A 57,671-nucleotide genomic window follows, 5' to 3' on the forward strand; every position below is an offset into this window, starting at 1 on the left:
GTCCCGGTGGCGTTTCCCGTGGCGCGGGCCCTCGGCGCCCCCCTCGACGTGATCGTGGTCCGCAAGCTCGGTGTCCCGTCCCACCGCGAACTCGGCTTCGGTGCCATCGGCGAGGGCGGCGTACGGGTCATCAGCGAGGACATCGTCCGCACCAGCCGGGTCACGCGCGAGGACCTGGAGGCGGTCGAGCACGCCGAGGCAGCGGAGCTCGCCCGGCAGGCCCGCAGGTTCCGCGGCGACCGCCCCCGGGTGGCCCTCGACGGCCGGACGGTGATCGTGGTGGACGACGGGATCGCCACCGGCGCCACGGCCGCCGCCGCGTGCGAGGTCGCGCGGGCGCAGGGCGCGGCCCGGGTGGTGCTGGCCGTCCCGGTGGCGCCGCCCGACGCGGTCGCCCGGCTGCGCGGCGCGGCCGACGAGGTGGTGTGCCTGTTCTCGCCGCCCGCCTTCCGGGCTGTCGGCGAGTGGTACCGGGACTTCTCCCAGACCCCCGACGAGGAGGTCGTCTCCCTGCTGGCGCGGGCGGCGGCCGACCCCGCCTCCGGGCGGTCGCCGCGGGCCGAGGCGGTCGAGGTGGACGCCGCCGGCCTTCCCCTGGCCGGGGACCTCGCGCTACCGGAGGGCGCCGGGGCGGTCGTGATGTTCGCCCACGGCTCCGGCAGCAGCCGCCGCAGCCCGCGCAACCGGGCCGTCGCGGCGGACCTGAACCGGGCGGGCCTGGGCACCCTGCTCTTCGACCTGCTGACGCCCGCCGAGGAGGCCCACCGGGCCAACGTCTTCGACATCGAGACCCTCGCCGGCCGGCTCACGGACGCCACCGCCTGGCTGCGCCGGCGCACCTCTCTCCCGGTCGGCTACTTCGGCGCGAGCACCGGGGCCGCAGCCGCGCTCTGGGCCGCGTCCGCCGCCGACGCGGACGTCGGCGCCGTCGTCTCCCGCGGCGGTCGGCCCGATCTCGCCGGACCCCGGCTGGCCGCCGTACGGGCCCCCACCCTGCTCGTCGTCGGCGGCGACGACACCACCGTGCTCGATCTCAACCGGCGGGCGCAGCGCGAGCTGCGCTGCGAGAACCGGCTGCTGGTCGTCGAGGGAGCCACGCACCTCTTCGAGGAGCCGGGCGCCCTGGAGGAGGTCTCCGCCCTGGCCCGCGCCTGGTTCGCCCGGCACCTGGAGGGGCGCTAGGGGTGACGACGTGCCGCCGGGGCCGGTGCGCGCGACCATGGGGAGATGGAGCAGGCGTCCGTAGGGGATGTCAGCGGCCCGGCGCGCACCGCCCCGGCCGGCGAGGGCATCGGCCAGGAGGAGCTGGCGCTCGCGGCCCGTAACCACGGCCTGCCGCTGGAGGCCCTGCGCTACGAGGTCACCCCGCCCGGGCTGCACTACGTCCTGGTCCACTACGACATCCCCGCCGCCGACGCGGACGGCTGGACCCTGACCGTGGGCGGCCGGGTCCGTACGCCGCTGTCGCTGACCCTCGACGCCCTGCGCGCGTTCCCCGCCGTCACCCACCGCGTCACCATGGAGTGCGCGGGCAACGGCCGGGCGCGCCTGTCGCCCCGCCCGGTCAGCCAGCCGTGGCTGGTCGAGGCGGTGGGCACCGCCGACTGGACCGGGGTCCCACTGGGTCTCGTCCTGGACGGGGCCGGGGTGCGGTCCGACGCCGTCGAAGCCGTGTTCACCGGAGCCGACCACGGTGTGGAGCGGGGCGTGGAGCAGGACTACCGGCGCAGCCTGCCGCTGCCGTACGCGACCGGGGAGGACTCCGGCGTACTGATCGCCTACGCCATGAACGGCCTGCCCCTGCCGCCGCAGCACGGGTACCCGCTGCGGCTGGTCGTCCCCGGCTGGTACGGCATGGCACACGTCAAATGGCTGCGTGACATCACGCTCGTCGACGCGCCCTTCACCGGCTTCCAGCAGTCCGTGGCGTACCGCTACCGGTCGTCGGCCGATGATCCGGACGATCCCGGCGAGCCGGTGACCCGGATCGCACCGCGCGCCCTGATGGCCCCGCCGGGCTTCCCGGACTTCATGTCGCGCACCCGCGTCGTGCCACCCGGCCCCGTACGGCTGCACGGGCGGGCATGGTCCGGTCGCGGGGCCGTCGCCCGGGTGGAGGTGAGTGCCGACGACGGCCTGACCTGGACCCCGGCCGAGGTGGCGTCGCCGCAGCCGCATCCGTGGGCCTGGCAGGCCTGGAGCTGTACCTGGACCGCCGCGCCGGGCCGCCACACGCTCGCGGTCCGCGCCACGGACACCGAGGGGCGTACCCAGCCCCTCGAACAGCGGTGGAACCAGGGCGGTTTCGGCAACAACGAGGTGCAGCGGGTGGCCGTGCTCTGCCTGTGATCTGCGCGGACGCGGCCCAGGTGTGCCGCTGGCGCTGTGGCCGGAAAGGTGAAGTTTCGCGGTCACGGCATCAGGAGACGCCGAGGATCCTGACCGCCTGGTAGTACGTCCACGCGGCGCCGTCGCACGACCGCTTGCGGCTGCCCGTGTAGCGGGCGCACACCCGCTCCAGGTCGGCGTGGAACGCCTCGTCGAGCCGGGCCTTGGCGGCCGGGAACACTCCTGCCGCCCGGTGGTTGCGGTAGCCGAAGTCGTGGCGGGCGCAGGCCGCCGCGAAGGGGAAGCCGAAGGGGTTGTCCGGGGAGGTGGTGCACTGGTCGGTCGACCAGTCGAAGCCGTACGCGACCCAGGCGGCGCGGTGCTCGCGCGCGTCGGCCCAGGCCTCGTAACTGGCGGCGCTGGGTTGTGTCCAGCGGCTCAGCACCTGCGGCTTGTCGGCCGGGACCTCGGGCGCGGCCCAGGCCGCGGGTGCGAGGGCGAGCACCGCGGTGGCGGTGGCGGTGGCGAGTGCGGGGAGGAGGCGGCGACGGCGCATGGGGGTCCTCGGGAGCCGGGCGGACGGTCACCCGGCCAACGGAGTGGAGCACCGGCCGGTTACTGCGCGTGGCCCGGCCATGACCGCAGACCCTCCCAGGTATGACGCCGTGTGAGACCTGCGGCCAACACACGGTTCGTTCTGAGGAAGGACGCGCGAGGCGGTCATCCCGGCCGAGACTGAAAGGCATGAACCGCCGTCCGCTCGTCATCGCCGCCGCCACCGTGGGAGTCCTCGCCACCGCCGCCTTCGCCCTGCCGAACCTGCCGCCCAACCCGGTCACGGACACGATCGACCACCGGGTGTTCAAGGAGAAGGGCAAGCGCTTCGCCACCGCGGCCGACGCCCCGGCGCGCGCGGGAGCCACCTTCGCGCTTCCCTCCTGGATACCCAAGGACGCCACCGACGTCCGCATACGGGTGCGCACCACCGGGGCAGCCCGGCTGATCCGGTTCGACCTCGGCAGGACCCCGCTGGACGGCCCGCGCTGCACGGCGGGCACACCTAAACGGCAGGACGCCCCGGACCTGCGCGCCAGATGGTGGCCGCGCACCGTGCGGGCCGAAGTCCGCACCGAGTGCCGGGACTTCCACCAGTACCAGGTCGCGGTGCGCGGCAAGCGGGTCTACGCCTGGACGGACGGCACCCCGTCCCCGCAGGCCCAGGGTTAGGTCCTGTCGTCAAAGGAGCGCCGTGCGGCCCGCGGTGTCCGGCGCGGTGCATCGCAAGGCGGAGGGGCGCCCGAGTACTGGACGTACGGGGGCGCCCCGTAACGCGGCGAGGTGCCGTGCCCGGCGCCGTGACCCGGTGAACCTTTACGGTCTCAGCACTAGCCACGCCCTCGCCACCAGCCGCGCGCGTTATCGTGACCGCCATGGACATCCGCCGGGCCCTCACACCCACCGAGCTCTCGGCCGCCGAGTCCCTCTTCGACGGGCCCGCCCGCGAGGAGTGGTCCGAGCGCTTCCTCGCCTCCCCCGGGCACCTGATGCTCATCGCGTACGTCGACGGCGTGCCCGCCGGGATGGTCTCCGGCATCGAGATGGTCCACCCCGACAAGGGGACGGAGATGTGCCTCTACGAACTGTCCGTGGACGACGGCTACCGGCGCCGCGGGATCGGCCGCGCCCTGACCCTGGCCCTCGCGGACGAGGCGAAGGCGCGCGGCTGCTACGGCATGTGGGTGGGCGTCGACACCGACAACGAGGCCGCCCTGGCCACCTACGACGCCGCCGGGGCACGCGACGAGGGCGTGTTCTCGATGCGCGGCTGGCCGATCGATTCCTGATCCGTCCGGGCCACCGCCGGCCCACCGCCGGGCCGGGCCCGGTGATACCCCGCGCGGCGGCGTGTCGTGCGGCCACTCGGCGCACCCTCCGCGCGCCCGTACGGCCGCTCGCCGAGCATCGGCCGCATGACCCCCTTCGCTCCACTGGTCCCCGCCGCCGCGCTGCTGGCGGCAGCCGCCACAGCCATCGCCCCGCCACCGGACCGCCCCACCCCCGCCGTCGCCGCGGCCGCCGATAGCGCCGTCGCCCCGTACGTCGTCGTCCTCAAGGACACCGTCTCGCGCGCCTGGGCCCGCGCCCTGGCCGCCGAGGCCGCGCAGTCCGGTGACGAGATCGGTCCCGTCTACGAGGCCGCCCTCGACGGCTTCGCCGTCCGCACCACCGCCGCGCGGGCCGCCGCCCTGGCCGCCGACCCCCGGGTGGCCTCCGTGGAACCGGACACGGTCTTCCGCACCACCGGCACCGCCGACAGGCCGCAGGCCCAGCCGCAGGCGCCCGCCCCCTGGGCCCTCGACCGGATCGACCAGCGCGAACTCCCGCTCGACGGCTCGTACACGTACGCCACGAAGGCCGAGGGCGTCACCGTCTACATCCTCGACACCGGGATCAACACCCGCCACCGGGAGTTCGGCGGCCGCGCCCGGGCCGGGCACAACGCGGTGTTCCTGGAGGGCTCCCGGGACTGCAACGGCCACGGCACGCACGTCGCGGGGACCGTGGGCGGGGAGACGTACGGGGTCGCCAAGGGCGTCTCCCTCGTCTCCGTGAAGGTGGCCGACTGCCGCGGCGACGGACGCCTGTCGGCCATGCTCAAGGGTCTCGACTGGCTGGTGAAGGACGCCGGCCGCACCCCGGGCACCCCGGCCGTGGCGAACATGAGCATGGGCGGCAGCCGCAGCCGCGCCCTCGACGCCGCCGTACTGCGGATCGTGTCCTCCGGGATCACCTTCGTCGCGGCCGCCGGCAACGACGGCAGGAACGCCTGCGGCGGATCCCCGGCCTCCGTCCCGCAGGCCGTCACCGTCGGCGCGACCGACGCCGCGGACCGCCGGGCACCGTTCTCCAACCACGGCTCCTGCGTCGACCTGTTCGCGCCGGGCGTGGCCGTCACCTCCGCCGGGAAGGACTCCGCCACCGGCACCGCCCGCTCCTCCGGCACCTCGATGGCCGCCCCGCACGTGGCGGGGGCCGCCGCGCTGCTCCTGGCCGGCGGTACGGCGCGCACCCCGGCGCAGGTGTCCCAGGCGCTGGTGCGCGACGCCGTACCCGGCCGGATCACCGGACTTCCGGCCGGCACCCCGAACCTGCTACTGCACATCCCCGCCACCGCCGCCCGCCCGTCGTGAAAGCGGCCGCAGGCGGCCAGACATGGCCCAACAGGGCCGGATAGGGCCTGGCCCGACAGCCGGACCGGGCCGCGCCTCCCCCACCCCGACCGGTCGATATCCGATGGGCCATCAGCCTCTCTCTGATGGCCCATCAATTTCTGTGCGCTTCGCGCGAAGGCAAGTCATTGACTTCTCATCACCGTGACGCGTCAATATCGGCCACCGCACCGGCTCGGCCTCCCCACACAAGCGGGTGGGGGGAGGGTTCGTCATGACGAAGGAGTCGCGACCCAGTGAGTACGAGAACGCATCGACGCAGAGTGCTGGCAGGGGCAGGGGCCCTGTCGCTGGCCCTCACCGGCGCAGTGGCGGGCCTGGCGGGCCCCGCGCAGGCCGCGACCAAGACCACGGCCGTCTTCGAGAACTGCGACGCCCCGGCGCCGCAGCCGGACGGATCGGGCAACCAGGACTGGACGGTCACGCTGCCCGACGGCGCCAAGGCGGGCGACGTCGTCCCGATCACGATCGACCCGGGGGCGAGCCCGCTGATCCCCTCGTTCTCCGTCACGACGGTGAACACGTCCAAGATCACCCTCAAGGTCGGCGCCACCACCCAGGTCGTCACCAGTCCGCCGGAGACCGTGTCCGTCGTGGCCGGGCAGCCGCTCGACCCCAAGGCGTTCTCCGGCACCATCAGGATCCCGGACGGCACCGAGGGCACGACCGTCCAGGTCGCCCTCGACCTCGCGGTGACCGACGCGGACCTCTCCGGTTCGGTGTTCACCACCACCTGTACCCCGGCGCCCCGCCCGAGCGCCTCACTCGGCTCGGTCGCGGTCGAGGCCCTGCCCAAGGACCCGGTCACCACGAAGCTGACGCCCAACAGCGGTCCGGCGGGCACCGCCGTCGTCGTGAACGGCGCCAACTTCCCGGCCGGTCCGGTCACCTGCTCCGCGCTGCTCGCCGGGGCGGCGACCGGTGACACCGGCACCGGCACGGCCGACGCGTCCGGCGCCGCGACCTGCGACATCACGGTCACCAAGAAGGCCGACACGATCAGGATCGACGGTTCGATCACCCCGTACAAGGCCTTCGTGTTCATGGAGGACCAGCCGGGCGTGAAGAACCCGGTCGACGTCGAGGTCCTTCCAGGACCGCTGGCCCTGGGCCCGAAGGACGGCCAGCCGGCCGTCAGCTTCGGCGCGGTCACCATCAACGGCAAGGCCCAGTCGGTGGTCGGCGTCTTCAACGCCGCGACCGTCCAGGACTTCCGCGGCGGCTCGCTCGGCTGGGACGTGACGGCGACACGGACTCCGTTCCTGAACCAGACCACCGGCCACTCGATGCCGACGGCGCAGATCGGCATCCAGCCGTCCTGCACCGTGACCAACCCGGACAGCCCCAGCACCTGCACCGCCGGCACGCCCGGCGCGATCTCCGACGTCCCGATGATGGTGGCCTCCCAGGCCGCCGGGGGCGACGAACTGACCGGCGGTGAGTTCGCCGTCGGAGGCGCCGGGATGATCCAGCTCCCGCCCTTCATGTTCGCCGACACCTACCAGACGGTCGTCACCTTCTCGATCTCCTGACCCGCACCACCGCACCACCGCACGGCTGCACCACCGCACGGCTGCACAGCTGCACAGCCGTTCCCCCAGGGTGGTGCGGCGCTCCGGCGCCGCACCACCTCTTCCCCTGTCCGCGCCGCCTGGAGACCGCCCATGCGCACCCGCAGCAGTACGCGTAACCGCACCCGCACCTCCCCGTACGGTCTGCTCCTCGGCCTGCTGACGCTGTGCGCGGGCCTGCTGCCGGCCGGCCCGGCGGCGGCCGCGGACAACGGCACGTGGGGAGTGTTCCCGACGCCCGCGGCCGGCGCGGCCACGACGGACCGCGCGTACTTCTTCCACCAGGGCGCGGCCGGGACCACCCTCACCGACAGCGTGACGGTCCTGAACTCCTCCGACCGGGAACTGACGTTCCAGGTCTTCGCCACCGACGCCGTGAACACCCCGGCCGGCGGCGCCTTCGCGCTGCTGCCGGTGGAGACGAAGCCCAGGGACGTCGGGGCGTGGATCGCGCTGGCTCCGGAGACGGCGGGCACCGTCACCGTGCCGGCCAGGGGCCGCAAGGACATCCCCTTCACCGTGAAGGTCCCCGCGGACGCGACGCCGGGTGACCACGTGGGCGGGATCGTGGCCCTCGGCACCGCCGTGGAGGGCGTGCAGCAGGACGGCAAGGTCCAGGTCGGGGTGAAGCGTTCGGTGGGCGCCCGCCTGTACTTCCGGGTGCCCGGGCCGGTCACTGCCGGGCTGAGCGTGGAGGACGTGCGGGTCAGCCGGTCCGCCCCGCTGCTGCCCTGGGTGAAGGACGCCCGCGCCACCGTCTCGTACACGCTGGTCAACCGCGGCAACGTGGTGGTCGGGCCCAAGGTGGCGATCTCCGCGCAGGGGCTGTTCGGGCGCCGGGTGCTGGACCGGCCGGGACGTGAACTGAAGCCGGCCCTGCTGCCGGGCCAGCGGATCGAGCTGACCGAACCGTGGCCGGACGCCCCTCAGTCGGACTGGGTGACCGTCACGATCACGGCGGGCGCGGCGGACCACCCCGATCTCGTCTCCCGGTCCGAGACCGACTTCGTCGCCGTGCCCTGGCCCGCCGCGGGTCTGCTGCTGGTGCTGGCGGGCGCGGGCGCCACCGTGTGGGTGCTGCGCCGGCGCCGTCGCGCCGAGAGCGAACAGGATAAATCCGTCCTGGACTTGGCTGGAACGCGCTGACCGGCGAGGGTGTCCCCGAGTGACGGTATTCGGCCATCACCGGCTCAGGGCCGCCATCGACTCAGGGCCATCACCCGCTCAAGGGGGGACACCTGTGAGGGAACGACAGCACGGCGACGCGGCCAAGGGCACGGGGCTGCTGACCCGCATCGAGCGGGCCCTGGGCACCGGCACCGCCGCCTACCTGCCCGGCGACGGCTGGATCCGCCTCACCCTCCCGCTCGACGACGGCGACCCGGCCCCCGTCACCGTGGACGTGATCGCGGACACGGCGCGGGCACCGCGGGGGATCGTGTACCTGCTGCCCGGCGGCGGCCTGAACTTCGCGGCGGAATTCTTCACCCCCGGCGGCCGGGGCGACCACAACCTCGCCCACGAGCTGCGCCGCCGGGGCCTGCTCGTCGTCGGTGTCACCCCGCGCGAGGACGCCGCCGCGGCTGCCGACGTCTGCGCCGAGTGGGGGCTGGAGGCGCACCGCCGGGACCTGGCCGTGGTGGTGGGCGCGTTGGATTCCGTACTGGGGCTGCCCTACCAGTACGCCGGGCACTCGGCCGGGGCGGCCCTGGCGCTGGACGCGGCCTCGTACGACGTCTCGCCCCGGCTGCGCCGGGTCGTGGCCCTGGACACGACCGGGCCGTACACGGGGGACCTCGCGCTGCGGGCGGCCGACACCCGGGACGCGTACGCCACCCGGCTCGCGCAGGGCGTTCCCTTCGTCGATCCGGGCCTCGCGGCCGTGATCGCCAAGGCGGTGGCCGATCCGGACGGCGTCTCCCCGGCGCCCTGGCCGCCGGACCCGACCCGGCGTTTCACCAACGCCGGGCTGGCCCACTTCGCGCTGATCCGCACGGCCGCCCTGCCGGGGCCGGCGAACTGGATCTACAACCGGGGCCACGGCGCCGGGACCTACACCTTCGGCGCCGCCCCCGCCGAGGACCGCTTCGAGCTGACCCGCACCCCGGCGGCCACCTGGCACGCCGCGACCTCGGCCCTCGGCAGCGGGCTCCTGCCCGCGGCGCTGATGCGGGATCTCGCCGCGGTCTGGGCGGGCGACGACGCGACGTACAAGATCGCCTGGGACCGCGTCACCGCCGAGGTGGTGTGGGTCAACACCGAGCTGGGCCGCGGCGACCACCCGCGCGGCGCGGAGCTGATCCGCGCGGGCGGCAACGAGCGCGTCTCCTTCACCGTGGTCCCCGGCTACGGCCACGGCGACGCGCTCTGGGCCACCGCGGCGGCGTCGGACGTCTGGTCGCGGTTCTGACCCCGCCCGGAACGGCGCCCGCCCCCGCGGTGAGGCTCGGGCGGGGGGGCGGGTCGGTCCGGGCCTACGCGGCGCGCGGCCGGCGGTTGACCGGTCAGTGGTTGCGGGGGAAGCCCAGGTCCACGCCGGCGGGGGCGTCCGACGGGTCGGGCCAGCGGGTCGTCACGACCTTGCCCCGGGTGTAGAAGTGGATGCCGTCGTTGCCGTAGACGTGGTGGTCGCCGAAGAGCGAGTCCTTCCAGCCTCCGAAGGAGTGGTAGCCCACCGGCACCGGGATCGGGACGTTGACGCCGACCATGCCCGCCTCGATCTCCAGCTGGAAGCGGCGGGCGGCGCCGCCGTCGCGAGTGAAGATCGCGGTGCCGTTGCCGAACGGCGAGGCGTTGATGAGGGCCACGCCCTCCTCGTAGGTCTCCGCGCGCAGGACGCACAGCACCGGGCCGAAGATCTCGTCGCGGTAGGCGTCGGAGTCGGTGCGCACGTTGTCGAGCAGCGACAGGCCGATCCAGTGGCCGTTCTCGTTGCCCTCGACCGTGTACCCGGTGCCGTCCAGGACCACGTCGGCGCCCTGGGCGGCGGCGCCCCGGACGTACGAGGCGACCTTGTCGCGGTGGGCGGCCGTGATCAGCGGGCCCATCTCGGAGGTCGGGTCGTTGCCGGGGCCGATCTTGATCTTCTCGGCGCGCTCGCGGATCTTGTCGACCAGCGCGTCGGCGATAGAGCCGACGGCCACGACGGCGGAGATCGCCATGCAGCGCTCACCGGCCGAGCCGTAGGCGGCGGAGACGGCCGCGTCGGCGGCGGCGTCCAGGTCGGCGTCGGGCAGGACCAGCATGTGGTTCTTGGCGCCGCCGAGCGCCTGGACGCGCTTGCCGTTGGCGGAGGCGGTGGTGTGGATGTGGCGGGCGATCGGGGTGGAGCCGACGAAGGAGACGGCGGCGATGTCGGGGTGGGCGAGCAGCGCGTCGACGGCGACCTTGTCGCCGTGGACCACGTTCAGCACGCCCGCCGGCAGACCGGCCTCGGTCATCAGCTCGGCCAGCTTGTTGGACGCCGACGGGTCCTTCTCGCTCGGCTTGAGGACGAAGGTGTTGCCGCAGGCGATGGCCAGCGGGAACATCCACATCGGGACCATCGCCGGGAAGTTGAAGGGCGTGATGCCCGCGACGACGCCCAGCGGCTGGCGGATCGCGGACACGTCGACCCGGTTGGACACCGACGTCGACAGCTCGCCCTTGAGCTGCGTGGTGATCCCGCAGGCCAGCTCGACGATCTCCAGGCCGCGCGCGACCTCGCCCAGCGCGTCCGAGTGGACCTTGCCGTGCTCGGCGGTGATCAGCTCGGCGACGGCGTCGCGGTTGGCGTCGAGCAGGGCCCGGTAGGCGAAGAGCACCTTGGTGCGGGCGGCCAGCGAGGACTGGCCCCAGGACAGGAAGGCCTCCTTCGCGACCTGTACCGCGGCGTCGACCTCCTCGGCCGACGCGAGCGCGACCTGCGTGGTGACCTCGCCGGTGGCCGGGTCGGTGACCGGGCCGTAGTTGCCCGACGCGCCCTCGACGGTCTTGCCACCGATCCAGTGGTTGACGGTCTTCATGCCTATTGCTCCTTCACAGATGGCGACGTCGCTGCGCGGCTTGCCGGTCGTACTCTTCACGGGCCTGGGACGCCGCCTTGCGGGTCGCGGTCTCGGCCACAGGAACATCCCACCACGCCTGTGCCGGGGGCGGGCCCGACACAGTGTCGGGCGTTCGGGTCTGTACGTAGACACATGTGGGACGCGTCGCCGAGCGGGCCTCGGTGAGGGCTTCCCGCAGGTCACGTGTGGTGCGGGCGCGGATCACGGCCATTCCGAGGGAGGCCGCGTTGGCCGCGAGGTCCACCGGAAGGGGGTCCCCGGTGTACGTGCCGTCGGCGGCCCGGAAGCGGTAGGCGGTGCCGAAGCCCTCGGCTCCCACCGCCCCCGAGAGGCCGCCGATGGAGGCGTAGCCGTGGTTGTCCAGGACGACCACCTTGATCGGGACGCCCTCCTGGACGGCCGTGACGATCTCGGTCGGGTTCATCAGGTACGTCCCGTCGCCGACCAGCGCCCACACGGGCCGGCCGCGCGCGGCGAGCGCGACCCCGATGGCGGCGGGGATCTCGTAGCCCATGCAGGAGTACCCGTACTCCACGTGGTACTGGTCCGCGGACCGGGCCCGCCACAGTTTGTGCAGGTCGCCGGGGAGCGAGCCGGCGGCGTTGACCAGGATGTCGGTGGCGTCGACGAGCCCGTCGAGGAGCCCGAGCACCTGGGCCTGGGTGGGCGGGAGCTCCTCGTCGGGCGCGGGCACGGCGTACGCCCGGTCGACGGCGGCGTCCCAGCGGGCGGCCTCCCGCCGGTACGCCGTCTCGTACGCGGGGTCCACCCGGTGGCCGGCCAGCGCCTCCCGGAGCTCGTCGAGGGCCTCGCGGGCGTCGGCGACCAGGGGGCGGGCGGCGAGTTTGTGGGCGTCGTACGGATCCAGGTTGAGGCCGACGAACCGGACGGCCGGATTCTGGAACAGGGTCGCCGAGGCGGTGGTGAAGTCGCTGAGCCGGGTCCCGGCGGCGAGGACCAGGTCGGCCTCCCGGGCAAGGGCGTCGGCGGTGGCCGTGCCGGTGTGGCCGATCCCGCCGACGTCGGCGCGATGGCCGTGCGGGAGCACGCCCTTGCCCGCCTGTGTGACGGCGACCGGGATCCCGGTCGCTTCGGCGAGGGCGGCGAGGGCGGCCTGGGCCCCGCTGTGCCGGATCCCGCCGCCGGCGACGATCAGGGGGCGCGCGGAGCCCCGTACGGCGTCCGCGGCGGCGGCGAGCTCGGCCCGGTCGGGTCGCGGGCGCCGTACGCGCCAGACCCGCTCGGCGAAGAACTCCTCCGGCCAGTCGTACGCCTGCGCCTGCACGTCCTGCGGCAGCGCGAGGGTGACGGCGCCGGTCTGCACCGGGTCGGTGAGCACGCGTACGGCCTGGAGCGCGGCCGGGACCAGGGCCTCGGGGCGGGTGATCCGGTCGAAGTGGCGGGAGACGGGCCGCAGGGCGTCGTTGACGGAGACGTCCCCCGCGTAGGGCACCTCCAGCTGCTGGAGCACGGGATCGGCGGGGCGGGTGGCGAAGGTGTCCCCGGGCAGCAGGAGCACCGGGATCCGGTTGATGGTGGCGAGGGCGGCGCCGGTGACGAGGTTGGTGGCGCCGGGGCCGATGGACGTGGTGACGGCGTGCGTGGACAGCCGGCCGCTCTGGCGGGCATACCCGACGGCGGCGTGCACCATGGCCTGCTCGTTGCGGCCCTGGAGGAAGGGCATGGCGCCGGGGCCGCTGCCGCCGGTCTCCAGGAGGGCCTGGCCGATGCCGGCGACGTTCCCGTGCCCGAAGATCCCCCAGGTGGCGGCGACGAGCCGGCGGCGCCGGCCGTCGCGCTCGGTGTACTGGGCGGCGAGGAAGCGCAGGAGCGCCTGGGCGACGGTGAGCCTCATCGGTGGTCCTCCGCTCCTGCTCGGGGGAAGGGCAGCCGCGGGTCGACGTCCTGCCCCGCCCAGGTCCCGCGGATCCAGCCGTGGTCGGGGTGGTCGCGGATCAGCCACTCCCGCGGCCCGCCGGTGTCCGGTCCGGCCATCACGTTCAGGTAGTACATGTCGTGCCCGGGGGCGGCCATGGACGGGCCGTGCCAGCCGTCCGGGATCAGCACGGCGTCGCCGGTGCGCACCTCGGCCAGGATGTCGGTCTTCCCCGCCGGGGAGGGCGTGACGCGCTGGTACCCGAGGCCTGGGGTGTCCCCGTGGGGGGCGATCTCGAAGTAGTAGATCTCCTCCAGGCGGGACTCCGCGCCGGGGCGGTGCTCGTCGTGCTTGTGCGGGGGGTACGAGGACCAGTTGCCGCCGGGTGTGAGGACCTCGACGGCGATCAGCCGGTCGCACTCGAAGCCGGTGGGGCCCGCGCAGGCGAAGTTGTTGACCTGCCGCGAGCACTGGCCCGCGCCCCGCAGCTCGACGGCCACGGCCTCGGCCGGGCCGTACCGGGGGGGCAGCCGGCGCTCGCAGCGCGCCCCGGCGAGGGCGAAGCGGCCGCCGCCGGCCGACGCCACCTCCACCCGCGCGTCCCGCGGCACGTACGCGAAGTCGGTGACGGCCTGGAACACCCCCGTCCGCCCCCGCAGTTCGAAGACGTGCGGCTCCGCTGCGGGGGCGCCGCCCCCGAACCCCCGCGCCTCAAACGCCGACGAGGCTGATTTCGGCTGCGGTCCGCTCTCCGCGAGCCCTCCTGCAACGCCGTCCGGCGGCACATCCAGCCTCGCCGGCGTTTGAGGCGCGGGGTCCGGGGCGGCGCCCCGGCAGCGGACCTGGCAGCCGCCCGACAGCGGGAGCACGATCCATTCCGCGTCGCCGCAGGCGAACCCGTACGTCTCCCCCGGCTCAAGCGCCAGCACCCGCAGCCGGGTCCACTCCATCCCCCACTCAGACACCACCGGCACGCCCCAGCACCTCCTCCACCTCGTGAGAGAACGGCATCGCGCTGGAGCACGCCAGCCGCGAGGCCACGATCGCCCCCGCCGCGTTCGCGTACCGCACGACACGCTCCACATCCCATCCCGCCAGCAGCCCGTGGCACAGCGCCCCGCCGAACGCGTCGCCGGCGCCCAGCCCGTTGACCACGTCCACCGCGACCGGCGCCGCCTGCGCCACCGTCCCGTCGCGGTGGACCGCCAGCACGCCGTCCGCGCCGCGTTTGACCACCGCCAGTTCCACCCCGGCGGCGAGCAGCGCCCGGGCCGCCGCGTACGGCTCGGACTCGCCCGTGGCGATCTGGCACTCCTCCGGGTTCCCGACGGCGACCGTGGCGTGCGCGAGCGCCCGCTCGTAGTACGGCTCCGGTTTCTCCCGCCACAGCATCGGCCGCCAGTCGAGGTCGAACACCGTCGTCGCCGACCGGTCGCGGCCGCCGCGTGCCTCCAGAGCCGCCAGCGTCGCCGTCCGCGAGGGCTCTTCGCTCAGGCCCGTGCCCGTCATCCAGAACACGCGGGCCGCCCGAACCGACTCCAGGTCCACCTCATCCGCGGCGATCTCCAGGTCCGGGGCCTTCGGCAGCCGGTAGAAGTACAGCGGGAAACGGTCGGGCGGGAACATCTCGCAGAAGGTGATCGGTGTGGGGAGCCCGGGGACCTCGGTCACCCACCGGTCGTCCACCCCGAAACCCCGCAGTTCGGTGCGCAGATACGCGCCGAAGGGGTCCGTGCCGGTCCGGCTGATCAACGCCGCCCGCCGGCCCAGACGGGCCGCCGCGACGGCCACGTTCGCCGGGGAGCCGCCGAGGAACCTCCCGAAGGTCTCCGCCTCGGCCAGTGGTACGCCCGTCGTCAACGGGTAGAGATCCACCCCGATCCGGCCCATCGTGATCAGGTCGAACGCGAACGGATCGCCGGTGCCGGTGCCGGTCACAGTCAGTCCTCCCACTCGTCCTCCACCCTAAGGTGGCCGCTATGACGTCCTCCCCACCCGCGTTGACCCGTATCCGTATCGGTTCGGCTCCGGACTCCTGGGGTGTCTGGTTCCCCGACGACCCGCAGCAGACCCCCTGGCGGCGTTTCCTCGACGAGGTGGCCGAGGCCGGGTACGAGTGGATCGAGCTCGGCCCGTACGGCTACCTCCCCACGGATCCCGCCCGCCTCGCCGAGGAGACGGCCGCGCGCGGCCTGCGGGTCTCCGCCGGAACCGTCTTCACCGGACTCCATCACGGGCCCGCCGTCTGGGAGGAGACCTGGGAGCACGTGTCGCGGATCGCCGCGCTCACCCAGGCCGTGGGCGCCGCCCATCTCGTCGTCATCCCCTCCTTCTGGCGGGACGACAAGACCGGGAAGGTGCTGGAGGACCGCACCCTCACCCCCGCCCAGTGGCGCGAACTGGCCTCACAGACCGAGCGTCTGGGCCGCGAGGTGCAGGACCGGTACGGGCTGCGGATCGTCGTCCATCCGCACGCCGACACCCACATCGACACCCCTTCGAGCGTGGCCCGCTTCCTGGACGCCACCGACCCCGGCCTGGTCTCGCTCTGCCTGGACACCGGCCACTACGCGTACTGCGGCGGGGACAGCGTGCAGGCCGTCGAGACCTTCGCCGAACGGATCGGCTACCTCCACCTCAAGCAGGTGGACCCGCGGATCCTCGCCGAAGTCGTCGCCGAGGAGCTGCCCTTCGGGCCGGCCGTGGCCCGCGGGGTGATGTGCGAGCCGCCGTCGGGGGTGCCCGCGCTGGAGCCCGTACTGGCCGCGGCCCAGCGGCTGGGGGTGGACCTGTTCGCCATCGTGGAGCAGGACATGTACCCGTGCCCGCCCGACCGGCCGCTGCCGATCGCCCGCCGTACCCGTGCCTACCTGCGCTCCTGCGGCGCCCGCTGACCTTTCGGGAGGAACTCGACATGACCAGCACGCTCGGCATCGCCGTCATCGGCACCGGGAAGATGGGCGCGGACCACGTGCGCCGGTTCGGGCGGACCGTCGGCGGGGCCCGGGTGGTGGCCGTGGCCGATCCGGACGGGGACCGGGTCAAGGAGGTCGCTCGCACCCTCGACGGCGCGAGCGCGCACACCGACCCGGCGGCGGCGACAGCCGCGCCCGGGGTCCAGGCCGTACTGATCGCGTCGCCCGGGCCCGCCCACGAGGAGGCGATCCTGCACGCCCTGGAGCGGGAGCTGCCGGTGCTGTGCGAGAAGCCGCTGACCCCGGAGCCCGCGGGGGCCCTGCGTGTCATGGAGGCGGAACAGCGGCTGGGGCGGCGCCTGGTGCAGGTGGGGTTCATGCGCCGCCACGACGCCGAGTACGAGCGGCTCAAGGAACTGCTGGACGCGGGCGGGATCGGCCGTCCGCTCTTCCTGCACTGCCGGCACCGCAACGCCTCCTCACCGTCCTTCTTCACCAGCGACATGCTGATCAGCGACTCCGTGGTGCACGAGGTGGACGCCGCCCGGTGGCTGCTGGGGCAGGAGATCACCGCGGTGACGGTGCTCTCGCCGCGGCCGTCGTCGGCCGCGCCCGAGGGGCTGAGCGATCCCCGGATGGTGTTGCTGGAGACCTCCGGAGGGGCCGTGGTGGACGTGGAGATCTTCGTCAACTGCGGCTTCGGCTACCAGGTGCAGTGCGAGGCGGTCGGCGAGGCGGGCAGTGCCCGGATCGGCGACGGCCACGCGATGGTGGTACAGGCGGCGGGCCGGTGGGGCGGCGCGATCGACCAGGACTTCACGGTGCGCTTCGCCGACGCCTACGACCGTCAGCTGCGGCGCTGGGTGGCCGCCGCCGCACGCGGACGGGTGGCGGGGCCCGACGCGTGGGACGGCTACGCGGCGGCCGCCGTCTCCGAGGCGGGCCTCGCGGCCGCGCGCAGCGGCGTACGGACCGTGGTGGAGCTCGCGGAACGGCCGGCCCTGTACCGCTGATCCCCGGGCAGGCCGAATCCCCCGGGCAGGGGACGGGCGGGTACGGAGAGCGAGCCGGGGCGGCGGGTGATCGGCGGGAGGAGTCGGTGGGTTTCCGTACCGGCCGGCCGCAGCCTCCTCCACGGGCCGGCGACGCGCGCCGTCCGCGGTCGCTGCACCCACCGTCGGCTCGGGGCCCGCTGTCCGGTTCAGTCCTGCTCCGGCAGCGGCGGCGGCTCCTCGTCGGGGGCGGCGGGGTCGGTCTCGCCGCGCAGGCGGTGCCAGCGTTCGGTCGCGAGGTCGAGCTGCCGCGGGGGCGTCGGACAAGTCGTTCGCCGCCGCGTGCACGGCGGCGGGCCGGCGTAAGCCGAGCCGGACCGCTGCGCCCCCTTGCGGCCCCTTGTTGCCATCGGGGCACAAGGGTCTCCCTTCTGTCACGCATGTCCGCGTTACGCGGGTTTTCCGTCACAGGGGGTCGACAGCCCCTCCCGGGCCCTCGTCCCGCGTCGTTCCCCGGGCACAACGCGAGTGATCGTCAGCGTCCACGCGCCGGATTCCCCGACGGCCGCCCGGCCGGCCCGGCGGCGTGGACCAGGAGGTGTCCAAGATGAGCGACCGACAGCTGTGGTCGTACAAGGAGATCGCCGCACACATCCGGGTCCAGCCGGACACCGTGCGCTCCTACCGCAAGCACGGCCTTCTGCCGCCGCCCGACCACGTGGAGGGCGGCAAGCCGTACTGGTACGCCGAGACGGTCCGCGCCTGGGTGGCCCGTCGGCCCGGCAACCGGGGGCGCCGCGTGGACTGAGCCCGCCGCGGCGCGGAAAGCCGCAAGCCGATGCTCGCTTTATACCCCCCAGGGGTATAGTCTCGGATGGCCGGGAGGACGGTGGAGCCATCGGCCGCCCCTCCCGGCGACCGGACACACCCCTGAAGAGGAGAACGACATGACCGCCGAGACGGACACCCAGACCACCACCGTCTACCGGGTGACCGGCATGACCTGCGGCCACTGCGAGGGCGCGGTGACCAGCGAGATCTCCGCCCTGCCGGGCGTCACCTCGGTCAAGGCCGTCGCCGCGTCCGGCGAGGTCACCGTGGTCTGCGCCGCCCCGCTCGCCGACGAGGACGTCCGCGCCGCCGTGGACGAGGCCGGCTACGAGTTCGCCGGACGGGTCTGAGCGGCACCCGCCCCCTCCTTCGGCAGCCCCCGCGGCACTCCGCAGCACCCTGCCGGGCCGTACCGGCCAGCTCATACTGGACCCGCACGGCCCGGCCATCCCCCTGGAGCCGGAACATGACCAGCACAGTGCACGACGGACCGATAACGGCGGTCGAACTCTCGATCGGCGGGATGACCTGCGCCTCCTGCGCGGCCCGCATCGAGAAGAAGCTCAACCGGATGGACGGCGTCGAGGCCACGGTGAACTACGCCACCGAGAAGGCCCACGTCTCCTACGGCGGCGGCGTCCAGGTCGCGGACCTGATCGCGACCGTCGTCAGGACCGGCTACACCGCCGAGGAACCCGCGCCGCCCGCCCCGCCCGCCCCGGCGCCCGGCGGGGAGGAGCCGGCCGCGGCGCCCGACCCGGCGCTGTCCGCCCTGCGGCAGCGCCTGCTCGTCTCCGCCGCGCTCGCCCTGCCCGTCGTCCTGCTCGCGATGATCCCCGCCCTCCAGTTCGACAACTGGCAGTGGCTCTCCCTGACCCTCGCCGCGCCCGTCGTGGTCTGGGGCGGCCTCCCCTTCCACAAGGCCGCCTGGACCAACGCCCGGCACGGCGCCGCCACCATGGACACACTGGTCTCGGTCGGCACGCTGGCCGCCTTCGCCTGGTCGCTGTGGGCGCTGTTCTTCGGCCACGCGGGCATGCCCGGCATGCGGCACGGCTTCGACCTCACTGTTTCCCGTACGGACGGCTCCTCGGCCATCTACCTGGAGGTCGCCGCCGGGGTCGTCACCTTCATCCTCCTCGGCCGCTACCTGGAGGCCCGCTCCAAGCGGAAGGCGGGCGCGGCCCTCAAGGCACTGCTGGAGCTGGGCGCCAAGGACGTCGTCGTCCTGCGCGCGGGCAAGGAGGTACGCATCCCGGTGGCCGCGCTCACCGTCGGCGACCGTTTCGTCGTCCGCCCCGGCGAGAAGATCGCCACCGACGGCACCGTCGTCGAGGGCAGCTCCGCCGTGGACGCGTCCATGCTGACCGGCGAATCCGTGCCGGTCGAGGTGTCCGTGGGCGACGTGGTCACCGGCGCCACCGTCAACACCTCCGGGCGCCTGCTCGTCGAGGCCACCAGGGTCGGGGCCGACACCCAGCTCTCCCGGATGGCCGGGCTGGTGGAGGACGCGCAGAGCGGCAAGGCCGAGGTGCAGCGCCTCGCCGACCGGATCTCCGGGGTCTTCGTGCCCGTCGTCCTGGTCATCGCGCTCGCCACCTGGACCGCCTGGCTGCTCGTCACCGGCGACCCGACGGCGGCCTTCACCGCCGCCGTCGCCGTACTGATCATCGCCTGCCCGTGCGCGCTGGGCCTGGCCACCCCGACCGCGTTGATGGTCGGCACCGGCCGGGGCGCGCAGCTCGGCATCCTGATCAAGGGCCCCGAGGTGCTGGAGTCCACCCGCCGCGTGGACACCGTCGTCCTCGACAAGACCGGCACCGTCACCACGGGCCGGATGACCCTCGCCGGCGTCGTCGCCGCCGAGGGGGTCGACGAGCTCGAACTGCTGCGCCTGGCGGGCTCCCTGGAGCACGCCTCGGAGCACCCGATCGCCCGGGCGGTGGCCACCGCCGCCGCCGACCGGGCGGGCTCCCTGCCCGTGCCGGAGGGCTTCGAGAACCTCGCCGGTCTCGGCGTCCAGGGCGTGGTCGACGGCCACGCCGTGCTGGTGGGCCGCGAGCAGCTGCTGGCGGACTGGTCGATCGCCCTGCCGGCCGGGCTGGCCGAGGCCAAGGCGGCCGCCGAGGCCGAGGGCGGCACCGCCGTGCTGGTGGCGTGGGACGGCGCCGCGCGCGGGGTCCTGACCGTGGCCGACGCGGTCAAGGAGAGCAGCGCCGAGGCGGTCGCCCGGCTGCGGGGACTGGGCCTGACCCCGGTGCTGCTGACCGGTGACAACCGGGCCGTCGCCGAGTCGGTGGCCCGCGAGGTGGGCATCGACGAGGTGATCGCCGAGGTGCTCCCGCAGGACAAGGTGGACGTCGTCCGCCGCCTCCAGGAGCAGGGCCGTACGGTCGCCATGGTCGGCGACGGGGTCAACGACGCGGCCGCGCTGGCCCAGGCGGACCTGGGGCTGGCCATGGGAACCGGCACCGACGCGGCCATCGAGGCCGGCGACCTGACCCTCGTACGGGGCGACCTGCGGGTGGCGGCGGACGCGATCCGGCTCTCGCGCCGGACCCTGGCCACCATCAAGGGCAACCTCTTCTGGGCCTTCGGCTACAACGTCGCCGCCCTCCCGCTCGCGGCGGCCGGCCTGCTCAACCCGATGATCGCGGGGGCCGCCATGGCCTTCTCCTCGGTCTTCGTGGTGACCAACAGCCTGCGGTTGCGGTCCTTCCACTAGGCAATCACCTTCGCATCGTTCCCACACTTCCTTCACGGGAGACGCAGATCACAGTGACCTCGACGTAACCATCCGGGGTCGTGACAGGTCTAATGGGACGATGCCAGGAACGTCTTGGGGGACGTTCCACGGAAACCTTGGGGGTTTTCCGTGGCATCCGCCGGCCGGGACACGTGCCCGCGGGAGGCTTTGAGCGGCCCTCCCGACCCGAACGGGTCCCGGCTCAAGGACGCCCCGATCCGGGTCCCGTGGGGGGAATCCGTTTCGGGGGGAAGAGGGAAGCGCCCCGACCGTCGACCCGTGGGGGGATCGACGGCGGGGCGCTTCTCGTGTGCCTGGGGCGGCGCCGCGCGGTCCTGCGCGGCGCCGGGGAGCCTCGGGGCCTCGGAGCTTCGGGTCAGCGGGCCTCGACGGGAACGAAGTCGCGCAGGACCTCGCCCGTGTAGATCTGGCGCGGGCGGCCGATGCGGGAACCCGGCTCCTTGATCATCTCGTGCCACTGGGCGATCCAGCCGGGGAGGCGGCCGAGCGCGAAGAGCACGGTGAACATCTCGGTCGGGAAGCCCATGGCCCGGTAGATCAGACCGGTGTAGAAGTCCACGTTCGGGTAGAGGTTGCGCGAGACGAAGTACTCGTCGGCGAGCGCGTGCTCCTCCAGCTTGAGCGCGATGTCGAGCAGCTCGTCGCTCTTGCCGAGCGCCGAGAGGACGTCGTGCGCCGCAGCCTTGATGATCTTCGCCCGGGGGTCGAAGCTCTTGTAGACACGGTGCCCGAAGCCCATGAGGCGGACGCCGTCTTCCTTGTTCTTCACCTTGCGGATGAAGGCGTCGACGTCGCCGCCGTCGTTCTTGATGCCTTCCAGCATCTCGAGGACGGACTGGTTGGCGCCGCCGTGCAGCGGGCCCCACAGGGCCGAGATGCCGGCGGAGATCGAGGCGAACATGTTCGCCTGCGAGGAGCCGACCAGGCGCACGGTGGAGGTGGAGCAGTTCTGCTCGTGGTCCGCGTGCAGGATCAGCAGCTTGTCGAGCGCGGAGACCACGACCGGGTCCAGGTCGTACTCCTGGGCCGGCACGGAGAAGGTCATGCGCAGGAAGTTCTCGACGTAGCCGAGGTCGTTGCGCGGGTAGACCACCGGGTGGCCGACCGACTTCTTGTAGGCGTAGGCCGCGATCGTCGGGAGCTTGGCCAGCAGCCGGATCGTCGAGAGGTTGCGCTGCGTCTCGTCGAAGGGGTTGTGGCTGTCCTGGTAGAACGTCGACAGCGCGCTGACCACCGAGGACAGCATGGCCATCGGGTGGGCGTCGCGCGGGAAGCCGTCGTAGAAGCGCTTGACGTCCTCGTGCAGCAGCGTGTGCTGGGTGATCTCGTTGCGGAACGACGCGAGCTGGTCGACGGTCGGCAGCTCACCGTTGATCAGCAGGTAGGCGACCTCGATGAAGGTCGAGCGCTCCGCCAGCTGCTCGATCGGGTAGCCGCGGTAGCGCAGGATGCCCTGCTCACCGTCGAGGTAGGTGATCGCGGACTTGTAGGCGGCGGTGTTGCCGTAGCCGCTGTCCAGCGTGACGAGCCCGGTCTGGGCCCGCAGCTTCGAGATGTCGAAGCCCTGGTCGCCGACGGTGCTCTCCACCACCGGGTAGGTGTATTCGCCGTCCGCGTACCGGAGTACTACAGAGTTGTCGCTCACGTCATCCCTCACCGACGTAGTGCCTCTTCTTCGAGGTGCCCTGACTGCCTCTACCTTCCCCCATTTGGCGCAGAAGAGTGCACTCGGGGTCGGCCTTCGGTCCTGTTGACGGCACTGAGTGCCGCCAACCTGCTCATCCTGCCCCCTCCGCCGGGCGGCGGGAACCCCAAATGATCGATCATCTAGGTGATGTTTCCCACCGGTATCCGTCCGGACAGCCGTGCCGCGACCGCCGTGTACCTTCTGCCTGCGGAAACGGTACGCACCGCCTGGGCGAGGGCTTTCCGTGACCCGACGAGGACGACCAGTTTCTTCGCCCTGGTCACCGCCGTGTAGAGCAGATTGCGCTGGAGCATCATCCAGGCGCCGGTGGTGACCGGGATCACCACGGCGGGATATTCACTCCCCTGGGAGCGGTGGATGGTGACGGCGTAGGCGTGGGCCAGCTCGTCGAGCTCGGAGAACTCGTAGCTGACCTCCTCGTCCTCCTCCGTCCGCACCGTCAGGCGCTGTTCGACCGCGTCCAGGCCGATGACCACGCCGACGGTGCCGTTGAAGACGCCGCTCACACCCTTGTCGTAGTTGTTGCGGATCTGGGTGACCTTGTCGCCCACCCGGAAGACCCGGCCGCCGAACCGCTTCTCCGGCAGGTTCGGCCGGGCCGGGGTCATCGCCTGCTGGAGCAGCCCGTTGAGGTTGCCCGCGCCCGCCGGGCCGCGGTGCATGGGGGCGAGCACCTGGACGTCCCGCCTCGGGTCGAGGCCGAACCGGGCCGGGATCCTGCGGGCCGCCACGTCCACGGCCAGCACGCCCGCCGCCTCGGTGTCCTCCTCGGGGAAGAGGAAGAAGTCCGGCAGCCCGTCGGTGATGGGCTGGACACCGGTGTTGATCCGGTGCGCGTTGGTGACCACCCCGGACTGCTGGGCCTGCCGGAAGATCCGGGTGAGGCGCACCGCGGGCACCGGGCCGCCCTCCGCGAGCAGGTCCCGCAGCACCTCCCCGGCACCGACCGACGGCAGCTGGTCCACGTCTCCCACGAGCAGCAGGTGGGCACCCGGCGCCACGGCCTTGACCAGCTTGTTGGCCAGCAGCAGATCCAGCATCGAGGCCTCGTCGACCACGACCAGGTCGGCGTCCAGCGGCCGGTCCCGGTCGTACGCCGCCTCCCCGCCCGGTTTGAGCTCCAGCAGCCGGTGCACCGTGGAGGCCTCGGCCCCGGTGAGCTCCGAGAGCCGCTTCGCCGCCCGGCCGGTGGGCGCGGCCAGTACCACCTTGGCCTTCTTGGCCCGGGCCAACTCCACGATGGAGCGCACCGTGAAGGACTTGCCGCAGCCGGGGCCGCCCGTGAGGACGGCCACCCGGCGGGTCAGCGCCAGTCTGACCGCGTCCCGCTGCTCGGGGGCGAGCGCGGCCCCCGTGCGCCCGGCGAGCCAGCCGAGGGCCTTGTCCCAGTCCACGTCCTGGAAGGACGGCAGCCGGTCGTCCTCGGCGTTCAGCAGTCGGCGCACCTGCCCGACCAGGGACAGCTCGGCCCGGTGGAAGGGCACCAGGTACACGGCGGTCAGCGGATCGGGCCCGCCCTGCGGATCGGGCACGGACTCCCTTACGACGCCTTCCGGGTCGGCGGCCAGCTCGGCCAGGCACTCGATCACCAGCCCGGTGTCGACCTGGAGCAGCTTGACGCCGTCGGCGATGAGCTTCTCCTCGGGCAGGAAGCAGTGGCCCTGGTCGGTGGACTGGGACAGGGCGTACTGCAGCCCGGCCTTGACCCGCTCGGGGCTGTCGTGCGGGATCCCGACGGCCTGCGCGATGCGGTCGGCGGTGAGGAAGCCGATGCCCCACACGTCGGCGGCGAGCCGGTAGGGCTGGTTCTTGACGACGGAGATGGAGGCGTCGGCGTACTTCTTGTAGATGCGCACCGCGATGGAGGTGGAGACGCCGACGCCCTGGAGGAAGACCATGACCTCCTTGATGGCCTTCTGCTCCTCCCAGGCCGCCCCGATCAGCTTGGTCCGCTTGGGGCCGAGCCCGGGCACCTCGATCAGCCGCTTCGGCTCGGCCTCGATCACGTCGAGCGTGTCGGTGCCGAAGTGCTCCACGATCCGGTCGGCGATCTTCGGGCCGATGCCCTTGATCAGGCCGGAGCCGAGGTAGCGCCGGATGCCCTGGATGGTGGCGGGCAGGACGGTGCGGTAGTTCTCCACGCTGAACTGCCGCCCGTACTGCGGGTGGGAGCCCCAGCGGCCCTCCATGCGCAGCGATTCGCCGGGCTGCGCCCCGAGCAGCGAGCCGACCACGGTGAGCAGGTCGCCGCTGCCGCGGCCGGTGTCGACGCGGGCGACCGTGTAGCCGCTGTCCTCGTTGGCGTAGGTGATGCGTTCGAGCACACCCTCGACCACCGCCAGTTGCACCGCCGCAGGTGCCCCGTCCGTTGCCATGACCCGAAAGCTACCGGGCGGCGCCGACATCCCGTCAGGCCTGTGGACAGCGCGAAGGGGGTCCCGCCTCACGGCCGGACCCCCTCACGGTTACCCCTCCCTCGTCGGACTTCCCGATCCCCCCGGATCCCTCCCCGGAAGTGCCGACGCACCATACGACCCGCGGCACCCCGGGACGGTTGCATCCGGAGCGGCAGATTTACGTTTCCGTTACCCAGCGCCTACCCGATGTGGCGGTGAATCGGCACAGAAGCAGCGTTTCAGGCACCAGCGAGTTTTCGTTGCAGGGCCTCATCGGGCAGGACCGGCGCCCGCCTCTGCGGGACGACTCCCCGCGCCGACGGCCGCAGTACGGGCCCGGGGCCGCGCGGGGTCCAGCGACGTCAGCGCCACCCCGCCCACCAGCAGCACCGCCGCAACCCAGCGCAGGCCCGACACCTGCTCTCCCAGCACCAGGGCCGCCGAGGTCATCCCGAAGACCGGCACCAGCAGGCTGAACGGGGCCACCGACGAGGCCGGGTAGCGGCGCAGCAGATATCCCCAGGCCCCGAAGCCGAAGACGGTCGAGACCCAGGCGACGTACGCGATGACGCCGGCCCCCGACCAGTCCAGGGCCCGCAGCGCGGCCAGGTCCCGTTCCGGGCCCTCCAGGAGCAGCGAGAGCCCGAGCAGCGGCAGCACGGGGACCGTGCACACCCACACCATGAAGTTCAGCGCGTCCGGCGGGGAGGCCTTGCGGGTCAGGACGTTGGACACGCCCCAGCAGGCGGCGGCCGCCACGACCAGGGTGAAGCCGAGCACCGGCCCGGAAGTGCCCCCGTCCGCGGCGGCGACAGCGATCCCGGCCAGCGCCACGGCCATGCCGGCCACCCGTACCCGGCCCGGCCGCTCGCGGAGCAGGACGGCGGCGAGTACGGCGGTGAAGACGGCCTGGATCTGGAGGACGAGCGAGGACAGCCCGGCCGGCATGCCCGCGTCCATACCGGTGAAGAGCAGGCCGAACTTGGCGATGCCGAGGGCGATCCCGACCCCCGCGATCCACTTCCAGGCGACCTTGGGCCACCCGACGAAGAACACGGCGGGCAGGGCGGCGACGAGGAAGCGGAGCGCGGACAGCAGCAGGGGCGGGAAGTGGCCGAGTCCGATCTCGATCACCACGAAGTTGATGCCCCAGACGGCGGCGACGAGCACGGCGAGTGCGGTGTGTACGGGACGCATGCACCGAGCATCACCTCGACGAACCATGTAGCACCAGCACGAATCTCTTCGTCGATGGATGAAGCGCTGCTTATGAATAGGATGGAGGCATGCTCGATCTCGCCAGGCTGCGCGCCCTGCACGCCGTATCCGTCCACGGCTCGGTCGCGGCTGCGGCGGCCGCCCTCGGCTACACCCCCTCCGCGGTCTCGCAGCAGATCGCCAAGCTGGAACGGGAGACCCGCACCACCCTGCTGGAGCGGCGCGGGCGCGGGGTCGCCCTCACCGAGGAGGCCCGCCATCTCGCCGACACCGCCCAGGAGTTGCTGGCGATCGTGGAACGCGCCGAGACCACCCTGGAGGAACGCCGCGGGCAGCCGAGCGGGCTGCTCACGGTCGCCGCGTTCGCCTCGGCCGCACGCGGGCTGCTGCCGGGGGTGCTGGCCGACCTGGCCCACCGGCACCCGGCCCTGGACGTACGCCTCACCGAGGTCGACCCGCACCTGTCCGTGGACCTGGTGGCCCGCGGCGTCACCGACCTGGCGGTGGCGCACGACTGGGACATCGCCCCGCTGCCCGCACCTGAGGGGGTGGAACAGGCCCTCATCGGGGACGACCTCTGCGACCTGGTGGTACCGGCCGGCCACCCCTTCACCGCCCGCGGGGCCGTCCGGCGCCCGGACCTCGGCGGCCAGCGCTGGGTGTGCCAGCCGCCGGGCCGGGTCTGCCACGACTGGCTGATGCGGACGCTGCGCGCCGCGGGCTTCGAGCCCGACATCGCGCACGTCGCGGAGGAGAACCACACGATCGTCGCCCTGGTCGCGGCCGGACTCGGGGTGGCGGTCGTCCCCCGGCTGGGCACCGGCGAGCTGCCGCCGGGGGCCGTGGCCGTACCGCTGGAACCGGGCCCGGTCCGCCGGCTGTACGCCCTGTGGCGCACCGGAGCCGCCCGCCGTCCGGCCATCACCGAAACGGTCCGCACCCTCCAGGACCACTGGCCCGCGCAGTAAGCCGGCCGACGGGGCCGGGCCGCACCCGGCACGCCAACCGGTCCCCGGGGCCACGACCCGACGGGGCCGGGCCCATCCGGGATCCCCGCCCCTCCCCGGGCACGGCCGCCGACGGGGCCGGGTGTGTGCCGGGGTGTCCCCGCAGGGCGCCGAACGCAACCACCCCGCGCGGCGCACCACCCCGCCACGTTCGGCGCCCGAGGAGACACCCCGGCGCGCGGCCGGCCCCGACCGTCCCCGCGCCGGCCGACAGGCCCAGCTCGGCGGGCCCCGGCCACCGCAGGCCCGGCCGGTAGCCCCGGCCCGCAGGCCCGCCCGGCAGCCGCCGCCTACCGCCCGCCGGCCCCCGGCGGCGGCGACACGCCCCGACACGCCCGGCGGCGTCCGGACGGCACCGGTAGGGTCCGGCGCGTGCCGAACCACGCCTCCCGCCGGACCCTGCTCGCCGCGGCCGCCGCGGCCGCCGCCACGGCCGCGGGGGCGGTCGCCGCCACCTCGGGCACCGCCCGCACCGCCGCCGTCGACTCCCTCAACCCCGAGGAGCCCGCGGGCCGCCGACCCGACCGGGCAGGCCTCCGGCGCGCCGTGGACCGGATGAGCCTCGCCGAGAAGGTCGGGCAGCTCTTCGTCTCCCGGGCGTACGGGCACTCCGCTTCCGCACCCGACCCGGCGGACGCCGAGCAGAACCAGGCCCTCTTCGGCGTGCGCACCGCCGCCGAGCTGGTCTCCCGCTATCACCTCGGCGGGATCGTCTACTTCGCCTGGGCCCACAACACCCGTACCCCGCACCAGATCGCCGCGCTGTCGACCGGCCTCCAGCAGGCGGCCCTCACCTCCGGCGCCCGGATCCCGCTGCTGCTCTCGACCGACCAGGAGCACGGCGCCGTGGCCCGCATCGGCAAACCCGCGACGCTCTTCCCGGGGGCGATGGCGCTCGGCGCCTCCGGTTCCGCCGCCGACGCCCGGCGCGCGGCCCGGATCGCGGGCTCCGAGCTGGCCGCCATGGGCATCCGGCAGGACTACGCCCCCGTCGCCGACGTCAACGTCAACCCGGCCAATCCGGTCATCGGCGTCCGCTCCTTCGGCTCCGACCCGCGCGCCGTCGCGGAGCTGGTCGCCGCCCAGGTACGCGGCTACCAGGGCGCCGGGGTGGCCGCCACCGCCAAGCACTTCCCCGGTCACGGGGACACCGAGACCGACAGCCACGTCGGCCTGCCGGTCATGCGGCACACCCGCGCAGAGTGGGAGGAGCTGGACGAGCCGCCCTTCCGGGCGGCGGTGGAGGCCGGCGTGGACGCGATCATGACGGCGCACATCGTCTTCCCCGCGCTGGATCCCTCGGGGGACCCGGCGACCCTCTCCCGGCCGATCGTGACCGGCATCCTGCGCGAACGCCTCGGCTTCCAGGGGGTGGTGGTCACCGACGCCCTGGACATGGCCGGCGTCCGCCAGAAGTACGGCGACGACCGCGTGCCCGTACTGGCCCTCCTGGCGGGCTGCGACCAGCTGCTGAACCCGCCGGACCTGCCGCTCGCCCACCGCAGCGTGCTGGCGGCCGTCGAGTCGGGCGAGCTGGCGGAGGACCGGATCGACGAGTCGGTGCTGCGGATCCTGGAACTGAAGTCCCGCCGGGGGCTGTTCGACGAGGCGTACCCCTCCGCCGCGGCGGTGGACGCGGGTGTGGGTGTACGCGAGCACCTCGACGCCGCCGACCGGATCGCGGCCGCCACCACGACCCTGCTGGCGAACCCCGGCGCCCTGGTGCCGTTCGACGCCAAGGCCGCACCGCGGCTGCTGGTCACCGGGGCCGACCCGGTCTCCCCCAGCGGCACCACCGGACCGCCCACCGTCGTCCTGGCCCGGGAGCTGACCGTGCTGGGCTGCCGGGCCACGGCGGTGGCGCCCGTGCGCGCGGCGGCCGCGGCGGCCGGTCACGCGGCGGTGCTGGTGTGCACGTACAACGTCCCGGAGGGGGACGGCCCGCAGCGCACCCTGGTGGGGGACCTGGTCGCCACCGGTGTCCCGGTGGTCCTGGTGGCGCTGCGCAACCCGTACGACCCGGCCCGGCTGCCGGCGTGCGCGGCGGAACTCGCGACGTACTCGTGGGGGGACGCGGAGATGCAGGCGGCGGCCCGGGTCCTGACCGGGGCGGCGCGGCCCGCGGGCCGTCTGCCCGTCCCGGTCCCAGGCCGCTACCCGCTGGGGCACGGGCTCTCCCTCGACGCGTGAACCCGGCCGCGCGGACGGCGGAGGGCGCGCCCGCACGGGTGCGGACGCGCCCTCGTCCCTTCCAGCCGTGAGGCCCTTACGGGCGCAGCTGCGGCTCGCGCTCCAGGTCGCGCCGGTCGAGCTCGGCGTCCGGGGCCGCCAGCGGGGCCGCCCGGCCCGCGTCGGCGAGCGCGGCGGCCGGAGCCACCCCGGCCCACTGGAGGATCTTGGCGGTCGCGAGGGCCTTCTCGCCGTCGAGGAGCTTGGCGACGTTCGCCCCGTGGTTGGCGCCCGGCGCGATCATCACGTGGCTGTCGCGTGCGCCGTAGCCGATGCGGAACGGCTCGGCGCCCCACGGGTCGTTCTGCCCGTACACGAACAGCATCCGGTCGGCGTGGTCGCGCACCCACCTGTCGATGTCGGCCATGGCTCCCGGCTGGAAGGTCATGGGGATGTCGCGGGGCACGAAGTTGCGCGGCGGCTGGTAGCCGTAGCGGCTGAGGTTGCCCAGGTGCGGCTGCTTGATGTCCGGGGAGCCGAGCTGGGTGCCCGCCTGGTAGTAGTACGGCGTGTACGTCTCCAGGCCCTGGTCGGTGTAGGCGGAGAAACCGGAGATCGCGTCGATCGAGTCCCAGATCTCCTGGTCGGTGGCGGTGGCGGCGGCCGGGATCGAGGCGCAGTCGGCCAGCAGGCTGTACTGCCAGAAGGCCCACACGTAGTCGAGGACGACGGCCTCGTAGGCCTTGTCGAGGTTGCCGATGGTGGTGAAGGTCCAGCCGTTCTCGGCGGCGGCCGTCGCGTACCTGGCCTCCAGCGGCTCACGGCGCACCAGTGCCTCGCGCTGCACCGCGTTCAGCCTGTCGCGGCACTCCTTGGTGCCGACCTTGGCGAAGAACCGGTCGTAGGCCGAGTCCTCCTTGTTGACGACGTCGTTGGGCGCGACGTAGGCGACGACGCCGTCCATGTCGCGCGGGTAGAAGCGCTCGTAGTACGTCGCCGTCATGCCGCCCTTGCTGCCGCCGGTGGCCAGCCAGTTCTTCTTGTAGATCTTCTTCAGGGCGGTGAAGATGCGGTGCTGGTCACTGGCGGCCTGCCAGATGTCCAGGTTGGCCCAGTTGGCCGCGTCGGGCCGGGAGGGCGTGAAGAATCGATACTCCATGGACACCTGGTTGCCGTCGATGATGGTCGTCGGCTCACTGCGGCGCGGGTTGGTGTTGACGTTGTAGCCGGAGGTGAAGAACACCGACGGCCGGGAGACGTCCTTGTGCAACAGGGTCAGGCGCTGCTTGAAGGTGCCCTTCCACGGCTGCCGGTGGTCGACCGGCTGCTCGTAGTTCAGCACGAAGAATCGGTAGCCGGGGTACGGCTTCTCCTCGATCAGGCTCATCCCGGGAATGCCGAGGATCTGGTCCTTGATGTCCGCGGCGGCCGCCGGCTCCGCGGCGGTGGCCGCGTGTGCCGTGGAGCCCGCCGCACCCATGGTGCCGATGAGCACCACGAGCGACAGCAGCCATCCGAGCGTCTTGCGCATTCGCCCTCCCCTTGAGTTCACTTCGGTCGCCGTGAACCTAGCCGGGCCAACACGCCACTGAACAGACCCAGTTGGGACTGTCCCTCAACACAGGATCCAGCCGGAGTCGGCCGAACCGGCTCCCACGCCCCCCTTTACATACACACAGCGACTGATCGCCCCTACGCTGACGGGCCCGGCATACCGGGTGAATCGCCCCGCGTCGCGCACCGGCGCCCCGCCGCGCGGCTGGATGCTCACCGCCATCCGCCGGCGCTCGCCGGGCGTGCGGGCCACGGCCACCGCGCAGGCCCGGTTGCGGCTCTTGAAGACGCGCAGCTCACCCTCACCGAAGGCCACCGTGCGCGCGAGCCGCCCCGCACACCCGCCGCTCGCGGCCTGGACGGGCGGCCCGGCGAACAGCCCGCCGACACACAGCCACAGGGCCGCTGTGAGCGCTCCCAGCGACGCGGCCCGACGGCCGTGCCCGCTCTGCCAGTTCACCATCCAACCCCCCGATCGGTCATGCGCACGGTGTGCGCACGCACGTACGACGCCTGGAGGCCGCGAAAGGTTGCCGTCGCCAAGGACCGGGCCCGTCCCACCGCGGGCCGCCCCTCCCTCGTACGGGTGCATCCACAACTCCCCGTCGGGACCGCGGGAGTTCACGATCCACCGGGACATTACGCTAGGTGACGACAAGCCCGCACAACGCATCCGCAGAGGCAGAGGCGGACGTAGCCGTGAAAGGCACCCACATGACGAACGACCTGCTCGACCGCAAGCTGGAGCGCGCCTTCACGCATCTGGACGCCGACCGCAGCGGGGTGATCGACGCCGACGACATCATCGCGCTCGGCTCCCGGCTGCTGACCGCCCTCGCCGAGCCCGCCGACTCACCCAAGGCCACCCTGGTGATGGGCGGGCTGGCCGACTTCTGGCAGGACCTCTTCACCGAACTGGACCTGGACCGGGACGGCAAGGTCACGCCCGAGGAGTACAAGGCGGGCATGACCCGGCTGTACGCGCAGGGCGGGCCGGCCTACGACCGTTCGTTCCGTCCGATGATGCGGGCGATCCTCACGATCGTGGACACCGACGGCGACGGGCGCATCAGCCCGGAGGAGTTCCACCGGGCGCAGGAGGCCTTCGACACGGACCTGAGCCCCGCCCACACCGAGGCGCTGTTCCACCGGATCGACGCGGACGGGGACGGCACCTTGACGGTGGACGAACTCCTCGGCGCGGTACGCGAGTACTACACCGGCACCGACGAGGACGCCCCGGGGAACCTGCTGTTCGGCGAGTTCTGATCCCCGGGGCCGCGGCCGGCCCGCCCGCTCAGGCCGCGGCGCGCTCGTCCTCCCCGACGAAGGTGCGCCACAGCTCGGCGTACCGGCCGCCGAGCGCCAGGAGTTCGTCGTGGGAGCCGTCCTCGACGACGCGGCCGCGGTCCATGACCACGACCCGGTCGGCGCGCGCGGCGGTGGTCAGCCGGTGCGCGACCACCAGCGTGGTGCGCTTGCCGGCGAGCCGGTCCGTGGCCTGGTTGACCTGGGCCTCGGTGGCCAGGTCGAGGGCGGCGGTGGCCTCGTCGAGCAGCAGCACGTCCGGGTCGACGAGTTCGGCGCGGGCCAGCGCGATCAGCTGGCGCTGTCCCGCGGAGAGGTTGCGGCCGCGCTCGGCGACGGTGTGCAGGTAGCCGCCGTCGAGGGTGGCGATCATGGCGTGGGCGCCGACCGCGCGGGCGGCGGCCTCCACCTCTTCGTCGCTCGCGTCCGGGCGCCCGTAGGCGATGGCGTCGCGGACGGTCCCCGGGAAGAGGTACGACTCCTGGGGGACGACGCCCAGCCGGTGGCGGTACGCCGTCAGATCGAGCTCCCGCAGGTCGGCGCCGTCGGCGGTGATCCGGCCGGAGGTCGGGTCGTAGAACCGGGCCACCATCTTGACCAGGGTGGACTTTCCGGCGCCGGTCTCGCCGACGAAGGCGACGGTCTGCCCGGCGGGTATGCGCAGGCTGATGCCGGCCAGGGCCTCGCCCTTCTCGCCGCGCTCGGCGGCTGTCCCGTACTGGAAGCGGACGTCCTCGAAGGCGATCTCCCCGCGCAGCGCGGGCAGTGCGCGCGGGTGCTCGGGCCGCGGGGTGGTGGTGGGCTCGCGCAGCAGGTCCTGGATGCGGCCGAGGGAGACGGTGGCCTGCTGGTAGCCGTCGAAGACCTGGGAGAGCTGCTGGACCGGGGCGAAGAACAGGTCGATGTAGAGCAGGTATGCGACCAGCGCGCCGGTGGTGAGCGTCCCGGCCTCCACCCGGCCCGCGCCGACGATCAGCACGGCGGCCGCGGCGGCCGAGGACAGCAGCTGCACGAACGGGAAGTAGACCGATATCAGCCACTGGCCGCGGACCCGGGCCTGACGGTAGGAGTCGCTGCGCTCGGCGAAGCGGGTGGCGCCGGAGCCCTCGCGGCGGAAGGCCTGGACGATCCGCAGACCGGACACGGACTCCTGCAGGTCGGCATTGACCAGGCTGACCCGGTCGCGGGCGAGCTCGTAGGCGGCGACGGACCTGCGGCGGAACACGATGGTCCCGACGACCAGGACGGGCAGGGTCGCGAAGACGATCAGCGCGAGCTCGACGTCGAGGACGAGCAGGGCGACCAGGATCCCGAAGAAGGTGAAGACGGAGACGACCGCCGTGACCAGGCCGGTCTGCAGGAACGTGGACAGCGAGTCCACGTCCGTGGTCATCCGGGTCATGATCTTGCCGGTCAGCTCGCGCTCGTAGTAGTCGAGGCCGAGCCGCTGGAGCTGGGCGAAGATCTTGACCCGGAGCGAGTACAGGACGCGCTCGCCGGTGCGGCCCGTCATGCGGGTCTCGGCGAACTGCGCGGCCCACTGGGCGACGACGACCGCGAGGGCGAGCCCCGCGGCCACCCAGACGGCGCCGAGCACGGCCGCTTCCACGCCCTGGTCGATGCCGTGGCGGATCAGGATCGGCAGGAGCAGTCCGGCGCCCGCGTCCACGGCGACGAGCGCGAGGCTGATGGCGAGCGGCGCCCAGAACCCCTTGAGCAGGCGGCGCAGGCCGTAGCTCTCCTCGGCTGCCGCGGCGCGGGTCTCGTCGACGTCGGGCCGGTCGTCGGCGGGCGGCAGCGCGGCCACCTGGGCGAGCAGTTCGGGGGTGGCGGGCATCCCGGCGACCGCGCCGGCCATGGAGTGGCCGGCTCCGGGCGCCCCGCCGACGGCGGCGGGGGCGCCGGCGGTGGCCGTCTCGGGCTCCTCGCGGCGGCGCCACAGCTCTGGGGTGATCCCGGCGGGGACCCTGCGCTTGGCGTTGACGGGCTCGGAGTCGATCTCGGCCTCAAGCTCGATGTCGCGTTCGAGGTCGCGGTCGAGGTCGCTCTCGAACTCGGCCATCGCGAGGGCGTCCGGGGTCCGCGGCGAGCCGGCGCCGAGCGCGTCGGGATCGGTCAGCAGCCTGCGGTAGAGCGGCGAGCGCTTCTGAAGCTCCTCGTGCGTGCCGATCTCGGCGAGCCGCCCGCTGTCCAGTACGGCGATCCGGTCGGCCAGCGCGAGCGTGGAGCGGCGGTGGGCGATCAGCACGGTGGTCCGGCCGGCCATGACCGCGCGCAGGGCCTCGTGGATCTCGTGCTCGACGCGGGCGTCCACGGCGGAGGTGGCGTCGTCGAGGAGCAGCAGCCGGGGGTCGGTGAGGATGGCCCGGGCCAGGGCGATGCGCTGGCGCTGGCCGCCGGAGAGGGTCAGCCCCTGCTCGCCGACCTTGGTGTCGTACCCGGCGGGCAGGGCCCGGACGAACCCGTCGGCCTGGGCGGCGCGGGCCGCGGCCTCGATCTGCTCGTCGGTGGCGCCCGGGTGCCCGTAGGCGATGTTGGCGCGGATGGTGTCGGAGAAGAGGAAGGAGTCCTCGGGGACGAGGCCGATCGCGCCGCGCAGGGACGTGTAGGTCAGCTCGCGGACGTCGTGGCCGCCGATGCGGACGGTGCCGCGGTCGGCGTCGTAGAAGCGCGGCATCAGGAGCGAGACGGTGGACTTCCCGCTGCCGGAGGCGCCGACGACGGCGACGGTCTCGCCCTCCGCCACGGAGAGCGAGAACCCGTCGAGGACGGGCCGCTCGGGGTCGTAGCCGAAGTGGACGTCCTCGAACTCGACGGTGGCGGGCGCGTCGGCGGGCAGGTCGAGCTCGCCCTCGAAGATGGCGGGCTCGGTGTCGATGAGCTCGAAGACCCGCTCCACGCCGGCGCGCGCCTGCTGGGCGACGGTGAGGACCATGGCGAGCATGCGGACGGGGCCGACGAGCTGCGCGAGGTAGGTGGAGAAGGCGACGAAGGTGCCGAGCGTGACCTGTCCCTCGGTGGCCATCCAGCCGCCGAGCGCCAGCATGGCGACCTGGGCGAGCGCGGGCACGGCCTGGAGGGCGGGGGTGTAGCGGGAGTTGAGCCGGATGGCCCGCAGCCGTCCGGCGAAGAGCCTCCGTCCGGCCTCGCGGAGCTTGCCGGTCTCCTGCTCCTCCTGCCCGAAGCCCTTGACGACGCGTACGCCGGTCACGGCCCCCTCGACGACGCCCGCGACGGCGGCGGCCTGGCCCTGCGCGTACCAGGTGGCGGGGAAGAGCTTCTTGCGGCTGCGCTTGGCGATGAACCAGAGCGCGGGGGCCATCAGCAGCGCGACGACGGTCAGCAGCGGCGACAGCCACAGCATGATCCCCAGGGATATCCCGAAGAGCAGGAAGTTCCCGATCGTCATCGGGAGCATGAAGAGCAGGCCCTGGATGAGCTGGAGGTCGGTGGTGGCGCGTCCGACGACCTGCCCGGTGGACAGCTCGTCCTGACGCCGCCCGTCGAGGCGGGAGATGGTGTCGTACATGTCGGTGCGCAGGTCGTGCTGCACGTCGAGGGCGAGGCGTCCGCCGTAGTACCGGCGTATGTAGGTGAAGGCGTACACGAGGAGGGCGGCGGCTATGAGCATCCCGGCCCAGGGGCCCATGGGCTTGGTCCGGTCCCCGATGACGTCGTCGATGATCACCTTGGTGACCAGGGGCACGAGCGCCATGACGGCCATGCCCGCCAGCGAGGAGCCGAGCGCGAGCAGCACATTGGCCTTGTACCGCCAGGTGTAGGCGGCCAGCCTCCTGGCCCAGCCCTGTTTCTCCCCCGCCGCTGTCTGTGCCGCCGCCACGTAGGCCTCCCCGTTCGGTCCTGTCCTGCCGGAAGCGGGAACGCCCCGACCGGCGGATTTCATCCCGCCGCAACCATTCGAACGTGTACGCAGGTCGGCTCCGGCGCACCCGGGGAGCCCCGCGGTTGGGCCGCCCGGGTCGCACGCCGTCGCCCGGAGGGCCGGACGTGGGTCAGAGGGGGGCAGACGTGGGTCAGAGGTGGGTCAGAGGTGGGTCAGAGGTGGGTCAGAGGTGGGTCGGGGCGAACATCCTGAGGGTGGCCGCAAGGACCAGGACCGAGGGGCCCGGGGTGGCGAGGGCCTTCCTGAGGTCGGCCGTCAGGGACTCCGGGGTGGTCGCGGCGGCCGTGACGCCGAAGGACTCCGCCAGGGCGGCGAAGTCGGGGCGGGTGAGTTCCGTGCCCGTGGTGCGGCCCTCGAAGGCGTCGGTCATGTACTCGCGCAGGATGCCGTAGCCGCCGTCGTCCACGATCAGCCAGGTGACGTCCAGGTCGTGCTGCCGGGCCGTGGCCAGCTCCGCGAGCGAGTACATCGCGCCGCCGTCCCCGGAGACGGCGAGCACCGGGGTGCCGGGCTCGGCGACGCACGCGCCGAGGGCCGCCGGGAAGGCGTAGCCGAGGCCGCCGGCGCCCTGGGCCGAGTGCATCGTGTTGGGGTGCTTGGGGTCGAAGGCCGACCACGCCCAGTAGGACAGGATCGTCATGTCCCAGAAGGACGGGGAGCGGGCCGGCAGCGCGGACCGGATCGAGGCCAGCAGGGACTGCTCCAGGGCCAGGTCCTGGTCGGCGAGGCGGGCCGCGATGTCCTCCAGGACCATGCGGACCCGCTCGGGGGCGTGGTCGTCCTGCCGCTCGGGCACCGTCTCCAGCAGCGCCTGGAGGGCGAGGCGGGCGTCCGCGTGGATGCCCAGGGCCGGGTGGTTGGACTCCAGCTTGCCGAGGTCCGCGTCGATCTGGACGACCCGGCCCGTGGGGAAGAAGGTGTGGTAGTTCGACGACAGTTCCCCGAGGCCCGAGCCGACGACGAGGAGCACGTCGGCGTCTTCGAGGAAGTCCGTCATGTGGCGGTCCTCCAGCCAGGACTGGAGGGACAGCGGGTGCGTCCAGGGGAAGGCGCCCTTGCCGCCGAAAGTGGTGACCACGGGTGCGTTCAGGCGCTCCGCGAGCTGCCTGAGCTTGCCGGACGCGTCGGAGCGGACGACCCCGCCGCCGGCGACGATCACCGGGCGGGAGGCACGTGACAGCCAGTGCGCCGCCACCGCCGTCAGCTCGGGCCGCGGGACGAGTTCGTGCGGGGTCGCGTCCGTGCCCGTGACCTGCGGGACGATCGTCTCCGACCGCAGGACGTCCTCGGGGATCTCCACCCAGACCGGGCCGTGCGGAGCCGTGAGCGCGGACTCCCAGGCTGCGGCGATCACCGAGGGGATCTGGGAGGGGGTCCGCGCCTCGTGGACGGACTTGACCACCTCCCGGAAGGACGCGGCCTGGTCGCGCAGCTCGTGGAGGTGGCCGCGGCGGCCGCCGCCGAGGCCCGCGACCGGGACCTGGGAGGAGATGGCGAGGACGGGGGCGGAGGCCGCCGCCGCCTCCGCCAGGGCCGGCAGGGCGGTGAGCGCGCCGGGGCCGGTGGACAGCAGCAGGGGCGCCGCCTCGCCGGTGATCCGGCCGTACGCGTCGGCCGCGAAGCCGGCGTTGTTCTCCACGCGGAGGGTGACCAGGCGCAGGTCGGAGCGCCCCACCGCGTCGAAGAGGCCGAGGGCGTGCTGCCCCGGCAGTCCGAAAACGGTGGTGGCGCCCAGCGAACGCAGCGTCTCCACGACCAGGTCCCCGCCCGTCCGGCCCGGCGGCGGGGCCAGGGCGGCGGCCGTCTGGGCCTCGGTGGGACGGAGTACCAGGTCGTGGTCGTGCGTCACGGGGGTGTGGTGCCCTTCTTACTTCGCCTTCGCCGCCGCGATCTGACGGCTCATGATCGTGGTGAGCTCGTACGCGGTGTGCGAGGCCGCGACCGAGGTGATCTCGGCGTGATCGTACGCCGGGGCGACCTCGACCACGTCGGCGGAAACGAGGTTGCAGGAGGACAGTCCACGGATGATCTCCAGCAGCTCGCGGGAGGTCATGCCGCCGGCCTCGGGGGTGCCGGTGCCGGGCGCGTGCGCCGGGTCCAGGACGTCGATGTCGATGGAGATGTACAGCGGGCGGTCGCCGATGCGCTGGCGCAGCTGGTCGGCGACCTCGTCGGCGCCGCGGCGGTAGACGTCCGCCGAGGTGACGATGCCGAAGCCCATCTTGGCGTCGTCGTCGAGGTCCTGCTTGCCGTACAGCGGGCCGCGGGTGCCGACGTGGGAGAGGGCCTCGGTGTCGAGGATGCCCTCCTCGACGGCGCGGCGGAACGGGGTGCCGTGGGTGTACTCGGCGCCGAAGTAGGTGTCCCAGGTGTCCAGGTGCGCGTCGAAGTGCAGCAGGGCGACCGGGCCGTGCTTCTTGGCGACGGAGCGCAGCAGCGGGAGGGCGATGGTGTGGTCGCCGCCGAGGGTCATCAGGCGGGAGCCGCCCGCGAGCAGCTCGTCGGCGGCGGCCTCGACCGTCTCGACGGCCTCGTTGATGTTGAAGGGGTTGACCGCGATGTCACCGGCGTCCGCGACCTGCGCGAGGGCGAAGGGGGAGGCGTCCTGGGCCGGGTTGTAGGGGCGCAGCAGGCGGGAGGCCTCGCGGATGGCGTTGCCGCCGAAGCGGGCGCCGGGGCGGTAGGAGACGCCCGAGTCGAAGGGCACGCCGACCACGGCGACGTCGGCGGAGCCGACCTCGTCGAGGCGGGGCAGCCGGGCGAAGGTCGCCGGGCCCGCGTAGCGCGGGATGCGGGAGGAGTCGACGGGTCCGCGCGGCTGCGTGCTCATGGCTGTGCCTCTTTCTCTGGCCTGACGTGTGCGGTCCTTCGAGCGTAAGCGCGCCGCACGGGGCTGGGGAGTGTACGTTTCATCCATCTGGCCCTGCTGATGTGTACGGAGTATCCATGGACGGGCTTCCCCGTGACCCCGACCAGGGAGGCGGCGCTTTCGTGCCGCCCGCCGGGGAGCCGCTCACGCCGCCGGTACTGCTCGACCGGCTCCTCGGCGAGCGCGCGCTGGGCCTGCGCCACCTCGCGGGGCCGCCGACGGCTCAGGTGCACGGCGTGCACGCCTCCGAGATGGCGGACCCCTCGCCCTACCTGCTCGGCGGGGAGCTGCTGCTGACCGCCGGGGCCGAGCTGTCGCAGGCCGGGGCCGCGGCGTACGTGGGCCGGCTCGCCCGCGCGGGGGTCGCCGCGCTCGGCTTCGGCGTGACGCCTGTGCACGAGGGGGTGCCAGCCGGGCTGGCCGAGGCGTGCGAGGCGGAGGGGCTGCCGCTGGTGGAGGTCCCGCCGGGAACCCCCTTCACCGCGGTCGCCCGCGGTGTCGGCCGGCTGATGGCGGAGGCCCGTACCCGCGAGCTGCGCCGGGTCACCGAGGTCCAGCAGGCCCTGGCCGCGGCCGCGGCCCGCCCGGACCCGGTCCCGGCGGTGCTGTCCCGGCTGGCGGCGGGCCTCGGCGGGCACGTGGCGCTGTGGCCGGACGGCCGGGCCGCGGGCGGGGCGCCGCCGGCCGGGGCGGCGGCCGCCCTGGAGGCGCTGCTGGCCCGGGTCGGCCGGGCCGGGGGCCCGGCCACCGCGACCGACCAGGCCGGGGGCCGGCACCTGGCCGCGTACGCCCTGGGGCCCGGCGCCGCCCTCGGCACCGCCACCCCGGGCCGCGCCCCCGGCGACCACACCGTCGCCTCGGTCGCCGCCGTCCTGCTGACCCTGCTCACCGCCGACCGGCCGACCGGGACCGAGGCCGCGGCGCTGGCCCGGCTGCTGCTCGGCGAACCCGCGGCGGAGGCCCTGGGCCGCCCCGGGCCCTGGTACGCGGTCCACGCGCGGGGCGGCGGCGACCCGCGGGCCCTGGCCGACGCACTGGGCACCGTACTGCTGGACCCGCGCGGGCCGGTCGTACGGCTGCTGACCGACCGGGAGCCCGGCGCGCAGCCCGGATGGCGGCTGGGGGTGAGCGCCCCCGCGGCGCCGGACGCGCTGGCCGCGGCCGACGCCCAGGCCGGGCGGGCCCTCCAGCGCGCGGAGGCGGCCCGCGCCCCGCTGGCCCGGCACGCCGACGCCGGCTTCGCGGGCCTGGTCGGGGAGGCCGAGGCGCGCGCCCACGCCGAGGCTATGCTCGGCCCGCTCTCCCCCGCGCTGCGCGAGACCCTGCGGGCCTGGCTGGCGCACCACGGCAGCTGGGACCGTACGGCGGCGGCCCTGGGGGTGCACCGCAACACCGTGCGCCAGCGCGTGGCACGCTGCGCGGTCCTGCTGGAGCAGGACCCGGACGACCCGGACGTCCGGATGGAGCTGTGGTTCGCACTGCGCCAGGAGTGATGCGGGCGGGGGACGCCGGATCCGGACGGCATACGGACGGGCGCGAGACGGGCTCGGGCGGGCCCGGGCGGGCTCGGGCGGGCTCGGGCGGGCTCGGGACGGCATCTGAACGAGATCCGGCCATGATTCGACCGCCATCCGGCCGCTATCCGGCCAGCCGCCCTCGGGGCGCCGGTGTGACGTACGCGTGTACGACCACATCTGGACAGCGTGGCCAACTCGTCGGTAACTTAGTCTGAGCAAGCGCTTAATTTAGGCGGCGGACCGCCGCGACGAAGGGAGCCGGCCGTGCGCCGTACGGTGTTCAACGAGGACCACGAGGCGTTCCGCGAGACCATCCGCGCCTTCATCGAGGCCGAGGTCGTCCCCGTCTACGACGAGTGGTTCGCCGCCGGACAGGCACCGCGCGACTTCTACTACAAGCTCGGCGAGCTGGGCGTCTTCGGCATCAACGTGCCCGAGGAGTTCGGCGGCGCGGGCCTGGACACGCACAAGTTCGAGGCCGTCCTCTACGAAGAGACCTCCCGCGCGGGCGTGAACTTCGGCGGCTCCGGCGTGCACGTGCTGCTCGCCCTGCCCTACATCAAGATGCTCGCCACCGACGAGCAGAAGAAGCGCTTCCTGCCGAACTTCGTCTCCGGCGAGGAGATGTGGGCCCTCGCCATGACCGAGCCGGGCACCGGCTCCGACGTCGCGGGCATGAAGACCACCGCCAAGCTCTCCGAGGACGGCACCCACTACGTCCTCAACGGCTCCAAGACCTTCATCACCGGCGGCGTCCACGCCGACCGCGTGATCGTCTGCGCCCGCACCTCCGCCCCCAGCGCCGAGGACCGCCGCTTCGGCATCTCCCTCTTCGCCGTGGACACCAAGTCCGAGGGCTACTCCATCGGCCGCAAGCTCGACAAGCTCGGCCTGCGCACCTCCGACACCGCCGAGCTGGCGTTCGTCGACGTGAAGGTCCCGGTCGAGGACCTGCTCGGCGAGGAGGGCAAGGGCTTCTACTACCTCGGCCACAACCTGGCCTCCGAGCGCTGGGGCATCGCCTTCGGCGCGTACGCCCAGGCCAAGGCCGCCGTCCGGTTCGCCCAGCAGTACGTGCAGGAGCGCACCGTCTTCGGCAAGCCCGTCGCGCACTTCCAGAACACCAAGTTCGAGCTGGCCGCCTGCCAGGCCGAGGTGGACGCCGCCGAGGCCGTCGCCGACCGCGCCCTGGAGGCCCTGGACGCCGGCGAGCTGACCCCGGCCGAGGCCGCCTCCGCGAAGCTGTTCTGCACCGAGGTCGCGCACCGCGTCATCGACCGCTGCCTCCAGCTCCACGGCGGCTACGGCTACATGAACGAGTACCCGATCGCCCGCCTGTACGCCGACAACCGCGTCAACCGCATCTACGGCGGCACCAGCGAGATCATGAAGTCGATCATCGCCAAGTCGATGGGTCTGTAAGTCCCCTTGAACGAGGCACTGACGGATCTCCTCGATCTGCTCGACCTGGAGCAGATCGAGGAGAACATCTTCCGCGGCACCAGCCGCACCTCCCTGGTGCCGCGCGTGTTCGGCGGCCAGGTGGCCGCCCAGGCCCTGGTCGCGGCCGGACGCACGGTGCCCGCGGACCGTCTGCCGCACTCGCTGCACTCGTACTTCCTGCGCACCGGCGACTCCGGCGCGCCGATCGTCTACTCCGTGGACCGGATCCGCGACGGGCGGTCCTTCACCACCCGGCGCGTGGTCGCCGTCCAGCACGGGCAGCCGATCTTCCACCTCTCCGCGTCCTTCCAGACGTACGAGGAGGGGCTGGAGCACCAGGTCCCGATGCCGGCGGCCCCGGACCCCGAGTCCCTGCCGACGGCCGCCGAGGCGCTGCCGCCGTACCGCGAGATCTTCCGCGACCCGGGCACCGTCGAGCGGCTGCTGGAGGCGCGCGGCGCGGTGGACCTGCGCTACGCGACCACCCCGCCCTGGGGCACGGTCGGCGAACCGCTGGAGCCGCACTCACAGGTCTGGTTCCGCACGCAGGGCAAGCTCGCGGACGACCCGCTGCTGCACACCTGCCTGGCCACCTACGTCTCCGACATGACCCTGCTCGACGCGGTCCTGCTCGCGCACGGGCGCGGAGGCTGGGCGGTGGGCGACGTGGTCGGCGCCTCCCTGGACCACGCGATGTGGTTCCACCGGCCCTTCCGCGCGGACGAGTGGCTGCTGTACGACCAGGAGTCCCCCTCCGCCCACGGCGGCCGCGGCCTGGGCCAGGCCCGCATCTACACCCAGGACGGCCACCTGGCGATCACGGTCATCCAGGAGGGCGTGGTCCGCATCCCCCGCGCCTGACGTGAGAAGGGCGGCCCGGGTGTCACCACACCCGGGCCGCCTTCTCGTTGCCGGTCAGAAGATGACGTCGTACCCGGTCAGGCCGATACCGAGGAAAGTGCGACCTGCGGCGAAGAAGCCGTAGAGCTCTCCGGTACGGGTCACGCCGACCTGCTCTGGCACGCCGTCGTTGTCGGGGTCGCTGACGTAGGGACTCCATTCACCCGGCCACCAGCCCTCCCCGACTACGCTGGGACTGGCGAAACGGAGGGCGTCGTCACTGCTCGCGTTCGGGTAGAGGTACAGCCTGCCGTTGGTGCGCTGCCCCAGGATGTCGGCCTTGTTGTCGTTGTTGAGGTCACCGACCCGGAAGGCGGACCAGTCGGCGGTCCCCCACCCGTTTCCGATCAGAACCCGGGCATTGAGGGCTTGAGTACCGGTTCCACCGCTGTGGGCATACACCCACATGTTGCCGCCGCTGTCGCGGCCGATGACATCGGTACGACCGTCGCCGTTGATGTCTCCGAAGCCCAGGTCCACGTACGTGGTCCATCCGGTGCCGATCAGAACGGGGTTGCCGAACGTCTCGGTCCCGGTCCTTCCGGTGCCCGGGTACAGGGAGAGGTCCCCGAAGCGGTTGCGTCCGACGATGTCGCTGTATCCGTCGTGGTTGAAATCGGTGGTGTAGGCGTTCGTCCAGTGATCGCGCCACCAGCCGTTCCCGGCGAAGTAGCGGCTGCCGAAGGTACTGGTTCCGGTGCCGCCGGTACCGGGATAGATCCAGAAACCACCGTTGGCATCACGCAGAGCCATGTCCGTGTAGCCGTCGCCGTTGTAGTCCGGCCGGCTCTGGCTGCCGCTGCTCCACAGGCCCTGCCCGGAGGGGGTGTAGAGGACGAGCACACCGCGGGGCTGGAGCACCGCGTACGAGCCCGGAGTGCTGGTCTTGCTGCTCCACAGGGTGGTCTTGGCGTCGGCCGACAGGACGAGGAAGTTGCCGTGGCGTTCGGCCGAAGTGGCCAAGCGCCTGCGCCCGGGACTGCCCAACCTCACCTCCTACAAGACGAACGTCGAGAAGGAGTCGACCCGCACGACCGTCACCGGTGGTACCCGAACCACCGAGACCAGCCGTCACTTCGACGAGTACGGCATGGCCGACTGGCAGTCGAGCACCGGTGACACGGCCAAGACCGGCGACGAGTCCTGCACCCGGACCACGTACGCGCGCAACACCGCCACGTGGATCCTGGACCGGCAGAGCCGTGTCGAGACCGTCGCGCTTCCGTGCGACACGTCCGGCGCCGGCCCGGCCGACGTCATCAGCGACACCCGGACCTACTTCGACAACGGCACGCTCGGCACCGTCCCCGGCCGTGGCCTGGTGACGAAGACCGAGAAGATCAACGGCAAGGGCGACGGCTACGACACCGCGTCGAGCGTCCCGTCCACCTGTGGTGCGGCCAAGGACCAGCTCTGCTACGACCTGTACGGTCGGGCGCTGGCTGCCGCTGACGCCTACGGCAAGGTGACCACCACCGCGTACACGCCGGCCACCGGCGAGGTCCCGACCGCGATGACGGCGACCAACGCGCTAGGTCACGCCGCCACCAGCCAGCTTGACCCGCTGCGCGGCCAGGCCACCAAGGTCACCGACCCCAACGGGAAGGTCGCCACGACGGCGTACGACGCCCTGGGCCGCGTGACGAAGGTCTGGGTCCCGAACTGGACCCAGGAGGCTAACCCGGACCTGCCGAGCCGCGTGTTCGAGTACACCGTCCGCAACAGCGGTCCCAACGTGGTCACGTCCAAGGCGCTGACCCACGACTACAAGTACTCCGTCGCCCACTCCATCCAGGACGGTCTGCTGCGTGAGCGGCAGACGCAGACCCAGTCGCCCGACCTGTCCGGCCGTCTGGTCACGGAGACCTTCTACGACACCCGCGGCCTGGCGTGGCGTTCCTCCGGCACGTACTACGCCGACGGCGCGCCTTCGACCGATCTGGTCACGGGACAGGAGCTCAACTATCCGGCCTCGACCGACACCCTCTTCGACGGCGCCGGCCGCCCGACAGCGGTGATCGCGAAGAAGTTCGGTACCGAGACCAAGCGCACCACAACCAGCTACACCGGCGACACCACCACGGTCAGCCCGCCTCAGGGCGGGACTACTACCACCAGTGTCGTCGACGCGCTGGGTCGCACGGTCGAGGTCAAGCAGTACACCGACCCGGCCCGCACCACCTCGCAGTCGACCCTGTACACCTACAACAAGCTCGGGCAGCTGGCCCAGGTCACCGACCCGGCCAACGCCAAGTGGACGTACACCTACGACGTCCGCGGCCGTCAGGTCGAGGTGAACGACCCGGACAAGGGCGTCACCAAGACCGCCTACGACAGCGGTGACCGGATCACCGGCGTCACCGACGCCCGAGGCATCACCCTGCACACCGACTACGACGACCTCGGTCGCGCCGTCGCCACCAAGCAGGGCGCAACGAAGCTGACGTCGACTGTCTACGACACCGTGGCCAAGGGGCAGCTCGCCCAGTCCACGCGCTACGTCGACGGCAAGGCGTACACCTCGGAGGTCCTGGCCTACAACGACCTCTACCAGCCGCTCTCGACCCAGGTCACCATCCCGTCCACCCCCGACACCGGCGCACTGGCCGGCACCTACAAGTGGACGAACACCTACAACATCGCCGGCCAGGTCCTCACGACCAGGCACCCGGCCATGGGCGGCCTCCCGGCCGAGACCCACGGCAGCACCTACAAAACCGTCTCAGGCCTGCTTAACAGCATGGGCGCCGGCAGCAGTCACCTCGTCGGGGCGATGACCTACGACCACTACGGCCGCACGATCCGCCAGGAACTCGGTTCGTCCGCCCAGAGCCTGTACCGGACGAACGAGTACGACGAGCACACCGGTGCCCTCACCCGCACCGTCGTCGACCGGGCCTTGGCCCCTCAGCGGATCGAGGAGACCAAGTACACCAACGACCCCGTCGGCAACGTGACGGCGATCGCCTCGGCCTACGGCCAGGACACCACCCGGACGACGGACACCCAGTGCGTCACCCTCGACTCCCTGCGCCGTGTCACCGAGGCGTGGACCAACAAGGGCGAGACCTGCGCGGCGACGCCTTCTGCCTCCGTCATCGGCGGTGAGGACCCGTACTGGACCACGTACACCTACGACGCCGTCGGCAACCGCAAGACGGAGACCAAGCACAAGACCGCCTCGGGCCCGACCGCGGACACGATCCGCACGTACGCGCCCCCGACGCCCGGAAAGCACGACCTGCCGAAGGTCACCCAGACCGGCACCGCCCCGCACGACGAAACCTTCACCTACGACGCCTCCGGCAACACCAAGACCCGCAAAAGCGGCACCGGTGAAACGCAGTACCTCGACTGGGACGCGGAGGGGCGCGCCTCAAGTCCCTCGTCCAGGGCCTGACCACCGACGGGTTCATCTACGACGCGTCCGGCAACCGCATCCTGCGCAAGGAGAAGGACAGCACCACGCTGTACCTGCCGTCCGGCAACGAGCTGAAGCTCGACAAGTCGGGCACGATCACCGGCACCCGCTACTACGGCGATGTCGCCGTCCGCACAGGCGGCAAGCTCACCTTCACCTTCGCGGACCACCACAACACCAGCACCACCCAGGTGACCGCCGACGCGACCCAGACGGTCACCCGCCGCAAGACGGGCCTGTTCGGCGAGACCCGCGGAACCCAGCCGACGACGTGGACCGGCGAGAAGAACTTCGTCGAAGGCACGAAGGACAACGACAGCGGCCTGACCCACATCGGAGCCCGCGAGTACGACCCCCTGATCGGCCGCTTCATCTCGGTGGACCCGATCATGGACCTCACCGACTCGCAGCAGCTCCACGGCTACACGTACGCCGCGAACAACCCGTTCACGTACTCCGACCCTGACGGCCTCAAGTACTTCGAGGGCGACAGCGACGGCGGTTTCCAGTCCAAGCCGCAGAGCGTCGTTGAAGCTGCAAGGCGATACACCAACGGATACTCGATCCGCCCGTCCGGAGGATGCGGAATATATTGCGGAGGGGATCAGAAGAAGGGCGGAGACTACGTCAAGCATCCGGGAAATCCGGCTCCGAAGCCGAAGCCTACGATATATGTGCAGACAGCTTCCGGATATCCCGCTCAGGGCGTGCCGCAGGGCAGCATACTCGACCCCAATAAGGATTCGGCGGGAAGCCGGGAAGGAGAATACGAATACTGGTTCAACTCTTGCATGGCCAGCGGAGATAGCGAAACCCTGTGCCGCATGAGGGCATCCTGGTACGCAAGCGCCCCTCTCGTCGGTGCGCTCGCCGGGTCCTTCTCTGCAGCCGCTCTCGGTCGCGGCGGCGCTTTGGGATCGACCGCCGATGAGGCCGCTGGGGTAGGGGCCTACACGGCCCCCCAGCAAGACTAGACTGGGCGGGTCGTACTACACGCCGGAGACACCCTTTAAAGAGATGATCAACCCGATGGGCGGAACGACCAACTGCCGGGCATGCGTAATCTCCCTGGACCAATTGCTTGCAAATGGGGCCAGGTCAAACGCCCTTCCCAACATCAGCCGCGGATCCCATACGGCCATAGAAGAGTTTTATGGCAGGAAGTTTCGCAACAGAAGTTTCTCGAACATCGTGGGAGACATCCAGAAGGCGGGGCCAGGCGCCCGCGGTATAGTATGGGGCCACAACCCGGCCGGGGGTCACGTGTTTAATGTCATCAACCAGGGCGGCAAGGTCACGTTCCTGGACGGACAAACAGGGCGGGCCAATCCGACCCCATATGACAGCTTCTCGTCCCTAAGGACAAATTGATGCTTTCGGAAGGGCAAGCCAGGGCATTGGCTGAAGAATTCCTCCTCGCGAGTCGAGTGGCAGGTGAACCGGAGTTCGCGATTCTCTGGGACCTGGCACGAGTGAAGGATGGCGTTCTGGTCGCCCCATACAACTCTGTCCGCTTCATGGAAACCAGAGACTATTCCGACCAGCTACTGGATTGCTGGCCCATCCTGGTGGATATGTCGAGCAGCCTGGTGCGCTTCGCGCGCATTGACGAGCCAGAATTCTGGGGCGCCGCGCCCGAGGATCAGCAGTAGGGGCGAAAATCTCGATGCCGCCTCAAGGAACTCTGCCGCTGTAGACGGCGGGGTTGCCGTGATGCGCATGCCAGATGTGGCATGCGCATCACGGCTCGACTAAGAAAATCGGCCGGTTTCGGCATGCCCCGATGATCTGAAGGCGGTTCGGATCAGTGATCGCTGAGCGCGCGATCGATCTCGCACGCTTTCGCCCGCCCCAAAGCGTCCCAATGCGGCGACCTGTAGGGGGCAGGGGCTGACCTGGGCCCTCCCCTGGCCGCCGTCGCGTCAGCGCAGGCCCGCCGCCTGCAGCAAGTACGCCACCAGCGGGTCGTAGTAGCGGGGGTCGCGGACGTGGTCGTCCAGGGGGATGGCGACCTGGAGGGTGCCCTCGGCCTCGCCGAGGAACAGCGCCGGGTCGTTGCAGTCGGCGTAGCCGACCGCGTCCAGGCCGCGCTGGGCCGCGCAGCCCGCCCAGCCGTGGTCGGCGACGACCAGGTCCGGCTGCGGGCGGCCCGAAGCCGTCAGGCCGTCCAGGATCGCGGCCATCGGCGCCGGCGAATGGGTGTGCCACAGGGTCGCGCCCCGCTCCAGGACCGCGACGTCCGCGAACTGCCACACCGAGCCATCGTCCGCCGTCAGCCCCTGCGGGATCACCACGATCTCGCAGCCCGCCGCCCGCAGGGCCGCCGCCGTCGCCCGGTGGACGTCCAGCAGCCCGCCCGGGTGGCCGGTGGCCAGCAGCACGCTCTGCCGGTCGGCCGCCGCCTTGCGCAGCCGGGCCGCCAGCCGGTCCAGGCCGGCCACGGTCAGCTCGGGGTCGATGGTGTCCTGGCCGTAGCGGAACTCCGGGTCGTCCACGACGCCGCAGCGCTCCGCCATCACGGCGAGCACGTCCTGCTCGTCGCTCCAGCGGTCGCCCAGTTCCAGGCCGAGCCAGTAGTGCCGGTCGCCGTTGGCGAGCTTGCGGTAATGGGAGAGGTTGTTCTCGCGCGGCGTCGCGACCTGCCCCGCGATCCGCGTGCGGACCAGATGGTCGATGAGTTCGGCGCGGCTCGGCGTTTCAATAGATCGGTCGGGCGTCTCTATCGGCTTCGGCATGGGGGCCATTCTGCCGCCGCCGGGCCGGAGGCGGCGCGTCCATTCCGGTCGGCGGACGCCCCGGGTCATGCCGACAGCGCCCCGAAGGCCCCGTGCGCGAGCCTGCGCAGCAGCGACTCCACGGCCTCCCGGCCCAGGGCCGCCAGGTGCGGGGTGGAGTTGAGCAGGCCGAACACGGCGTGCACGGCGACCCGCACCTCCGCCTCGCCCACCTCGGGGTGCAGCTCCCGTACGACCTCCACCCACAGCTCCACGTACTGGCGCTGGAGCTGACGTACGAGCTTGCGGTCGGCCTCCCGCAGCCGGTCGAGCTCCCGGTCGTGCAGGGTGATCAGCGCCCGGTCGTCGAGCGCGAAGTCGATGTGGCCGTCGATGAGGGAGGACAGGACCCGGCCCGGGTCGCCCGCCGCCTCCGCCACCCGGTGCCGGCCGCCGGTGAGCAGTCGTTCGCTGATGCCGACGAGCAGCTCGGCGAGCATGGCGTCCTTGCCCGCGAAGTGCCGGTACAGGCCGGGGCCGCTGATGCCCACCGCGGCCCCTATCTCGTCGACGCCGACGCCGTGGAAGCCGCGCGCGGCGAAGAGGCGGGCGGCCTCACTGAGGATCTGCTCGCGACGGGTGGGGGCGGCCGCTCTGGTGCTCATGGGAAACCATTCTAGACAGGGCCGTTAGCGGTCGTTAACCTAAGTCCCACACACGTTAACGACCATTAACAGCGTGTACCGAGCAAGTGGAACGAGCAAGGGAGCTCGACCGATGCAGCAGGCACCAGTGCTGACGAGCGCCGCGGACCCGGCGTCCGAGGCCTGGCGGACCAACGAGGCCGCCCACCGCGAGCTGACCGAGGGCCTGCGCGCCCGGCTCGACGCGGCCCGGCTCGGCGGCGGCGAGAAGGCCCGCGCCCGCCATACCGCCCGCGGAAAGCTCCTCCCGCGCGACCGCGTGGACACCCTCCTCGACCCGGGCTCCCCCTTCCTGGAGCTGGCCCCGCTGGCCGCCGAGGGCATGTACGGGGGCGCCGCCCCCGCCGCCGGGGTCATCGCCGGCATCGGCCGGGTCAGCGGACGCGAGTGCGTGATCGTCGCGAACGACGCCACCGTCAAGGGCGGCACGTACTACCCGATGACCGTCAAGAAGCACCTGCGCGCCCAGGAGGTGGCGCTGGAGAATCGTCTCCCCTGCCTCTACCTGGTCGACTCGGGCGGCGCCTTCCTGCCGATGCAGGACGAGGTCTTCCCCGACCGGGAGCACTTCGGCCGCATCTTCTACAACCAGGCGCGCATGTCGGGCGCCGGCATCCCGCAGATCGCCGCCGTCCTCGGCTCCTGCACCGCGGGCGGGGCGTACGTACCGGCGATGAGCGACGAGGCCGTCATCGTCCGCAACCAGGGCACGATCTTCCTCGGCGGCCCGCCGCTGGTGAAGGCCGCGACCGGCGAGGTCGTCACGGCCGAGGAGCTCGGCGGCGGCGAGGTCCACTCCCGCGTCTCCGGCGTGACCGACCACCTCGCGGAGGACGACGCGCACGCGCTGCGGATCGTACGGAACATCGTGGCGACCCTGCCCGCGCGCGGGGCCCTGCCCTGGTCGGTGGAGGCCCCGGAGGAGCCGAAGGTGGATCCGGCCGGGCTGTACGGCGCGGTCCCCGTCGACTCGCGCACCCCCTACGACGCCCGCGAGATCATCGCGCGGATCACGGACGGCTCCCGCTTCCAGGAGTTCAAGTCCGAGTTCGGCCAGACGCTGGTCACCGGCTTCGCCCGGATCCACGGCCACCCGGTCGGGATCATCGCGAACAACGGCATCCTGTTCGCCGAGTCCGCCCAGAAGGGCGCCCACTTCATCGAGCTGTGCGACCAGCGCGGCATCCCGCTGCTCTTCCTCCAGAACATCTCCGGCTTCATGGTCGGCCGTGACTACGAGGCCGGCGGCATCGCCAAGCACGGCGCCAAGATGGTCACGGCCGTGGCCTGCGCCCGGGTGCCGAAGCTGACGGTGGTGGTCGGCGGCTCGTACGGCGCCGGCAACTACTCGATGTGCGGGCGGGCGTACTCGCCCCGCTTCCTGTGGATGTGGCCCAACGCCAAGATCTCCGTGATGGGCGGCGAGCAGGCCGCCTCGGTCCTCGCGACGGTCAAGCGCGACCAGATCGAGGGCGCCGGCCAGGAGTGGCCCGCCGAGGACGAGGAGGCCTTCAAGGCCCCGGTCCGCGCCCAGTACGAGGAGCAGGGCAACGCCTACTACGCCACGGCGCGGCTGTGGGACGACGGGGTCATCGACCCCATGGAGACCCGGCAGGTGCTGGGACTGGCCCTGACCGCGTGCGCGAACGCCCCGCTGGGTGATCGCGGCTTCGGCATCTTCCGTATGTGACGTGAGGACCTCACTGATGTTCAGCACTGTTCTGGTCGCGAACCGGGGCGAGATCGCGGTCCGGGTCATCCGCACCCTGCGGGAGCTCGGCATCCGCTCCGTGGCCGTCTTCAGCGACGCCGACGCGGACGCCCGCCACGTACGGGAGGCCGACACGGCCGTCCGCATCGGCCCGGCGGCGGCCGCCGAGAGCTACCTGTCGGTGGAGCGGCTGCTCGATGCCGCGAAGCGGACGGGCGCCGAGGCCGTCCACCCCGGCTACGGCTTCCTCGCGGAGAACGCCGCCTTCGCCCAGGCCTGCACGGACGCCGGACTGGCCTTCATCGGGCCGCCCGCCTCCGCCATCTCCCTCATGGGCGACAAGATCCGCGCGAAGGAGACGGTGAAGGCGGCGGGCGTACCCGTGGTCCCCGGCTCCTCGGGCAGCGGCCTCACGGACGCCGAACTGGCCGCGGCCGCGTCGGAGATCGGCATGCCGGTCCTGCTGAAGCCCTCGGCGGGCGGCGGCGGCAAGGGCATGCGGCTCGTACGGGACGAGGCGGTGCTGGCCGAGGAGATCGCGGCAGCCCGCCGCGAGGCCCGCTCGTCCTTCGGCGACGACACCCTCCTGGTGGAGCGGTGGGTGGACCGGCCCCGGCACATCGAGATCCAGGTGCTGGCGGACTCCCACGGCAACGTGGTGCACCTCGGCGAGCGCGAGTGCTCGCTCCAGCGCCGGCACCAGAAGGTCATCGAGGAGGCCCCCTCGGTCCTGCTCGACGAGAAGACCCGCGCGGCGATGGGCGCGGCAGCGGTCGACGCGGCCCGCTCCTGCGGGTACGTCGGCGCGGGCACGGTGGAGTTCATCGTCCCCGGCGGCGACCCGTCCTCCTATTACTTCATGGAGATGAACACCCGCCTCCAGGTCGAGCACCCGGTGACGGAGCTGGTCACCGGCCTGGACCTGGTGGAACTCCAGTTGCGGGTCGCCTCCGGTGAGGCGCTGCCCGTCGCCCAGGACGACATCCGGCTGACCGGGCACGCCATCGAGGCCCGCGTCTGCGCGGAGGACCCGGCGCGCGGCTTCCTGCCGTCCGGCGGTACGGTCCTGGCCCTGTCGGAGCCGTCGGGAGGTGCGGTCCGTACGGACTCGGGCCTGACGGCGGGCGTGCCGGTGGGCTCGACGTACGACCCGATGCTGTCGAAGGTCATCGTCCACGGGCCGGACCGGCCGGCGGCGCTGCGCATGCTGCGGGCCGCGCTCGCCGACACGGTGATCCTGGGCGTCCAGACCAATGCGGGGTTCCTGCGTCGCCTGCTCGCCCACCCCGATGTGGTGTCGGGCAACCTGGACACCGGGCTGGTCGAGCGCGACCTTTCCGGGCTGCTGCCGGAGGGGGTGCCGCCGGAGGTGTACGCGGCGGCCGCGCTGCTGGGTGTCCCCCACCCCGCCCCTTCCCGAAACCGGGGCTCCGCCCCGGATCCCGGTCCTCAGACGCCGGACAGGCTGAAGATGTGGTGCGACCCGTTCGATGCCGTCAGCGGCTGGCGCCTGGGTGGCACCCCTGCCTGGACCGTGCACCACGTCCGGCTGCCGGGACAGGACCCGGTCACGGTCCGCACTCGGCAGCTGGGCGCCGAGCAGGAGATCCTGCTGCCCGCCGATCAAGCCCCGCCGGCGATTGAGGCGCGGGGGTCCGGGGGCGGCGCCCCCGGCGCACCGGCCCGCGGCCGGATCGTCGCCCGCACCGCCGACACCGTCACCGTCGAACTCGACGGTGTCACCCACCGCTTCAGCCACGCCGCCTCCCCGGAGGGGACCTGGCTCGGCCGTGACGGCGACTCCTGGCACGTGCTCCACCACGACCCGGTGTCCGCCCACGGCGCGGCGAGCGCGGGGGCCGACACCCTCGCCGCCCCCATGCCCGGCACCGTCACCGTCGTCAAGGTGGCCGTCGGGGACAAGGTGGCGGCCGGTCAGAGCCTGCTGGTCGTCGAGGCGATGAAGATGGAGCACGTCATCTCCGCCCCGCACGCGGGCACGGTCACCGAGCTGGACGTCTCCCCCGGCACCACCGTCGCGATGGACCAGGTCCTGGCCGTCGTCACCCCGGACGAGGAGGAGGGCGCGTGATCGGGCTGCCCATGAACGTCCCGGCCCCCGGCCTGCCGGCCCGGGTCCGCATCCACGAGGTCGGCGCCCGCGACGGCCTGCAGAACGAGAAGACGGCCGTCCCCACCGAGGTCAAGGCGGAGTTCGTCCGCCGTCTGGCCGCCTCGGGCCTGACCACGATCGAGGCGACCAGCTTCGTGCACCCCAAGTGGGTGCCCCAGCTCGCCGACGCCGAGCAGCTCTTCCCGCTGCTCGCCGACGTGGACGCCGCACTTCCCGTCCTGGTGCCCAACGAGCGCGGCCTGGACCGCGCGCTCGCCCTCGGGGCCACCCGTATCGCTGTGTTCGGTTCGGCCACGGAGACCTTCGCCTCCCGCAACCTCAACCGCACCGTCGCCGAGTCCCTCGCCATGTTCGAGCCCGTCGTGGCCCGGGCCCGGCAGGGCGGGGCGCACGTGCGCGGCTATCTGTCCATGTGCTTCGGCGACCCCTGGGAGGGCGCCGTACCGGTCCACCAGGTCGTCTCCGTGGCCAAGGCCCTGCTCGACCTCGGCTGTGACGAGCTGAGCCTCGGCGACACGATCGGCGTCGCCACCCCGGGCCATGTCCAGGCCCTGCTCTCCGCGCTGAACGAGGCCGGTGTCACCACCGACCGCATCGGCGTGCACTTCCACGACACCTACGGCCAGGCCCTGTCCAACACCCTCGCCGCGCTCCAGCACGGCGTCACCACCGTCGACGCCTCCGCCGGCGGCCTCGGCGGATGTCCGTACGCGAAGAGTGCCACCGGCAACCTCGCGACCGAGGACCTGGTGTGGATGCTCGACGGTCTCGGTATCGAGACCGGGGTCGACCTGGCCGCCCTCACCGCCACGAGCGTGTGGATGGCCGAACAGCTGGGACGCCCCAGCCCCTCCCGCACCGTCCGCGCCCTCTCCCACAAGGAGTAGTCACACCATGTCCCTCGACCACCGGCTCACCCCTGAGCACGAGGAACTCCGCAGAACCGTCGAGGCGTTCGCCCACGACGTGGTCGCCCCGAAGATCGGCGACCTGTACGAGCGGCACGAGTTCCCCTACGAGATCGTCGCCGAGATGGGCCGCATGGGCCTGTTCGGCCTGCCCTTCCCGGAGGAGTACGGCGGCATGGGCGGGGACTACCTCGCTCTCGGCATCGCCCTGGAGGAGCTGGCCCGCGTCGACTCCTCGGTCGCCATCACCCTGGAGGCCGGGGTCTCGCTCGGCGCCATGCCCCTGTACCTCTTCGGTACCGAGGAGCAGAAGCGCCAGTGGCTGCCGAAGCTGTGCTCGGGCGAGGTGCTGGGCGCGTTCGGCCTGACCGAGCCGGGCGCGGGCTCGGACGCCGGCGGCACCCGCACGACCGCCGTCAAGGACGGCGACGAGTGGGTCATCAACGGCTCGAAGTGCTTCATCACCAACTCCGGTACGGACATCACCGCTCTGGTCACGGTCACCGCCGTGACGGGCCGCAAGGCGGACGGCCGCCCGGAGATCTCCTCGATCATCGTCCCGTCCGGCACGCCGGGCTTCACGGTGGCCGCCCCGTACTCGAAGGTCGGCTGGAACTCGTCGGACACCCGTGAGCTGTCCTTCGACGACGTACGGGTGCCGCTGGCCAACCTGGTGGGCCAGGAGGGTCGCGGCTACGCCCAGTTCCTGCGGATCCTGGACGAGGGCCGGATCGCCATCTCGGCGCTCGCCACGGGCCTCGCGCAGGGCTGTGTGGACGAGTCGGTGAAGTACGCCAGGGAGCGTCACGCCTTCGGCAAGGCGATCGGCGACAACCAGGCCATCCAGTTCAAGCTGGCCGACATGGAGATGCGCGCCCACATGGCCCGCATCGGCTGGCGTGACGCGGCGTCCCGCCTCGTGGCCGGGGAGCCGTTCAAGAAGGAGGCGGCCATCGCGAAGCTGTACTCCTCCACGGTGGCCGTGGACAACGCCCGTGACGCGACGCAGATCCACGGCGGCTACGGGTTCATGAACGAGTACCCGGTGGCCCGGATGTGGCGGGACTCCAAGATCCTGGAGATCGGCGAGGGCACCAGTGAGGTCCAGCGCATGCTGATCGCCCGCGAGCTCGGTTTCGCCGGCTAGTTCAAAAGCCCGTGCGAGCACGGGTGATGGGAGGGGGCCCGAAAAAACTTAGGGCCCCCTTACCGTTTTCGGCCAAGGTTAGGCTAACCTTCCCCACGAACGGCACGCTGGTGGCCGCCCCGGTACGCACGAAAACGGACATCGATTATGCCCAAGTCCCGCAGCTTCTCCTTCACCCGTCGCGGCTTCGTCGCCGCGGGTGGCGCCCTCGGCCTCGTCGCCGCGCTCGCCGCGTGCGGCGGCACCGACACGGCGAAGGGCGACGGCGACAAGGGCAGCAACGCCGCCGCGTCCTCCGGTCCCTGGACCTTCAAGGACGACCTGGGCAAGGACGTCAGCACCAAGTCCACGCCGAAGAACATCGTCGCCTTCACCGGCACCGCCGCCGCGCTGTACGACTACGGCGTCCCGGTCAAGGGCGTCTTCGGCCCGACCAAGACCGCCGACGGCAAGCCCGACGTCCAGGCCGGTTCGATGGACATCTCCAAGGTCAAGATCATCGGCAACGTCTACGACGAGTTCAACGTCGAGGAGTACGCCTCCCTCCAGCCCGACCTGCTCGTCACCAACACCTGGGACGGCTCGTACTGGTACGTGCCCGAGGCCTCCAAGGACAAGATCCTGAAGCTGGCCCCGGCCGCCGCGATCGGCGTCGGCGGCGACGTCTCCATGGACAAGGCCCTGGAGCGCACGGCGGACCTCGCCAAGTCGCTGGGCGCCGACATGAACGCCAAGGCCGCCGTCGACGGCAAGGCCCGCTTCGAGGCCGCCGCCGCCAAGGTCCGCGAGGCCACCAAGGCCAACCCCGGCATCAAGGTCCTTGCCGGCTCCGGCTCCGCCGACCTGTTCTACGCCTCCACCGCGGACACTTCGGCCGACCTGAAGTACTTCAGGACCCTCGGCGTCGAGTTCATCACCCCCGAGAAGCTCGACGAGGGCGGCTTCTTCGAGAGCCTGAGCTGGGAGAACGCCGGCAAGTACAAGGCCGACCTGATCCTGCTCGACAACCGCACCGGCACCCTGCAGCCGGAGGAGCTGAAGGCCAAGGCCACCTGGGCCGAGATGCCCGCCGTGAAGGCCGGCCAGGTCGCCCCGCGCACCACCGAGCCGATCTACTCGTACGACAAGTGCGCCCAGATCCTTGAGGACCTCGCGAAGGCCCTCCAGAACGCCAAGAAGGTCGCCTGACCCTCGCGCGTGGCGCCCGGTGACCCGGGCGCCCGCTCCCAGGGCGTGTCCACGTGGACACGCCCTGGACTCGCTTCAGGCCGTACCGACTTCCAGGGGGACCTTCCGCATGACCGCCACCGCGTCCGACTCACCGGCCATCGCGCACTTCCGCTTCTTCACCCTCGAAGTGCTCCGCACGCGCCGTCTGGGCCACTCCTTCCTGCGGGTCACGTTCGGCGGTGAGTCCCTCGCGGACTTCCGGTCGGGCGGCTTCGACCAGAGCCTGTCGCTCTTCCTGCCCCCGTCCGGCGTGGAGCACACCGCGCTCCCCTCCACGGACGAGGACACCTGGTTCACCGCCTGGCGCGGCATGCCGCAGGAGGAGCGGCCGGTGATGCGCTCCTACACCGTGCGCGAGCAGCGCACGGACGACGCGGGCGCGGTCGAGGTCGACGTCGACTTCGTCCTGCACGGGGATTCGTCCCCCGCCTCCCACTGGGCGGGGCGCGCGAGCGCCGGCCGCCGGATCCTGGCGATCGGCCCGGCCGTCGCCGAGAACAAGTCCGTGCGCTTCCAGGCCCCGGCCGACGCCGACACCGTCTGGATGTACGCGGACGAGACCGCCCTGCCGGCCGCGGCCGCGATCCTGGAGCGGCTGCCCGCGGACACCCCGGTGCGCGCCTGGTTCGAGGTCCCGCACGAGGACGACCGCCTCGAACTGCGCACGCCCCCCGACACGGACATCACATGGATCGTGCGCGAGGGCGACGACCGGGAGCGGACGGGCCGGGTGCTGGACGCGCTCCGCTCGGCGCAGCCGCCGGCCGCCCGGGCTCCGTACGTATGGCTGGCGGGCGAGGCGGGCACGGTTCGCGCGGTGCGCCGCCACGTCGTGCAGGAACGATCCGTCGACCGCCGCTCGGTGCGTTTCACCGGCTACTGGCGGCTCGGAGCGAGCGAGGAGCAGCTCCTCGCGGAGGCGTATGCGGGCAAGGCGCCCAGCGAGGACCCCGCCTCCGAGCTGTAGTCAATTGGCTTTCGCCCCACGGCAGTTCGAGATGGGCCCCGGTTCCGACCGGGGCCCATCTTCATTTGGTCATTATGTTTAGGTTAGGCTAACCTAAACATCACACACCCCACCCTCCCCTTCCCCCCCTGCCCGGAGGAAAGTTGATGCGCCAGCATCTGCTGAACGAGACGACCGCGGATATCT

The 57,671-nt window shown here is 72.5% G+C and carries 47 protein-coding genes (2 of these 47 running past the window's edge); 30 read left to right on the forward strand and 17 right to left on the reverse strand.

From position 1 onward, the window contains the following. Together ACFWFZ_RS13400 and ACFWFZ_RS13405 are read left to right on the forward strand one after the other, a co-directional pair. On the forward strand, positions 1-1,182 hold the 3' portion of the coding sequence (locus tag ACFWFZ_RS13400; RefSeq protein ID WP_387121107.1) for a phosphoribosyltransferase family protein. 102 nt of this gene lie to the left of the window's left edge; 1,182 of the gene's 1,284 nt are visible here — the last part of the coding sequence; its start codon lies off the left edge, out of view; the stop codon is at positions 1,180-1,182. Positions 1,183-1,227: 45 nt separating this feature from the next. Beyond that, the gene (locus ACFWFZ_RS13405) at positions 1,228-2,349 is read left to right on the forward strand and encodes a sulfite oxidase (protein ID WP_387121110.1); all 1,122 of its coding nucleotides are present in this window, start codon (positions 1,228-1,230) and stop codon (positions 2,347-2,349) included. A gap of 70 nt (positions 2,350-2,419) precedes the next feature. On the opposite strand, the gene ACFWFZ_RS13410 is transcribed toward ACFWFZ_RS13405, so the two are convergent. Further along, positions 2,420-2,884 carry a phospholipase gene (locus ACFWFZ_RS13410; RefSeq protein WP_387121113.1) on the reverse strand — a complete coding sequence of 155 codons (465 nt, stop codon included), beginning with the start codon at positions 2,882-2,884 and terminating at the stop codon, positions 2,420-2,422. Between the two features lie 188 nt (positions 2,885-3,072). On the opposite strand from ACFWFZ_RS13410, the gene ACFWFZ_RS13415 reads away from it, so the two are divergent. From ACFWFZ_RS13415 to ACFWFZ_RS13440, 6 genes are all read left to right on the forward strand, one after another. Continuing rightward, the gene (locus ACFWFZ_RS13415) at positions 3,073-3,555 is read left to right on the forward strand and encodes a hypothetical protein (protein WP_387121116.1); all 483 of its coding nucleotides are present in this window, start codon (positions 3,073-3,075) and stop codon (positions 3,553-3,555) included. A 203-nt stretch (positions 3,556-3,758) separates the two neighbouring features. Next, positions 3,759-4,172, forward strand: coding sequence for a GNAT family N-acetyltransferase (locus tag ACFWFZ_RS13420; protein WP_387121119.1), 414 nt, complete (start codon positions 3,759-3,761; stop codon positions 4,170-4,172). Between the two features lie 126 nt (positions 4,173-4,298). Then, entirely contained in the window at positions 4,299-5,519 is a 1,221-nt protein-coding gene (locus tag ACFWFZ_RS13425; RefSeq protein ID WP_387121122.1) for a S8 family peptidase, read from the forward strand. 275 nt (positions 5,520-5,794) lie between these two features. Continuing rightward, positions 5,795-7,090, forward strand: a complete 1,296-nt coding sequence (locus ACFWFZ_RS13430; protein WP_387121125.1) for a hypothetical protein — start codon at positions 5,795-5,797, stop codon at positions 7,088-7,090. 132 nt (positions 7,091-7,222) lie between these two features. Next, positions 7,223-8,275, forward strand: coding sequence for a WxL protein peptidoglycan domain-containing protein (locus ACFWFZ_RS13435; protein WP_387121127.1), 1,053 nt, complete (start codon positions 7,223-7,225; stop codon positions 8,273-8,275). A 94-nt stretch (positions 8,276-8,369) separates the two neighbouring features. Continuing rightward, the gene (locus tag ACFWFZ_RS13440) at positions 8,370-9,539 is read left to right on the forward strand and encodes a hypothetical protein (RefSeq protein ID WP_387121130.1); all 1,170 of its coding nucleotides are present in this window, start codon (positions 8,370-8,372) and stop codon (positions 9,537-9,539) included. 94 nt (positions 9,540-9,633) lie between these two features. Here ACFWFZ_RS13440 and ACFWFZ_RS13445 read toward each other — a convergent pair whose 3' ends face one another. Genes ACFWFZ_RS13445 through iolC form a run of 4 tightly spaced genes read right to left on the reverse strand, consistent with a single transcriptional unit; the run spans position 9,634 to position 15,004 of the window. Beyond that, complete coding sequence (locus ACFWFZ_RS13445) at positions 9,634-11,133, reverse strand: CoA-acylating methylmalonate-semialdehyde dehydrogenase (protein ID WP_387121133.1); 1,500 nt, start codon at positions 11,131-11,133, stop codon at positions 9,634-9,636. 13 nt (positions 11,134-11,146) lie between these two features. After that, the gene (iolD, locus tag ACFWFZ_RS13450) at positions 11,147-13,030 is read right to left on the reverse strand and encodes a 3D-(3,5/4)-trihydroxycyclohexane-1,2-dione acylhydrolase (decyclizing) (RefSeq protein WP_387121136.1); all 1,884 of its coding nucleotides are present in this window, start codon (positions 13,028-13,030) and stop codon (positions 11,147-11,149) included. Beyond that, complete coding sequence (iolB, locus tag ACFWFZ_RS13455; protein WP_387121139.1) at positions 13,027-14,025, reverse strand: 5-deoxy-glucuronate isomerase; 999 nt, start codon at positions 14,023-14,025, stop codon at positions 13,027-13,029. The genes iolD and iolB overlap by 4 nt, the downstream gene beginning before the upstream one ends. Continuing rightward, complete coding sequence (gene iolC, locus ACFWFZ_RS13460; protein WP_387121141.1) at positions 14,009-15,004, reverse strand: 5-dehydro-2-deoxygluconokinase; 996 nt, start codon at positions 15,002-15,004, stop codon at positions 14,009-14,011. Before iolC ends, iolB begins: the two co-directional genes overlap by 17 nt. 26 nt (positions 15,005-15,030) lie before the next feature. Between iolC and ACFWFZ_RS13465 the strand changes: the two genes are divergently transcribed. Together ACFWFZ_RS13465 and ACFWFZ_RS13470 are read left to right on the forward strand one after the other, a co-directional pair. Then, on the forward strand, positions 15,031-15,945 hold the full coding sequence (locus ACFWFZ_RS13465) for a sugar phosphate isomerase/epimerase family protein (protein WP_387121143.1): 915 nt from the start codon (positions 15,031-15,033) through the stop codon (positions 15,943-15,945). A 20-nt stretch (positions 15,946-15,965) separates the two neighbouring features. After that, entirely contained in the window at positions 15,966-16,979 is a 1,014-nt protein-coding gene (locus ACFWFZ_RS13470) for a Gfo/Idh/MocA family protein (RefSeq protein ID WP_387121146.1), read from the forward strand. A 188-nt stretch (positions 16,980-17,167) separates the two neighbouring features. Here the strand turns inward: ACFWFZ_RS13470 and ACFWFZ_RS13475 are convergent, their stop codons facing one another. Then, a complete protein-coding gene (locus tag ACFWFZ_RS13475) occupies positions 17,168-17,368 on the reverse strand; it encodes a hypothetical protein (RefSeq protein ID WP_387121149.1) in 201 nt (66 codons plus the stop codon). Positions 17,369-17,565: 197 nt separating this feature from the next. Between ACFWFZ_RS13475 and ACFWFZ_RS13480 the strand changes: the two genes are divergently transcribed. The 3 genes from ACFWFZ_RS13480 (at position 17,566) to ACFWFZ_RS13490 (ending at position 20,514) form a co-directional block, all read left to right on the forward strand. After that, on the forward strand, positions 17,566-17,766 hold the full coding sequence (locus ACFWFZ_RS13480; RefSeq protein WP_387121152.1) for a helix-turn-helix transcriptional regulator: 201 nt from the start codon (positions 17,566-17,568) through the stop codon (positions 17,764-17,766). A gap of 139 nt (positions 17,767-17,905) precedes the next feature. After that, positions 17,906-18,139, forward strand: a complete 234-nt coding sequence (locus ACFWFZ_RS13485) for a heavy-metal-associated domain-containing protein (protein WP_387121155.1) — start codon at positions 17,906-17,908, stop codon at positions 18,137-18,139. A 116-nt stretch (positions 18,140-18,255) separates the two neighbouring features. Next, positions 18,256-20,514: a heavy metal translocating P-type ATPase gene (locus ACFWFZ_RS13490; protein WP_387121158.1), complete on the forward strand. Its 2,259-nt coding sequence runs from the start codon at positions 18,256-18,258 to the stop codon at positions 20,512-20,514. 397 nt (positions 20,515-20,911) lie between these two features. Here ACFWFZ_RS13490 and ACFWFZ_RS13495 read toward each other — a convergent pair whose 3' ends face one another. From ACFWFZ_RS13495 to ACFWFZ_RS13505, 3 genes are all read right to left on the reverse strand, one after another. Next, a complete protein-coding gene (locus ACFWFZ_RS13495; protein WP_030029946.1) occupies positions 20,912-22,201 on the reverse strand; it encodes a citrate synthase in 1,290 nt (429 codons plus the stop codon). A 182-nt stretch (positions 22,202-22,383) separates the two neighbouring features. Continuing rightward, positions 22,384-24,639, reverse strand: coding sequence for an ATP-dependent RecD-like DNA helicase (locus ACFWFZ_RS13500; protein WP_387121161.1), 2,256 nt, complete (start codon positions 24,637-24,639; stop codon positions 22,384-22,386). Positions 24,640-24,930: 291 nt separating this feature from the next. Next, entirely contained in the window at positions 24,931-25,857 is a 927-nt protein-coding gene (locus tag ACFWFZ_RS13505) for an EamA family transporter (protein ID WP_387121164.1), read from the reverse strand. An 89-nt stretch (positions 25,858-25,946) separates the two neighbouring features. On the opposite strand from ACFWFZ_RS13505, the gene ACFWFZ_RS13510 reads away from it, so the two are divergent. Together ACFWFZ_RS13510 and ACFWFZ_RS13515 are read left to right on the forward strand one after the other, a co-directional pair. Beyond that, positions 25,947-26,846, forward strand: a complete 900-nt coding sequence (locus tag ACFWFZ_RS13510) for a LysR substrate-binding domain-containing protein (RefSeq protein ID WP_387121167.1) — start codon at positions 25,947-25,949, stop codon at positions 26,844-26,846. A 411-nt stretch (positions 26,847-27,257) separates the two neighbouring features. Further along, complete coding sequence (locus ACFWFZ_RS13515; protein ID WP_387121170.1) at positions 27,258-29,075, forward strand: glycoside hydrolase family 3 N-terminal domain-containing protein; 1,818 nt, start codon at positions 27,258-27,260, stop codon at positions 29,073-29,075. Between the two features lie 76 nt (positions 29,076-29,151). Here the strand turns inward: ACFWFZ_RS13515 and ACFWFZ_RS13520 are convergent, their stop codons facing one another. Then, positions 29,152-30,585, reverse strand: coding sequence for an aminopeptidase (locus tag ACFWFZ_RS13520; protein ID WP_387121173.1), 1,434 nt, complete (start codon positions 30,583-30,585; stop codon positions 29,152-29,154). Between the two features lie 84 nt (positions 30,586-30,669). Continuing rightward, positions 30,670-31,071: a hypothetical protein gene (locus tag ACFWFZ_RS13525; protein ID WP_387121176.1), complete on the reverse strand. Its 402-nt coding sequence runs from the start codon at positions 31,069-31,071 to the stop codon at positions 30,670-30,672. Positions 31,072-31,322: 251 nt separating this feature from the next. On the opposite strand from ACFWFZ_RS13525, the gene ACFWFZ_RS13530 reads away from it, so the two are divergent. Continuing rightward, positions 31,323-31,877 (forward strand): EF-hand domain-containing protein, encoded by a 555-nt coding sequence (locus ACFWFZ_RS13530; RefSeq protein WP_387121179.1) that lies wholly within the window; start codon positions 31,323-31,325, stop codon positions 31,875-31,877. 28 nt (positions 31,878-31,905) lie between these two features. Here the strand turns inward: ACFWFZ_RS13530 and ACFWFZ_RS13535 are convergent, their stop codons facing one another. The 3 genes from ACFWFZ_RS13535 to speB all read right to left on the reverse strand — a co-directional run bounded on the left by ACFWFZ_RS13535 (position 31,906) and on the right by speB (position 38,650). Beyond that, positions 31,906-35,757: an ABC transporter ATP-binding protein gene (locus ACFWFZ_RS13535; protein WP_387121183.1), complete on the reverse strand. Its 3,852-nt coding sequence runs from the start codon at positions 35,755-35,757 to the stop codon at positions 31,906-31,908. Positions 35,758-35,983: 226 nt separating this feature from the next. Continuing rightward, positions 35,984-37,669 carry a thiamine pyrophosphate-binding protein gene (locus ACFWFZ_RS13540; RefSeq protein ID WP_387121186.1) on the reverse strand — a complete coding sequence of 562 codons (1,686 nt, stop codon included), beginning with the start codon at positions 37,667-37,669 and terminating at the stop codon, positions 35,984-35,986. An 18-nt stretch (positions 37,670-37,687) separates the two neighbouring features. Continuing rightward, the gene (gene speB, locus ACFWFZ_RS13545) at positions 37,688-38,650 is read right to left on the reverse strand and encodes an agmatinase (RefSeq protein WP_030032703.1); all 963 of its coding nucleotides are present in this window, start codon (positions 38,648-38,650) and stop codon (positions 37,688-37,690) included. Between the two features lie 116 nt (positions 38,651-38,766). Here speB and ACFWFZ_RS13550 point away from each other — a divergent pair, with 116 nt between their 5' ends. The 3 genes from ACFWFZ_RS13550 to tesB all read left to right on the forward strand — a co-directional run bounded on the left by ACFWFZ_RS13550 (position 38,767) and on the right by tesB (position 42,510). After that, on the forward strand, positions 38,767-40,182 hold the full coding sequence (locus ACFWFZ_RS13550) for a PucR family transcriptional regulator (RefSeq protein ID WP_387121189.1): 1,416 nt from the start codon (positions 38,767-38,769) through the stop codon (positions 40,180-40,182). Between the two features lie 288 nt (positions 40,183-40,470). Next, positions 40,471-41,628: an acyl-CoA dehydrogenase family protein gene (locus ACFWFZ_RS13555; RefSeq protein WP_387121192.1), complete on the forward strand. Its 1,158-nt coding sequence runs from the start codon at positions 40,471-40,473 to the stop codon at positions 41,626-41,628. Between the two features lie 6 nt (positions 41,629-41,634). Next, positions 41,635-42,510, forward strand: coding sequence for an acyl-CoA thioesterase II (gene tesB, locus ACFWFZ_RS13560; protein WP_387121195.1), 876 nt, complete (start codon positions 41,635-41,637; stop codon positions 42,508-42,510). A gap of 54 nt (positions 42,511-42,564) precedes the next feature. Here tesB and ACFWFZ_RS13565 read toward each other — a convergent pair whose 3' ends face one another. Then, entirely contained in the window at positions 42,565-43,512 is a 948-nt protein-coding gene (locus ACFWFZ_RS13565; protein ID WP_387121198.1) for an FG-GAP-like repeat-containing protein, read from the reverse strand. On the opposite strand from ACFWFZ_RS13565, the gene ACFWFZ_RS13570 reads away from it, so the two are divergent. The 4 genes from ACFWFZ_RS13570 to ACFWFZ_RS13585 all read left to right on the forward strand — a co-directional run bounded on the left by ACFWFZ_RS13570 (position 43,505) and on the right by ACFWFZ_RS13585 (position 47,622). Then, positions 43,505-45,949, forward strand: coding sequence for a hypothetical protein (locus ACFWFZ_RS13570; protein ID WP_387121201.1), 2,445 nt, complete (start codon positions 43,505-43,507; stop codon positions 45,947-45,949). The genes ACFWFZ_RS13565 and ACFWFZ_RS13570 overlap by 8 nt on opposite strands. A gap of 212 nt (positions 45,950-46,161) precedes the next feature. Beyond that, entirely contained in the window at positions 46,162-46,944 is a 783-nt protein-coding gene (locus ACFWFZ_RS13575; RefSeq protein ID WP_387121204.1) for an RHS repeat-associated core domain-containing protein, read from the forward strand. 55 nt (positions 46,945-46,999) lie between these two features. Further along, positions 47,000-47,341, forward strand: coding sequence for a toxin glutamine deamidase domain-containing protein (locus ACFWFZ_RS13580; RefSeq protein WP_387121338.1), 342 nt, complete (start codon positions 47,000-47,002; stop codon positions 47,339-47,341). Further along, a complete protein-coding gene (locus ACFWFZ_RS13585; RefSeq protein WP_387121207.1) occupies positions 47,341-47,622 on the forward strand; it encodes a hypothetical protein in 282 nt (93 codons plus the stop codon). The genes ACFWFZ_RS13580 and ACFWFZ_RS13585 overlap by 1 nt, the downstream gene beginning before the upstream one ends. A gap of 270 nt (positions 47,623-47,892) precedes the next feature. Here the strand turns inward: ACFWFZ_RS13585 and ACFWFZ_RS13590 are convergent, their stop codons facing one another. Both ACFWFZ_RS13590 and ACFWFZ_RS13595 read right to left on the reverse strand, forming a co-directional pair. Then, complete coding sequence (locus ACFWFZ_RS13590; protein WP_387121210.1) at positions 47,893-48,714, reverse strand: phosphatase; 822 nt, start codon at positions 48,712-48,714, stop codon at positions 47,893-47,895. A 56-nt stretch (positions 48,715-48,770) separates the two neighbouring features. Then, on the reverse strand, positions 48,771-49,349 hold the full coding sequence (locus tag ACFWFZ_RS13595; protein WP_387121214.1) for a TetR/AcrR family transcriptional regulator: 579 nt from the start codon (positions 49,347-49,349) through the stop codon (positions 48,771-48,773). 112 nt (positions 49,350-49,461) lie between these two features. On the opposite strand from ACFWFZ_RS13595, the gene ACFWFZ_RS13600 reads away from it, so the two are divergent. The 7 genes from ACFWFZ_RS13600 to ACFWFZ_RS13630 form a co-directional block, all read left to right on the forward strand. Continuing rightward, complete coding sequence (locus ACFWFZ_RS13600; protein ID WP_387121220.1) at positions 49,462-51,078, forward strand: carboxyl transferase domain-containing protein; 1,617 nt, start codon at positions 49,462-49,464, stop codon at positions 51,076-51,078. A 16-nt stretch (positions 51,079-51,094) separates the two neighbouring features. Continuing rightward, a complete protein-coding gene (locus ACFWFZ_RS13605) occupies positions 51,095-53,191 on the forward strand; it encodes an acetyl/propionyl/methylcrotonyl-CoA carboxylase subunit alpha (RefSeq protein ID WP_387121223.1) in 2,097 nt (698 codons plus the stop codon). A gap of 11 nt (positions 53,192-53,202) precedes the next feature. Further along, positions 53,203-54,120 carry a hydroxymethylglutaryl-CoA lyase gene (locus tag ACFWFZ_RS13610; protein ID WP_387121341.1) on the forward strand — a complete coding sequence of 306 codons (918 nt, stop codon included), beginning with the start codon at positions 53,203-53,205 and terminating at the stop codon, positions 54,118-54,120. 7 nt (positions 54,121-54,127) lie between these two features. Beyond that, complete coding sequence (locus ACFWFZ_RS13615) at positions 54,128-55,288, forward strand: acyl-CoA dehydrogenase family protein (protein WP_387121226.1); 1,161 nt, start codon at positions 54,128-54,130, stop codon at positions 55,286-55,288. Positions 55,289-55,435: 147 nt separating this feature from the next. After that, positions 55,436-56,476: an ABC transporter substrate-binding protein gene (locus tag ACFWFZ_RS13620; RefSeq protein WP_387121229.1), complete on the forward strand. Its 1,041-nt coding sequence runs from the start codon at positions 55,436-55,438 to the stop codon at positions 56,474-56,476. 109 nt (positions 56,477-56,585) lie between these two features. Further along, on the forward strand, positions 56,586-57,485 hold the full coding sequence (locus ACFWFZ_RS13625) for a siderophore-interacting protein (protein WP_387121232.1): 900 nt from the start codon (positions 56,586-56,588) through the stop codon (positions 57,483-57,485). 146 nt (positions 57,486-57,631) lie between these two features. After that, positions 57,632-57,671, forward strand: the start of a protein-coding gene (locus ACFWFZ_RS13630) for a pyridoxal phosphate-dependent decarboxylase family protein (protein ID WP_387121235.1). Its footprint extends 1,451 nt past the window's final position; the window shows 40 of its 1,491 coding nt (coding positions 1-40); it begins with the start codon at positions 57,632-57,634; its stop codon lies off the right edge, out of view.

Source organism: Streptomyces sp. NPDC060232 (assembly GCF_042726555.1).
Taxonomy (GTDB): Bacteria; Actinomycetota; Actinomycetes; order Streptomycetales; family Streptomycetaceae; genus Streptomyces.

Coding starts and splice junctions, on each gene's coding strand:
- ACFWFZ_RS13475 (WP_387121149.1), bottom strand. CDS start 17,368: ATGGCAACAAGGGGCCGCAAGGGGGCGCAGCGGTCCGGCTCGGCTTAC.
- ACFWFZ_RS13500 (WP_387121161.1), bottom strand. CDS start 24,639: ATGGCAACGGACGGGGCACCTGCGGCGGTGCAACTGGCGGTGGTCGAG.
- ACFWFZ_RS13425 (WP_387121122.1), top strand. CDS start 4,299: ATGACCCCCTTCGCTCCACTGGTCCCCGCCGCCGCGCTGCTGGCGGCA.
- ACFWFZ_RS13600 (WP_387121220.1), top strand. CDS start 49,462: ATGCAGCAGGCACCAGTGCTGACGAGCGCCGCGGACCCGGCGTCCGAG.
- ACFWFZ_RS13580 (WP_387121338.1), top strand. CDS start 47,000: ATGGGCGGAACGACCAACTGCCGGGCATGCGTAATCTCCCTGGACCAA.
- ACFWFZ_RS13530 (WP_387121179.1), top strand. CDS start 31,323: ATGACGAACGACCTGCTCGACCGCAAGCTGGAGCGCGCCTTCACGCAT.
- ACFWFZ_RS13590 (WP_387121210.1), bottom strand. CDS start 48,714: ATGGCCCCCATGCCGAAGCCGATAGAGACGCCCGACCGATCTATTGAA.
- ACFWFZ_RS13525 (WP_387121176.1), bottom strand. CDS start 31,071: ATGGTGAACTGGCAGAGCGGGCACGGCCGTCGGGCCGCGTCGCTGGGA.
- ACFWFZ_RS13490 (WP_387121158.1), top strand. CDS start 18,256: ATGACCAGCACAGTGCACGACGGACCGATAACGGCGGTCGAACTCTCG.
- ACFWFZ_RS13435 (WP_387121127.1), top strand. CDS start 7,223: ATGCGCACCCGCAGCAGTACGCGTAACCGCACCCGCACCTCCCCGTAC.
- speB (WP_030032703.1), bottom strand. CDS start 38,650: ATGAGCACGCAGCCGCGCGGACCCGTCGACTCCTCCCGCATCCCGCGC.
- ACFWFZ_RS13615 (WP_387121226.1), top strand. CDS start 54,128: ATGTCCCTCGACCACCGGCTCACCCCTGAGCACGAGGAACTCCGCAGA.
- ACFWFZ_RS13510 (WP_387121167.1), top strand. CDS start 25,947: ATGCTCGATCTCGCCAGGCTGCGCGCCCTGCACGCCGTATCCGTCCAC.
- ACFWFZ_RS13420 (WP_387121119.1), top strand. CDS start 3,759: ATGGACATCCGCCGGGCCCTCACACCCACCGAGCTCTCGGCCGCCGAG.
- ACFWFZ_RS13505 (WP_387121164.1), bottom strand. CDS start 25,857: ATGCGTCCCGTACACACCGCACTCGCCGTGCTCGTCGCCGCCGTCTGG.
- ACFWFZ_RS13605 (WP_387121223.1), top strand. CDS start 51,095: ATGTTCAGCACTGTTCTGGTCGCGAACCGGGGCGAGATCGCGGTCCGG.
- ACFWFZ_RS13550 (WP_387121189.1), top strand. CDS start 38,767: ATGGACGGGCTTCCCCGTGACCCCGACCAGGGAGGCGGCGCTTTCGTG.
- iolD (WP_387121136.1), bottom strand. CDS start 13,030: ATGAGGCTCACCGTCGCCCAGGCGCTCCTGCGCTTCCTCGCCGCCCAG.
- ACFWFZ_RS13470 (WP_387121146.1), top strand. CDS start 15,966: ATGACCAGCACGCTCGGCATCGCCGTCATCGGCACCGGGAAGATGGGC.
- ACFWFZ_RS13410 (WP_387121113.1), bottom strand. CDS start 2,884: ATGCGCCGTCGCCGCCTCCTCCCCGCACTCGCCACCGCCACCGCCACC.
- ACFWFZ_RS13445 (WP_387121133.1), bottom strand. CDS start 11,133: ATGAAGACCGTCAACCACTGGATCGGTGGCAAGACCGTCGAGGGCGCG.
- ACFWFZ_RS13465 (WP_387121143.1), top strand. CDS start 15,031: ATGACGTCCTCCCCACCCGCGTTGACCCGTATCCGTATCGGTTCGGCT.
- ACFWFZ_RS13485 (WP_387121155.1), top strand. CDS start 17,906: ATGACCGCCGAGACGGACACCCAGACCACCACCGTCTACCGGGTGACC.
- ACFWFZ_RS13625 (WP_387121232.1), top strand. CDS start 56,586: ATGACCGCCACCGCGTCCGACTCACCGGCCATCGCGCACTTCCGCTTC.
- ACFWFZ_RS13595 (WP_387121214.1), bottom strand. CDS start 49,349: ATGAGCACCAGAGCGGCCGCCCCCACCCGTCGCGAGCAGATCCTCAGT.
- ACFWFZ_RS13480 (WP_387121152.1), top strand. CDS start 17,566: ATGAGCGACCGACAGCTGTGGTCGTACAAGGAGATCGCCGCACACATC.
- ACFWFZ_RS13620 (WP_387121229.1), top strand. CDS start 55,436: ATGCCCAAGTCCCGCAGCTTCTCCTTCACCCGTCGCGGCTTCGTCGCC.
- ACFWFZ_RS13405 (WP_387121110.1), top strand. CDS start 1,228: ATGGAGCAGGCGTCCGTAGGGGATGTCAGCGGCCCGGCGCGCACCGCC.
- ACFWFZ_RS13585 (WP_387121207.1), top strand. CDS start 47,341: ATGCTTTCGGAAGGGCAAGCCAGGGCATTGGCTGAAGAATTCCTCCTC.
- ACFWFZ_RS13520 (WP_387121173.1), bottom strand. CDS start 30,585: ATGCGCAAGACGCTCGGATGGCTGCTGTCGCTCGTGGTGCTCATCGGC.
- ACFWFZ_RS13415 (WP_387121116.1), top strand. CDS start 3,073: ATGAACCGCCGTCCGCTCGTCATCGCCGCCGCCACCGTGGGAGTCCTC.
- ACFWFZ_RS13610 (WP_387121341.1), top strand. CDS start 53,203: ATGAACGTCCCGGCCCCCGGCCTGCCGGCCCGGGTCCGCATCCACGAG.